Origin of the sequence: Burkholderia sp. Tr-862, assembly GCF_011753085.1 — a bacterium.
GTDB lineage: Bacteria > Pseudomonadota > Gammaproteobacteria > Burkholderiales > Burkholderiaceae > Burkholderia > Burkholderia ambifaria.
In genome coordinates this window covers 1-57671 of the sequence record NZ_VWWG01000016.1, presented here as the reverse complement: position 1 = coordinate 57671, position 57671 = coordinate 1, and the positions used below count along the sequence as shown (strand labels likewise).

Sequence of the window (57671 nt, the reverse complement as noted above, 5' to 3'; positions counted from 1 at the left end):
TTCGTCTCCTTCTGCCCCGTGCCGGGGCCGAAAAATTGCTCGTTCTTCGCGGTGCGCGCACCCATACCCGTCGCCTAAAACGCGGCGCCGAGGCAACCGAACGCGTTGCACGGCTCGGCGAGCTCCGTCGCGGCCGCATCCAGGCGCCGCGCGAAGCGACGTCCGTATTCGCGCGCGAAACCGGTATCGCGGCCGCCGTCGGCCGCGGCTCGCGGCTGCGCCGACGCGACCGGACGCCACCGGCCCATGCCGCCGAACTCGGCCACGGGCGACCACGCGGGACTCACCGGCAGCGGCGGCGGCGCCAGCGGTGCGAATTCATCGTCCGCGTGCACGACCTTGCCGTCGACGATCGTCAGGACCGACGACAGGTGCTTGATGCGTGACTCGTCGATCGTGAAGTAGTCGTCCGTGAGCACCGCGAAATCCGCGTACCGGCCGGGCAACAGCGCGCCCTTGCGATCGTCTTCGTTCGAGAACCACGCGCTGCCGACCGTATAGCGGCGCAGCGCCTCCATCCGGCTGAGCCGATTGCGCTCCGGATAGAGCACGGTGCCGCCGACCGTGCGCCCGGACACCATCCAGTACAGCGACACGAACGGGTTATAGCTCGCGATGCGCGTCGCATCGGAGCCGGCGCCGACCGGCAGTCCGGCCGCCAGCATCGCGCGGATCGGCGGGGTGCGCGTGGCGGCCTGCGCGCCGTAGCGTGCAATGAAGTACTCGCCCTGAAACGCCATCCGGTGCTGCACCGTCACGCCACCGCCGAGCGCCGCGATGCGCGCGATGTTCGCATCCGAAATCGTCTCGCAATGATCGAAGAACCAGCGCAGGCCGTCGAACGGGACGTCACGATTCACGGCTTCGAGCACGTTCAGGAAGCGGCCGATCGATTCGTCGTACGTTGCGTGCAGCCTGAACGGCCAGCGCTGGCTGACCAGCAGCCGCACGACCGCGGTCAGCTCCGTCTCGAGTTCGTCGGGCAGGTCCGGGCGCGGTTCGAGGAAATTGCCGAAATCGGCCGCGGAATACACCAGCAGTTCGCCGACGCCGTTCAGCCGCAGGAACGCGTCGCCGTCGCCCGGCTTCGCCAGCGTCATCCAGCGCGCGCAGTCGTCGATTTCGCGCCCCGCATGCTGCACGAACAGGCTGTAGGCGATGCGCACCGTCATTTCTCCGCGCTTCGCGAGCGCCATGAGCGCGGCGTAATCGTCGGGATAGGCCTGGAAATCGCCGCCGGCGTCGATCGCGCTGGTCACGCCGAGGCGGTTCAGTTCGCGCATGAAGTGCCGCATCGAATTCATCTGGTCGTCGAAGCCGAGCCTGGGGCCCTTCTCCAGCGCCGCATGCAGGACGGCCACGTCCGGGCGCGCGAGCAGCATGCCGGTCGGCCGGCCGGCGCGATCGCGCTGGATCTCACCGCCGGGCGGGTCGCACGTGTCGCGGCCATAGCCGATCGCGCGCAGCGCGGCCGCGTTCAGGAGCGCGCTGTCGCCCAGGTGCATCACGAATACCGGCGTGTCGGGCGCGATCGCGTTGAGTTCGGCCACCGTCGGCCCGCGCTTTTCGGCGAATTGGAATTCGGTCCAGCCGCCGACGACGCGCACCCACTGCGGCGCGGGCGTGCGCAGCACCTGGCGGCGCAGCATGCGCAGCGCCTCGGCCAGCGTCGACACGCCGTCCCAGCGCAGTTCCAGGTTGAAATTCAGGCCGCCGCGGATCACGTGCAGATGCGAGTCGTTCAGCCCCGGGATCACGGTACGGCCGTTCAGGTCGATGTGAAGCGTGTCGCCACGCGCATGGCGCATGACCTCATCCGCGCTGCCGGCCGCGAGAATCCGGCCGTCCTTCACCGCGAGCGCGGTCACGAACGACTGCCTGTCGTCCTGCGTCGCGATCTTGCCGTTGAATACGATGAGGTCCGCCGCTTCCGCGGATTGCGTCGCCTTAAGCACCGTCAGCCTCCCCGCTTGCGCCGCAGGCTGGCAACTGACCGCACGCGGCATGCCGGCGGTTTGACGTTACAAGAACCATCCACCCTCCGTTGAATGTTGATCGATCGGACGGCCGGCCGTGCTGAGCGGGTGCGTCCTGAGCGGGCCACGCGCGCCATCACGCCGCCGATTGCATCGCATCCAGCGTCTCGTGGCGGATGTGCGCATGACTTGTCGGCCGCGCCGTCTCCGAGCGGATGAAGCTCTGCACCCGCGCGAGGCGCCGCACGTCGACCGCGCGCGATTGCGGGTCGAAATGCCCCGACAGGTTCGCCACCAGCGACGACGCCTGCCCGATACGCCCGCGCTCGATCAGATGATCGGCGAGATCGAGCGTGCCGCGCAGCGCCCACATTGCCGCGCCTTGCCCGTTCGCGGCATGGATCGCCATCAGCAGATGCCGGTGCCCGTCCGCTTCGCACGCGATCGCGCGCTCCGCGTCGGCGGTGCGGGCCTGTTCGAGCATCGCCAGACCTCTGGCACGCAGCAGCTCGGGCACGAACAGATGCTCGCCTTGCGCGCGGCAGCACGCGAGCGTCGCGTCGAGCTTCACGCGGGCCTCGGCCGCGCGGCCCGTGCGCGTGAGCCCTTCCGCATACGCGACCACCAGCGGCGCGAGCAGGCGCCGGAAGCCGCTCGCCTCGATGCGTCGCAGCGCGGGTTCGAGCCGCGCCAGCCCGGCGCCGGGATGTCCGGCCTGCATGTCGAACTGTCCCGCGAGACATTCCGCATGGTCGAGCCAGATATCGAACCCGTTCGCCTCGGCGGTCGAGCGCAGCGTCGCGAGATAGTCGGAGATGATGTCGTGATCGCCATGGCGCAACGCGATCGGCACGGCCGCCGCGCCGAGCACGACGCACAACCCCAGCGCCGACCCGCCGCGGCGCGCGAATTCGACCGCCTGCGCGGCGAGCCGCATCGCATAGTCCAGATCGCCCTGCATCCAGACGAGCCGCGCCAGCACCGTGCGGCCAAGCGTCGCGACGTCGATGCCGAGCGCCGCTGCCGCGCAAGGCGGTTCGCCGGCCACGGCCAGCTCGGCCATGGCCGCCTCCAGCCGCTCGCGCGCCTGCGCATGCTCGCCGAAGTAATGCAGCGACGTCGCGACCATCGCGTTCGCCAGCAGCCGTTGCGGCCGGTCGCCGCGCCGCTCGGCGGCCCGCTCGAAGCGCATCGCGTAGCGCAGCGATTCGTGAATGTCGCCACGCGACAGCATCGCGTTCCAGAGCCCGACCATCGCGCTGGCGTCGAATGCCTCGTCGCCGACCCGCCCGGCGAGGCCGAGCGTGCGCTCCCACATCGCGGCGGCCGTGTGCGTATCGCCGTCCGTATACAGCAGCGCCGACGCATAGGCCGCGCGCAGCCGCATCTCGCTCGTCGCGTCGACGGCCCCGAGCGCGCCGGCCTCGATGGCGTCGAGCGCGCGCCTCGCCGGGATCGAACAGTCACGCATGCGCGCCGGCTCCCGCAATGCGAGCGCCAGCGCGTCGGCTTCCGCGACCGGTGGCTCGGCCGCCGCGGGTTCGCGCGCGGCTTGCACGGGAGCCGGCATCCGGGCTTGAGCCTGCGCGTGTTCATGGCGCGCTTGACGCTCGGCGATGCGTTCGAACTCGCCCTCGTTATGCAGCTTCTCGAGCGCGTATGCGCGCGTCGATTCGGTCAATCGGTAGCGCGCCTGCGCGCCGTTGAATTCGACGGTCACCAGCGACTTCGCGATCAGTTCGCCGAGCACCGCGATCATTTCGGCGGGCGACATGCCGGGATCCATCGCGACTTCGCGGGCCGCATCGAACGTGAACGGGCCGACGAAGCACGCCATCCGGCGAAACAGCGCACGCGCGGCCGCATCCAGCAGCACGTAGCTCCAGTCGAACGTCGCGCGCAGCGTCTGATGGCGCGGCAACGCGGAGCGCAGGCCGCCTGTGAGCAGGTTCAGCCGGTCGTCGAGACGCGACGCGACGACCTCCAGCCCGAGCGTCGCGACGCGCGCGGCAGCCAGTTCGATGGCGAGCGGAAGCCCGTCGAGCCGCCGGCAGATATCGCCGATCAGCCTGACACCGGTCGCGTCGATCACGCAATCGGGCGTGGCCGCGCGAACCCGCGCCAGAAACAGCTCGACCGCCGAATGACGCACGATCTCGTCGACCGTTGCAGCGCCGTCGGGCACCGCCAGCGGACTCACGCGAAACACGGTTTCGACCGAGATATGAAGCGGTTCGCGACTCGTCACGAGCACCCGCAGCGGCGCGACGCGCGCCGTCAGCGACTCGACGAGGTCGGCAACCAGATCGACGACGTGCTCCGCGTTGTCGAGCACGAGCAGGCTGCGCGAGACGGCGAATGCGTCGCCGATCCGGTCCAAGGCCGGCACGCCATTCGTGTCGAGCCCCGTGTCGAGCCCCAGTTCCGCGGCAATCGCGAGCAGCACGTCGTCGCGCGTCGTGGCTCGCGCCAGTTCGACGAACAGCACGCGCTCGCCGGCCCGGCCGCGCCACGCGTGCGCGACCCGATCGGCCAGACTCGTCTTGCCGATGCCGCCCGCGCCGACGAGCGTGACGAGCGGCGCACGGTCGATCATGTCGACGATCTGCTCGAGCTCGGCCCGGCGGCCGACGAGCGGGGCCTGATGGGCCGCTTCGGCGTCCGGCGCCGCGGCAGCCGGGTGCGGCGCCACCGCGTGCAAGAGCGGCGGATTCGCGACCAGCAGGTAGCCGCGGCCCGGGACGGTCTTGATCAGGTCGCGGCTCGCGCCGAGCGCCTTGCGCAACGCCGCGACATGAACCTGCAGCCGGTTCTCCTCGACGATCAGGCCGGGCCAGACGGCATCCATGATGTCGTCCTTCGACACGACGGAACCGTTGGCGCGATGCAGTACTTCAAGTATGTCGAGCGCGCGCGCGCCAATACGCAGCGACGCGCCGTGACGGCGAATGTCCCGCTGCTCGAAATCCACCGATAAAGCCCCGATCTGGATCATGGCCGCCTCCAGGTTCCCCACGATGACCGCCATGTGAACGGAGCAGGTCACGGGGGCGGGAGTCCGCACCCGGCCTGCCCTTCAGGGCGGGTTCAAAGTCTCGAAAATGTGGGCCGAGTGTATACGCGGCATTCGTAAAAATCTTGAAGGAAAATGCGCTGACGCGCCGCGCCGGCGCCGGCCGCCCGGCGGAAATGCAGATCCGGCGATATCATTCGCCCCAGCGTGTTCGCGTGCTGGTCAGGCCCCGGCACCGCCCGAAACCGTCCGCGACAAGCATTTCGTCAACCAGCGGACATTTGTTCAAGTTATCCTCGGCCTATCGGGCCCGCTGTATGTACTGGACGCAACGATGCTCGCCCGCCGTCCGACTCCGAAGGAATTTTCGCCATGGCAGATCCCCTCGCCACGCCCCCCGCGGCACCACCGAAAGACACGCTCGGATGCATCGCGAACCTGCTATCCAAGGATATTGAAAGGTCCGCGGGCGGCCTGACGCTCCACCGCAAATGCATGCGCGACGAACAGTTCGAGCGCATCGAGATGGCGGCGAGCGATCGCGGCTTCCTGATCGGCGTATCGCTGAACGCCGGCCACCGGCGGACGATCTACCGCGGGTCCGGCAAATCCGAGCGGCGGTTTCAGCACAACTCCATCTACATTCGCGACTTTTCGCGGAATTTCCGCGCCGACCTCTACGGCAAGTTCGATTTCGTCCTCGTCGAGCTGTCGCATCGCTATCTGGGCGACCTCGGCCGCGAGCACGACGGCCTGGAAATCGGCGGCCTGAGTTGCGCGCCCGACGTGCAGGACGCGGTGCTGGGCCACCTCGCGCAAGCCGTCGCCGACAGCCTCGACGGGGCCGGCGCGCTGAACGCGTTGTTCGTCGAGCAGATGGGGCTCGCGATCGGCACGCATCTGGCCTGCCGTTACGGCAATGCGCGCGCGCGCGACCTGGAGCGCAAGGGCACCCTGTCCCCCGTCAAGGTCGCGCTCGCCAAGGAGCTGCTGATGGAGAAGGCGGACCTCGGCGTGTCGATCGAGGAAGTCGCCAACGAATGCGATCTGTCGCGCGGCTATTTCATCCGCGCGTTCTCGCGGGCGACCGGACGCACACCGCATCAATGGCTGCTCGAACAGCGCGTGGTCCGCGCCCGCCAACTGATCGAGACGACCGACATGACGCTCGCGGAAATCGCGGCCGCCTGCGGCTTCGCGGACCAGAGCCATCTGAACCGCCTGTTCGCCCGTATCGTCGGCCATCCGCCCGGCGCATGGCGGCGCGGCATGTCGCGCTGAGCCGCCGCTGCCGAGGAGTCGTTCACGCCGGTCACGAGCAAGGCCCGGCGCGACGATTTTTTCCACCGGCGGAACCTGCGTGATTAGCGTGACCAGGCGCTATTGCAGCAGCGTCGCGTCGTAGTTGACCGGCACCCAATCGTACCCCTCGCCGTCTTTTCGCAAATGCCCGAGCCCGGGAAACGCGATGTGCGCGGCACCGACCAGATAACGCTTGCCCGCCACGCGCGCGAGCGTGTCGCGCCGCGTGCGGCGAGCCGCATCGGCATCGGTGTCGTACTGGACGGTGGCGGCGGTGTCCTGCAACTGGATCGCCGCGACGTGCACGATGTCGCCCCACGCGAGCAGCCCGGCGTTGCCGCTCTCGATCAGATAGGCCGTATGGCCCGGCGTATGGCCCGGCATCGGCACCGCGCGAATGCCGGGCGCGAGCGTCGCTTCGCCGCGAAACGTGCTGAAGCGCCCGGCCGCGACGTAAGGCGCGACCGACGCGGCCGCCGCATCGAAAAACGATGCAAGGAACGCCGGCGCCTGCGCGTTGCCGTCCGGATCGAGCCAGTATTTCGCCTCGATCTCGTTCACGCGGACGGTCGCATTCGGAAAAGTCATCCTGCCGTTCGAAACCAGGCCGCCGACATGATCCTTGTGCAGATGCGTGAGCAGCACTTCGTCGATCTGCCCGGCCTCGTAGCCGGCCGCGCGCAGGTTGGCGAGCAGCTTGCCGCAGCAGTCGCCATAGAGCACGCCGGCGCCGGTGTCGACGAGGATCCGCTTCGACCCGGTGTCGATCAGGAACGCGTTGATCGACCCTTGAACCGGCGGCTCGAGAAATTCGCGATCGAGATCGCGCCGGATGGCCTCCTTCGACACATCGCGAAACACCGTATCGATCGGAAACGGATGCGTCCCATCCGACAACGCGACAATCTGCAGGCTGCCGAGCTTCTGCCGATAGAATCCGGGCGGCTGGCGCCCGCCGCCCGGCTCGTCCGCGAACGCGGCCGACGCGAGGATGCCGAGGCACCACACGACGAGCAGCATGCCGCCCGCGCGCGCCGCGCGTGTAAACCAGTTCAGGTTCTTCTTCATGTGCGGTCCCAGGTTTGCGTATCGACGTGATGCCGTGACACCGAGCTTAACCGTCAGGACCGGGAATAATCCTGAGCGACGCATGAATCGTTCTGAACGCAGGACACGGTGCGATCCACGGCCGCCGGCCGGCGATAGAATGCGAGCGGCATGCAACGCATCGTCGCGACAGCGACACGCACCCCGACGACGACATGGACAAATTCTCCGCGCTGCGCGCGTTCGTAGAAGTAGCGGAAGCCGGCGGCTTCTCCAGCGCGGGACGCCGCCTCGATCTCGCTGCTTCGTCGGTGGTACGTGCGGTGGACGCGCTCGAGGCATCGCTTGGCACCGTGCTGCTGAACCGCACCACGCGACAGGTCACCTTGTCCGATGCGGGTGCTGTCTACTATGCACGGGCGAAGCAGCTGCTCGAGGCGCTCGCGGAAGCCGATGCACTCGTCGCCGATCGCGGCGACGAACCGTCCGGACCGCTGCGGGTGTCCGTGCCGGTCGCATACGGCATGCACCGCATCGCACCGCACGTCGGCGCATTCCTCGCGCGCTATCCCAGGCTCGATCTCGATCTGCAACTCACCGACGCACGCGTCGATCTCGTCACCAGCCGGATCGACGTCGCGATCCGGCTCGGCGAAGCCGCGCCGTCCGCGGAGGTCGTCGCGCGGCAGCTCGGCACGTTCCAGCGGTATGTCGTGGCGAGCCCCGACTATCTCGATGCGCACGGCACGCCATCGATGCCGGGTGAGCTGGTCGATCATGGATGCCTGCGCTTTCACTTCGGTGGCGACCAGCAGGCGTGGTCGTTTGTCGATGCGCACGGCGCGACGAAGGTGCTCGTCGCCGGGCGACTGAAATCGAACCACAGCGAAGTGTTGCGCGCCGCCGCGCTCGATGGCGGCGGCATCGCGCTGCTGCCCGACTGGCTGGTCGATGCCGACGTCCGGGCGGGCCGCCTGCGCAGGCTTTTCGAACAGTACGACGTCGTGCCCGACGCGGCACGCTCGATCGTCACCGCGCTTTACCTGCCGAATCAGCGGGGCTCGAAGCGCGTCACCGCGTTCATCGATTTTGTCGAGGCGCTGGCTCGCACGCCGTGCTGAATCGCACGGCATGCGGTGTTACCAGCCGAACTTTGCCTCCATGCCGACATAGTCGGCATTGCGCGCGCCGAGCGCGCGAATCGAATTGGCGATCTGGAAGTGCACGGCTTCGACGGCAAGCGCCACGTTTGCATTGACGAGCCAGTCCACGCGGGCCTGCGCATACATGCCGGTCCACGCACTGCCCTTGCCGGCCGTGCCGGGCACCGCCGACATCCCTTGCCCGTAGATCGCGTCGGCCGTTGTCGCGCGCCACTGGAAGCCCACCGCAGTCAGCACCGTCACGTTGCTGGCCGGCTTGAACGTCAGCGACGGCTTCACGTGAATCAGGTTGCTGTAGCCGGTGTAGCCGGCGAGCGTGAAGTAATAGCCGTTCGGGAACAGCGGGTTGAAGGTGCCCATGCGCCCGTCGCCGGGATGCCTGTCGCCCGATGCGCCGTCGACCTGAATGCCGATGCGCGGCGTGCCGGCCGTTTTCGTGAACGTATAGCCGGCCAGCGTGCCGAATGCCCACGCCCCGATCGTGTCCGGTCCGATGTGCCCCGTCTGGAGCATCGCCTCGGCGTCCCAGTCGAATTGCCCCGATTTGCCCGCGTAGCGCATGTCGAACACGTCGCGTCGTTCGGTGCCGGCCCCGGCGAGATAACGCGCATTGTCGCGGGTATAGCGCGACCAGTACGCGGACAGGTCGCCAGGACCGGTGCCGCTGCGCTCGACGCGCACGCCGTCGAATCTCAGGTGCCGGTTCGAGACGTCATCGAACACCGCGTCGTTGCGGTATTGCACCGGGCGCGTCACATAGCCGATCAGCCGCCATTTGCCGATTTCGTAATCGGCCCACAGCGCGTCGAACGCCTGACGCACGTTGGGCCCGTCGCGCACCGACACGAACCGCTGCAAGTCGAACGCCATCTCCTGCCGGCCGATGCGGGTCTTGAAGGTGCCGCCGCCCACCTGATCGACATACGCGACGAACGCCTGTTCGATGTCGAGCTGGTCGCGATCGACCACCCCGACCGTATCCTTGCCGAACGGCCGGGAATCGACGAGCTGGAAGAACGCCTGGAAATGCCCGGCATAGCGCAGATCCGCGTGCACGTTCGCACGCTGGATCACGTAATTGTCGTCATGCGCGGCGCCCAGCCCGAACAGCGGCGCATTGTTCAGCTCGAAGCGCTCGCGCAGGTTCGCGCCAAGCGACAGGTAGGTCGACGGATCGCCGCCCAGCGGGATGTACTTCAACGCGTCGAGCGGCTTGCGCGGCACGCACGGATTCGCGAGTACCGACCAGTCTTCCTGCCAGCGGTTGAACAGCACCGTGGGCCGCTTCGCGGTGCACGACGTGCCGGCGGCCGGGGCCGTGGCGGGGGCCGTGGCCGATGATGCGTCGGCACCGGCCGCCGTACCGGCGTACGTCGCGACGCCCGCCGCCAGCATGGCGGTCGGCAGGACGCCCCGCCACGCGCGTTGCCTCGACCGATGTCCCATTACTTCGACCGCGCGTGGATCTCGGCGACATAGCCGCCGGGGAACTGCACGAGCGCCGCGTCGCGGCCGTCCGACGTAAACGTCGGTACGAGCACGGTCACGCCGGCCGCCTGCGCCTGCTTCAGCGTGGCGGCGAGATCGGACACTTCATAGCCCGTCATCTCGCGGCCGAACGGGTAAGGCAGACGGCCATCCGTCGCGAGCACGGTCATCTTGCCGAAGCCCGATTCGATGCGGATCCGGCGGTAGGTATCGTTCGGCCGGCCGATCTCGACGCCCGGCGCGTGGCGCACGTCCGACACGACCTTGCCGCGCGCGAACGCGACGAAATCGTGCACCAGCTTGTTCGCGCTTTCCGGCGACACGTACACGCGATTTTCCGGCACCGTCTGCAGCGCATCGTAGTGCGGCGCTTCAGTATGCCAGTACAGTTGCATGTTCACGCCGCCCGGCCAGCGGATGATCGCATCGCGGCCGATCGGATCCGGGAACGTGTCGACGATCACGTCCGCGCCGTGCGCGCGCGCCGACTTCACCGCGACGTCCATGTCGGTGACGAGATAGCCGGTGCGCTCCTCACAGAACGGGTACGGGATCGGCGTCTTGAAGCCGAACACCGACACCGTGCCGACCGGGGTAAGCACGAGCTGCGACATCGTCTGGCTCGGCGTCGGCGTGACCTGGAACACACCCTGCTTCGACTTCTTGCCGCCGAACGTCGCGACGAAGCTGTCGGTAAAGCGATCGAAATCTTCCGGCGCGACGCATACGTGCGTCGTATCGTATTGCGGGCCGACCGTGACGGCCGGTACACGCCCGGATGCGGACTCGACCAAACGCGTCGTATCGGCATGGGCCGGCGCGTTCACCAGCAATGCGCCGAACACGGCCGTCGTCAGCAATACCTGTCGCAACTTCAGTGCAATCATCGAGTTCTCCTTGAGCTTGCCGACAGGCGTGCTGCCCGTGCGGCGGTTTGAAACAGACTAGTGAAGGCGGGCCTGAATGTCATGGCGGCATCCTGAATTGTTCTGAATATGCCGCCCGGGCCGCACAACTTCATCGAAAATGTTCGCCGTCACCCCGGCATCGGCAAACCCAGCCGCCAGCTCAGATTCCCCCGCGCACGCGCCTCGCAGCGCGTGTAGAAGAAATCGGTCAGATAAATGCGCGGGCGTTCGAGCAGCCCGCGCAGAATGGCACGTTCAAGACGATCGTAAGCGCGGTCGTCGAGATCCGGACGCTCGGCCCGCAGGCGCCGCCCGTCTTCGCGAAACCGGCTGCGAGACGCACCGAGCACGGCCAGGTCGATGTCGCACACGAAACGGGTATCCGGTTCCGCGGCAAGGCCCGCGTGGGTGGTCGCGAGAATCATCGCGCAGACAAGGTCGCACGCGCGGATGCGTCCATCCGCCTGGCGCCGGAACCAGTCGGCGCTACGCTGCTCGTTATCTTGCGCGCCAGGCACGAAAATCACGTCATGGAACCAGAGCGCGAGCTCGACGGCCTCCGGTTCGGGAATCGCGCCGCGCGCCAGGTCGAGATGACGCAAGCATCGCCGTACATGCACGAGCGTATGGTAATGGCGCGCCGGCTCCGCATAGCGTCGCGCCAGCATGCGATAGACATCCTCGGCACGTGTCCCGCCGCAGCATGACCACAACGCAACGAACCGCGCTTGCGTCCGGTTCACGTTCGCTCCTTGGTGCGGGGCGCCCACGCACGGTCGCCCCAGGCCGACATTAGCGCGATGCGCTCAGAAAAATTCCCTGCGAATGTCGATGCTGGACCGCTGTCCGATGTTTCCGTAATGATGCGCGAGCCACGCATCCGCTTCGCGCCGCCCGTGGTCTCGCAGCTCGCTCAGAAATCCCCAATCCGCGTTGTACTTGCTCGATACGCTCAATGCGCTCAGCGCGTCGTCCGCGCGAATGGAATGGATCAGCATTTCCTTCATGTCGCCGCGCTTGATCGTGCCTTCCCGGATCAGGTCGGTGACGAACGCGATGGCGCGCATTTCGCGCATCAGCGACGAGTTGAAACTGATTTCGCTGATACGGTTGAGAATTTCCGCCGCCGTGATGGGGACACCGCGGCGCACGAGCGGATTGATGTGCACGATCACGACGTCGCGCGTCGCGCAGTTGTAGATCAGCGGATAGATGGCCGGATTGCCCATGTAGCCGCCGTCCCAGTAGTATTCGCCATCGATCGACACCGCCTGGAACAGGGTCGGCACGCATGCCGATGCAAGCACCGCGTCGGCACTGACATCCTCGCCCGTGAAGATACGTATCTTCCCTGTCTCGACGTTGGTGGCGCACAAGTACAACCGGATCGGACAGTGCTTGCGCAGCGCGTCGAAGTCGACCCGGCGCTCGAGCACCTCGCGCAGCGGATTCAGGTTGTTCGGATTGAACTGATAGGGCGAGAAAATGCGCAGCATCATGTCGGCGAACGCATAAATCGGCGAATGATCGAGCCCGAAGCTGTGCGTGCCCTTCAGCCAGGGCGCCCAGCGCAGCGGGTTGTAGTGCTCCGCCGATTGCGCCACCGCCTCCCAGAAGTCGTGCAGTGCCTGACGCGCACCGTCCTCGCCGCCCTGCAGCAACCCATAGGCGAGTACCGTGGCGTTCATCGCGCCGGCGCTGGTGGCGCTGACGCCCTCGATTTCGAGCCTGCCGTCTTCGATCAGCCGGTCGAGCACGCCCCAGGTGAAGGCGCCGTGCATCCCGCCGCCCTGCAACGCCAGTGCGACCGGTTTGCGCGGGACATCGCGGTGACGTCTCGTGTGCGTGATTGTCATGCCCGTCTCCTCAAGCAGCGGCAGGGCGCGGCCGGCACGCGGTCACATGATGCGTCGTCGTGCGCCGCGGGCCCGTTCATTCCGCGCGCGCGCCCAATGCATCCAGCAGCGTTTTGGCCTCTCGCAGATCGCTCGTGTCGAAGCCTTCCGTGAAGCCGGCGTACACCTCGGACAGCGCTTGCGTCGCCTCCGCGGTCTTTCCCTGTCGCTGCAACAGCCTGGCGAGGTCCGACGCCGCCCGCAGTTCCAGCGATCTGGCACCCTGCTGGCGCGCTCGTGCGATCGCTTTGTTCAGGCAGTCGATAGCTTCGTCGTCGCGCTCGCGTGCCGTGCCTTCCTTGCCCGCGCCGCCAGCCAGATAGATTCCGGTAAGCCGGTACACCTCGGCCTCGTAGCAATGCTCGCCGGATTGCTCGACGATCGCCCTGGCCTCGTCCAGCATGCTGAGTGCCGAGCGCTTGTCGCCCGCGCGCCAGTAACTGTCGGCGAGCAACGCGAGAGCATAAGGACGCTGGTCTTCGCCGCCGACTGCCCGCTGCGCGTCGAGGCCCCGCCGCATCTGCGCGATGCCGTCCTCGATGTTTCCCTGCGCGCTCATCGCCCAGCCGCGCAGCACCGTTCCCCACGCGAGCCAGTACGGCAACCCGTGCTCGGTCGATACGGCAATGACCGCTTCAGCACGCTCGGCGGTAAGCAGCGGCTCGCGCCGCAGTTGGTGCAAGTGCGCGGTGTAGGTCAGGCTGAATGCCAGGGAAGGCCCGTAAGAAAGGCTCCGTGCGAGCGCCAGTGCTTCGGCGCTGCATTTGAGCGCCTGGTCGGGATACCCCTGAATCCACAGGGTCAGCACGAGGAAACTGAGCGCCCGGATGCCGGGATCCACCCCGTGTGCGAACACGTGCGCCTGATGCTGCTCCGGATCGTAGATCGCACGGGCATGTTCGAGGTGCGTGCGAGCCGTGCCGAAATCGCCCTGCAGAAAAAAGCACGAACCCAGTGCACTATGTGCCTCGATGAGGAAGTCCGGATCATTCGCATCCCGAGCCGTATCGAGCATCTGCTTGCCCAGATCGGTCGCGAGCGCATACTCGCCGCGCACCACGTGGTGCATCCGCAATCCAAGTTGCGTCGCGAAGCGCTGCGATGCCTCTCCAGTCCGCTCGCATAGCTCGAGCGCGCGCGTATAGATGGCGCCGACCTCGGTCGCGCCATACCCTCGCACGTCCATCAAGACCGGCCCGAGCGAAAGCAGCAGTGTCAGCTCCCAATGCGCACGCACGGGTGTGTCGGGCAAGCCCTTCAGTAACGCCAGCGCCGCGCCGAGGTGATTCATGGCATCGTGATGGGCGGCATGGCGCAACGCCTGCTGGGCCGCACGATGCAGGTATTCGACCGCCTTGGGAATGTTTCCGCTCTGGCTGTAGTGGTGCGCAAGCTCGCTGCAGTAATCGGCGATGCGCGTCGGGAACAGCACCTCGATCGCCTGCGCGGTGCGCTCGTGCAGCGTGGTACGCCGTTCCGTGAGCAACGAGCGTCCGGCGACTTCCTGGGTCAGCGCGTGCTTGAACGAATAATTGACTTCGGGAAAGGCGGGACGCTCGTAGATGAACTCCGCCGCTTCCAGATGCGCGAGGAGACGCCGCAGTTCGTCGTCCCGTGCCGGCGCCTCCCCGCAAATTCGCCGGATCAGGCTGAACGGAAACTCGTGGCCGATCACGGCGAGCGCCTGCAGCAGTTCTTTTTCGTCGAGCGGCAGCCGGTCGATCCGGGCAGCCAGCACGCCCTGCACGGTGGTGGGAATGTGCAGCGTCGCCGGTGTCTCCTCGATCCGGTAACGCCCGGCGTCGCCGAGCAGCGACTTCTCTTCGACGAGCGTCTGGACCACTTCCTCCATGAAGAACGGATTGCCCTCCGTCTTCTCCAGAATGAGCTGCTTCAGCGGCACGAGCGAGCGATCCTCGCCGAGCAGCGCCGTGAGCAGCCCCTGCGCATCCGACGGGCCCAGCGGTTCGAGCCGGAGCGTGCTCCAGTGCGCCGCGCCGGCCCACGCGGGCCGATACTCGGGCCGGTAGTTCACCAGGAGCAGGATGCGTGCGTCCGGCACGTGGTCGATCAGGTACGTTAGGAAAGCTTCCGTTTCACGGTCGAGCCATTGCAGATCCTCGAACAGCAGATGGACCGGCTGATTCCGGCTCTCTCGCACGAGAAGCTGCCTGATCGCGTCGAAGGTGCGCTCGCGCCGGATCTGCGGATCCATCTCGGCGAGCACCGGGCTGCCTTCACCGATTCCCAGCAGATAGAGAACGTACGGCACGAGGTCCTCGAAACTGCGCTCGAGCGTGAGCGCCTTGCCGATGACCTTTTCCCGGCAGCGCCGCTCGTCGTCCTGGGTCGTGATCTGGAAATAATTCTTCAGGAGTTCGATGAGCGGCAGATTGGGAAACGCCTTGCCGTGCGATACCGAGAACGTCTCCAGCACCAGCGCGCCACGCCGCGAACGCTCCTTGAACTCGTGGAACAGGCGCGACTTGCCGACGCCGGCTTCCCCCACCACGCCGACCACGCGCCCGTGCCCGGCCCTCATGGTGTCCAGCGCGCGGTTCAGGTGTTCCATTTCCGTTTCACGGCCGACAAACCGCGCGAGGCCGCGGTGCGCCGCCAGTTGCAGGCGCGTGCGCAACGCGCCCAGGCCCAGCACCTCGTAGACGCACAGCGGCGCGGGAATTCCCTTGAGCTGCGTCGCGCCCAGCGCCTTGAATTCGAAATAGCCCTCGGCCAGCTTGTGGGTCGACTCGCTGACGAGAATCGACGTCGGCGCCGCGATGCCCTCGATCCGCGACGCGATGTGGATCGTATGCCCGAGCGGATCGTACTCGGTGTGCAAGTCGTCGGTGCGGATCGAGCGGACGACGACCTCGCCCGTGTGAACGCCGACGCGAATCTGCAGAGGAATGCCTTCCTGCAGACGAATGCGATCGCCATGCTGCCGCATTGCCTGCTGCATGCGCAATGCGGCGAAGAGCGCGCGCTGCGCATGATCTTCGTGGGCGATCGGTGCGCCGAACAGCGCGAGGATGCCGTCGCCGAGCGATTTCGCGACGTACCCTTCGTAGTAGTGGACCGCCTCCATCATCAGCTCGACCACGGGCACGATCAGGCGATGCGCCACTTCGGGATCGAGGTCGTGGATCAACGCGGTCGATCCGGCCATGTCGGCAAACAGCGCGGTCACGGTCTTGCGCTCGCCGGCGGGCTCGCCGCGCGCTTCCATCGCCGCGTGCTCGGCGCGGATCCGCTCGGCAAGATGATCCGGCGTGTAATGAACGGGGGTTGGCGGGGGCTCCCGGGCCGATTGCCGGGAAGGCGGCGGCGCAGCCGCGGGTGTAGCCAACGACGCTCCGCAATTGCTGCAGAAGCGGGCCGCGGGCTCGGTGTCATGTCCGCAATGCGGACACGTGCGGGACAGCGCGGCCTGACATTCCTGGCAGAACCTCGCACCGGGAGGATTCTCGGACCCGCAGATTGTGCAGCGCATAAAACCCTCTTCCTGCCAAGGGTCGACCTCAAAACATTATGCGCCACTCGCCGCGGGTATTCAGGCCAAACCGGCGCCAATTAACCCTACATCTTCCCCGCCAGATGAAACCGCGACGCCGGATGCCACAGCCTGACCGACGTGGCGACCTGCTCGCCGACCCACGTGCGGCGCCGCAATAGCAGACACGGTTCGCCGATCTCCATGACGAGATGCCGACGCACCTGCGCATTCGGCTTCTCCGCGTAGATCCGGAACTCCGCGCGCTGGATCGGCGCGAGCCGCACCATGTAGTGATTCGGCGTCTCGATCGTGAAATCCTGCTCCAGGTAGTCAGGAAACAAGGCCGGGTTGACGTATCGATCCTCGAACTGGATCGGCTCGTCCTCCTCGTAATGCACGATGCGCGAATGAAACACGGGCCCCGCACGAAGCCCCAGCGCATCGATCGCTTCCGGCTCGACGCTGCGCTCGATCAGCAATACGCGCGCGCTGTGCCGATGACCGCGCTCCGCAATCTCGTCCGCGATGTTGCGGATTTCCAGCACCGTCGATTCGTAATGCCGGCGCTCGACGAACGTGCCGGCACCCTGGATGCGCGTCAGCACGCGCTCGGTGGTCAGCTCACGCAGCGCACGCGACACCGTCATCCGTGCGACGCCGAACTCCTTGACCAGCTCAGCCTCGGTCGGAATCGCGCCGCCTGGCTTCCAGTCGCCCTTCGCGATCCGCTCGACGACGTAGCGCTTGATCTGCTGGTACGCCGGCAGCGCGCGTGCCGGCACGTCGTCGCCCGACGTGCCCGCCTGACGCGCCGGTGTGTATCGTTCCGTTTCGTTCATGCGCCCTCGACCGATTGAACGTTGGATGCCCCGCCGCCCGTCATTCGTCGCACCGCTACAGCACGGACGGCGGCACGCCCGCGACGATCCCGGCCGCGATCGCGATGTCGTCGGCAAGCGGCCGGTCGTCGTGATACGCCGGCACACGTTCGCGCACCTGCCGCCACAGCGCATCGGTCGACGCGGCACGCCCTGCTCCGTTCGCCTGCAAATCGTAGGCCTGCGCGGCGGCCAGCAGCTCGATCGCGAGCACGCGCGTCGTATTCTCGATGATGTCGAGCGCCTTCAGCGCGGCAGGCGTCGCGTGGCACAGATGATCTTCCTGCAGCCCCGACGTAATGCCGCCGTCGAGGCTCGCCGGTGCCGCGAGTCGCTGATTCTGCGCGACGAGCGCGACCGCCGTGTACTGCGCGATCATGAAGCCCGAACACGTGCCGCCGGGCGCCGCGAGAAACGGCGGCAACCCGCTCACGAGCGGATTGACGAGACGGTCCAGACGCCGCTCGGCGATGGCCGCCACCTGCGCCATCGCGGCCGCGAGGCTGTCCATGGCAAGCGCGATGCCCGCGCCGACCGCATGCGCCTGCGAATGGACGACCGGTGCGTCGCGCGTACCGGCGACGATCGGATTGTCGGTGACGGACGCGAGTTCCCGGTCGACGACTTCCGCCGTCACCGCGAACACGTCGCGCGCCGCGCCGTGCACGTGCGGAATCGTGCGCAGGCTGAGCGGATCCTGCGTATGCCGCCCGTTCGCCGCGCCAAGCATCGGGCTGTCGGCGAGCATCGCCCGCAGGCGCGCGCCGACGTGCCCGATGCCGGGCGAGATCCGCAGCGCGAGCGACGTCGGGTCGAACGCGGCGAGCTGGCCGCCGAGATTCTCGAAGCTCGCCGCCGCGATCCAGTCGGCCCAGTCGAGCAGCCGCTCCGCGCGAGCCAGTGCGAACGCGGCGAGCCCCGTCACGCACGGCGTGCCGTTGACCAGGCTCAGGCCTTCTTTCGCCCCCAGCGCGAGCGGTTCGCGACCGATGCGGCGCAGTGCCTCGTCGCCGCGTATGCGCTCGCCGCGATGGCGTGCATGACCCTGCCCGATGCACACGAGCGCGACGTGCGCCATGTGGGTCAGGTAGCCGACCGAACCGTGCGCCGGCACCTCGGGCAGGCAATCGTGTTCGAGCAGCGCGACGAGCTGTTCGACGACGTCGGCATGCACGCCCGAATGCCCATGCGCGAAGTTGTTGATCGCCGCCGCGATGATCGCGCGCGTTTCGGGCGCGCCGAGCGGCATGCCGACGCCGACCGCGTGGCTCATCAGGATGTTGCGCGACAGCGTGCTCTGCTGGGCCGGCGACACGATCACGTCGCACAGCGCACCGACGCCGGTATTGACGCCGTAGGCGCGAATCCCGCGCGCGACGATCTCGTCGACGAGCTCGCGCGCCGCGGCGATCCGCCCGCGCGCATCGTCGGTCAACGCCAACTGTTCGCCGGCCGCGACGGCCGCAATCTGCCGCCAGTCGAGCGGCGGTGCAGAACGGAATACGGTCATGACGTCCTCAGTTCGCGGCGCGGTCGTGATGGCTCGACACGAACTGGCGGAAGCGCTCCGAACACTGGCCGCCGAACAGCGCGTCGGGCGGCCCGTCCGAATCGACCTCGCCCTGATGCAGGAACATCACGCGATTCGACACGTGCCGCGCGAAGCCCATTTCGTGCGTGACGACCAGCATGGTGCGCCCTTCCTCCGCGAGCGAGCGCATCACGCGCAGCACTTCGCCGACCAGCTCCGGGTCGAGCGCCGACGTCGGTTCGTCGAACAGCATCACCTTCGGATGCATCGCGAGCGCCCGGGCGATCGCGACGCGCTGCTGCTGGCCGCCCGACAGGTGCGCGGGATAGTAGCCGCGCTTGTCCGCGAGGCCGACGCGCGCGAGCAGCGCCTCGGCTTCCTCGACCGCTTCCGCGCGGCTGCGCTTCAGCACGCGCAGCGGCCCTTCGACGAGATTGTCGAGCACGGTCATGTGCGACCACAGGTTGAAGTTCTGGAACACCATCCCGAGCTGCGAGCGGATGCGATCGACCTGCCGCCGGTCGCCCGGCTGCAGCTTGCCGTCGCGTGCGCGCTTCATCTTCAGTTCCTCGCCGGCCAGCGCGACGGAGCCGTCGTCGGGCGTTTCGAGCAGGTTCAGGCAGCGCAGGAAGGTGCTCTTGCCCGAGCCGCTCGCGCCGAGGATCGAGATGACGTCGCCCTCGTGCGCGTCGAGCGAGATACCCTTCAGCACGTGATGATCGCCAAACGACTTGTGGATGTTCTTGACCGACAGCGCAACGGGAGCAGTGGTGTTCATCGGATTCTCCGGGAAAGGACGGGGACGCTCAGGACGCAACGCGCCGGGGATTGCGTGCCGCCGCGGCGGCCGCACCGGATGGCTTCGGCGCACGCAGGTGGCCGGAGAGTCGCCATTCGAGCGCGCCGAGCAGGCGCACGACGATGAAGTTCAGGCCCAGATAGATCAGGGCCGCGCACACGAACACCTCGGTCGTCCGGTAGGTCTGCTGGATGATCTGCTGCGCGACGCCCGTCACCTCCCATACGGTCACGAGGCTGGCGAGCGCGGTCGACTTGACCAGCAGCACGGCTTCGGTCGAATACGCGGGCAGGCACTGGCGCAATGCGATCGGGCCGATCACGCGGCGCAGCAGCGCGAAGCCCGACAGGCCGATCGAATAACCGGCCTCGATCTGCCCGACCGGCACGGCCATCAGCCCGCCACGCAAGATCTCGGCCGTGTAGCCTGCCGTGCACAGCGCGAGCGACAGCACCGCGCACACATACGGCTCGCGCAGCAGCGGCCAGATGAAGCTTTCGCGGATCACGCCGAACTGGCCGAGCCCGTAATACACGAGGAACATCTGGATCAGCAGCGGCGAGCCGCGAAACACGAGGATGTAGGCGCGCGCGAAGCGGTTCGGCAGCCAGTGCGGCGACACGCGCATCGTGACGATCACGAGCGACAGCAGGCCGCCGAGCACGAGCGACGCGAAGAACAGGCCCAGCGTGGTCGGCACGGCCGCGAGCAGCTGGCCCAGCGTGCCGAAGAGGAAATCGAAATCGAATGACATGCGTGCTCTCCGTCAGTTGCGCGCGAAATTGCGGCGGAACGAGCGGCCGACGATCGCTTCGGCCCGGTTGAACACGCGGTTCGACAGGCCCGTCATGACCAGGTAGAGCGCGCCGCCCGCGACGAAGAACACGAAGTACTGATGCGTCGAGCTCGCCGCGATCTGGCTCGTGCGCAGCAGCTCGGCGAGGCCGGTGACCGAGATCAGCGCCGAATCCTTCAGGCTCAGTTGCCACACGTTGCCGATGCCGGGCAGCGCGAAACGCAGCACCTGCGGCACCAGGATGCGGCGCAGCACCATGGCGCGCGGCATGCCGATCGAGCGCGCCGCTTCGAGCTCGCCTTTCGACACCGCGAGCACCGCCGCGCGATACACCTCGGCCTGATACGCGCCCGAGATCATCCCGACGGCGAGTGCGCCGATCACGAACGGCGGCACACCGATGAAGCCCTCCGCGCCGAACCACTGGCCGACGGTCGTGACGAGCGTCGAGCCGCCGAAGTAGAACAGATAGATGACGAGCAGTTCGGGCACGCCGCGAAACACCGTCGTGTACAGGTCGCCGAGCAGGCGGGCGCTGCGGTGGCGCGACAGCTTGGCCGCCGCGATCGCCGCGCCGATCACGGCGCCGACCGCGAGCGCGGCGAGCGTCAGCGCGACCGTCATCAGTGCGGCGAGCAACAGCACGCCGCCCCAGCCCTCGGTACCGAAGCCGAGCATTTCAAGAATCGCCATGCGTGCCTCCCGGCAAGTGTTGAATGAATCCGCAGGATGCGTGCCGCCGCGCGTCGTTCGAGCCGCTCACGCGGCGGCGGCCGGACACGCGCTTACGGCGTGACGTCGGTCTTGAACCACTTGTCGGCGAGTTTCTTCACGGTGCCGTCCGCGAGCGCCGCGCCGATCGCCGTATCGAACTTCGTCTTCAGGTCGGCGTCCTGCTTGCGGAACGCGAGCCCTTCACCCGGGCCCCAGATCGGTCCGCCGAGCTTCGGCCCCGCGAGCACGATCGACGCGTTGTCCTTCTTCGTGTTGTTCGCCGCGTAGTACGTGACGTCGTCGAACGACGCGTCGATGCGGCCCGCGACGAGGTCGAGATCGCGCTCAGGCGACGTTTTGTACACGCGGATCGACGCGATGTCCTTGAAGCTGTCGTTGATGAACTTCGTGTAGACGGTGCCCGACTGGATGCCGATCGTCTTGCCCTTGAGCTGCTTGCGCAGCGCGTCGACGGTCGGCTTGTCGGCATTCGCGTCGCCGGTCAGCTTGACCATCGGCGCGCCGGGCGCGGCCTTCGGCAGGATCTTCGTATCGGTGACGGCGAAGGTCGCCGGCGTGGCCGCATACGGGCGCGAGAACAGCAGGATCTTCTCGCGCTCCGGCGTGATCGAGATCGCATCCATCAGGACGTCGAACTTGCCGGCCTGCAGACCGGGAATCATCCCGTCCCAGTCCTGCGCGACCATGTTGCACTGCACCTTGATCCGCTCGCACACGTTGGCGAGCAGTTCCGGTTCGAAACCGCCCAGCTTGCCGCCCGGCAGCGTGAGGTTCCACGGTGCGTAGCCGCCTTCGAGCGCGACCGTCACCGTCTTCCATTCCTTTGCCTGCACCGGTGCGGCGAGCGTTGCCGCCGCGGCCGCGATGACGCCGATCGTCCTGATTGCCCACTTGATGCGCTTGCCGTTCACGAGAGTTCTCCTTGCGTTGAAGTTCGCCATCCCTTCGGTGCAGCAAGCCGCCTCAGGAATTTGTCTATACAAGCATGCAAGAAGAAAAACAGCGAGACAAGCAGCGATCAAAAAAAACCGCGTAAACGCGGGAAATCCCCTAATTTCACGGCTCTGACGTGCCTCATCGAGGGGAATTCGGGCACGGATTTGGTGCAGTTAGGCCGATCCAATCGCAAGGATGACTAGACAAATTTTGAATTCGATCGGGAGGGGCCGAGACTCGGCACGGACGACCATCACAATTCATCTCTCGATGAATCACGTCCTTGCCGATCCCGCCCCTGGCGGCGGGCGACGATCCGGCCCGCGCATGCACTACTTCTGCTTGGTTTGCTCGTGGTCCAGCACCGCAAAGAGCTGATCGAAACGCGCTTTTGCATCACGCGGTTGTGCAACGCTTCGGGCCGCGGCTTCGTCCGTCGGCTGTCCCACCACGATCAAGCCGACCATGCCCAACATGTGGTGGGGGAGACAGCGATAGCCATAGACTCCCGGCGTGTCGAACTTCACGGTCAGGTCTTCACTGATCTTTCCCCCAAACGACCTGGCCCCGTCCGGTGCCATCCCGGGAATGCTTTCGACGCTATGACCGCTGTCGGCGGCCACAAAATGGACGCTATCGCCCGGCTTGATATGGACGAGGGCCGGCTCGAACCCGCGCTGGCCGTCCGACGCCTGATTCAGCATCCTGACTTCGATGTCGGCCGCGTGAGCACCGAGCGACCACAGCAATCCCACCCCGACGATCAACCACGCCAATCCAGATTTCTTCATTTCGTCCTCCGACGGATTGGCCGCGGGATCGCTCCCCCGGCCAACCCGATCACGGTGTCAGCTGCGCTTCAGATCGAAGCGATCGAGGTTCATCACTTTCGTCCACGCCAGGACAAAGTCGCGCACGAACTTCTCGTGCGCATCGTCCGACGCATAGACTTCGGCAACGGCCCGCAGCTCCGAACTGGAACCGAACACCAGATCGACCGGGCTTGCCGTCCACTTGAGCGCGCCCGTCTTGCGGTCACGCCCTTCGTAAGTCCCGTCTGCACTTGAGGACTTCGTCCATTGGGTCGACATGTCGAGCAGATTCACGAAGAAGTCGTTGCTCAGCGTGCCGGGACGATCGGTCAGGACACCCAGCCTTGAATGGCCCGCATTGGCGTCCAGCGCACGCAGCCCGCCCACGAGAACGGTCATCTCCGGAACGGTGAGATCCAGCTTGCTCGCGCGGTCGACCATCAAGTCGGCCGGCGACCGCTCATTGCTTTTCTGATAGTAGTTTCGGAACCCGTCGGAGGTTGGCTCGAGAACGGCGAAGGAAGCGACATCGGTCTGCGCCTGCGTCGCATCGACGCGTCCCGGCGAGAATGGAACCTTGACGTCGTAGCCGGCCTTGCGGGCCGCATCCTCGACGGCCGCGCTGCCGCCCAGCACGATCAGGTCGGCCAGCGACACCTGCTTGCCATCCGTTCTGTTCCTGTTGAAGCCGGACTGAATGTCTTCCAGCGAGTTCAGCACTTTCGACAGGCTCGCCGGGTCATTCACCGACCAGGCATTTTCCGGCGCGAGGCGAATGCGCGCGCCATTCGCGCCGCCTCGGTAGTCGGTGGCCCGGAACGAGGCCGCGGACGCCCACGCGGTCTTGATCAGTTCCGACTTCGGCACCCCCGATGCGAGGATCCTGCGCTTCAGCTCAGCAATATCGGCGTCGCCGATCATTTGGTAGCCGGCAACGGGCAGCGGATCCTGCCAGATCAGATCGACCTTGGGCACATCCTTGCCCAGATAGCGCGCCTTCGGGCCCAGATCCCGGTGCGTCAGCTTGAACCACGCCTTTGCGAACGCCAGCTTGAATTCCTCGGGATGCGCCTGAAAGCGCTTGGCGATCGCGCTGTACGCGGGATCGACCTTCAACGCGATATCGGTCGTAAACATCATCAGCGGATGTCGCTTCGACGGATCGTGTGCGTCCGGCACGATGTCCTGCGCGTCCTTCGGCATCCACTGATGAGCGCCTGCCGGGCTCTTCGTCAGCACCCAATCGTGTTCGAGCAGATTGTCGAGATACTGCATCGTGAAGTGAACGGGGTCGACCGACCATGCGCCTTCAAGGCCGCTCGTGATCGTGTCGGAGCCCTTCCCGGTACCGCACTTGTTCGCCCAGCCCAGGCCTTGCGCTTCGACGCCCGCGCCCGCCGGTGCCGCGCCCACGCATTTGTCGGGCGACGCCGCGCCATGGGCCTTGCCGAAGGTATGACCGCCCGCGATCAGCGCGAGGGTCTCCTCGTCATTCATCGCCATGCGGCCGAACGCCTCGCGAATGTCCTTTGCCGCGGCGACGGGATCGGGGTTGCCGTTCGGACCTTCCGGGTTCACGTAGATCAGCCCCATCTGGGTGGCCGCCAACGGCTTCTCGAGCTTGCCGTTCTTGTCGCGGTTATCCGACATGAATTTCGTGCCGGCTCCCCAATAAACCAGATCCGATTGCCAGTCGTCTTCCCGGCCGCCGCCAAAGCCGAAGGTTTGAAAACCCATGGATTCAAGCGCGACATTGCCGGTGAGGACCATCAAATCGCCCCACGAAATATTCTGGCAGTATTTCTTCTTGATCGGCCACAACAGACGGCGCGCCTTGTCGAGATTGGCGTTATCCGGCCAGCTGTTCAGCGGCTCGAATCGCTGCTGTGCGCCGCCGGCGCCGCCACGGCCATCGTACGTGCGATAGGTGCCCGCTCCGTGCCACGCCATCCGGATGAAGAACGGTCCATAGTTGCCGTAGTCTGCCGGCCACCAGTCCTGCGACGTCGTCAGCGTCGCGCGGATATCCTTCTTTACGGCCTCGATATCGAGCTTGTTGAATGCCTGCGCATAGTCGAAATCCTTCCCGTACGGATTCGACTCGACGTCGTGCTGACGCAGCGGCGAAAGATCGAGCCGCTCCGGCCACCAGAAGTCATTCGTGCGCGGCGCACCGTCGGCCCACGCGGCAACGGTGCCGGCACTCATCGCGATGATGGCGAGCGCGGCCACGACCAATTTTCCGATACGTTTTTTCTGCATATGACCTCTCCGTAATTGGGCGTAATGTTGGGATGCGGGAGGATTGTGGTCTTTGATGGAATTCGTCGGCCAATCGGTAGTTTTTATTCGTCCGATTAATGCGGACTATGGGCCGGATCTGGATGCCACGGGTTCAGATGGCACCGGGCGCGAACGAAGGCGCTCACACAGAAGGCGAACCGTCCGCGGTGAGGATGTAGCCAGGGCTACCGTGTCAGACCGCGCGAGCCTCGCGTAGACAGAAATAAAGTTGTCGCCGTTTGCGACGTAAAGATGTCACTTCGCCGAGTGCCATTAACCGGCCCGAAGGGAAACTCACGAAGAATCATGGCGTTGTCGGCCGCGCATTAGAGAACGAATCGTGGACTGAAAGAACTTGACCCACTAGCGCCACCCATACCGAGATCACCGCCGGCGGCGCTCGCTAATCTCGAAAAATTCAGCACCGCCTCCCTACCGCCCCAGAAACCGCTCCACCAACCGCACGAAATAACTCGCCCCAACCGGCAGCAACGCATCGTTGAAGTCGTAACTGGCGTTATGCAGCAGGCAAGGGCCGCCGCCATGCCCATGCACGCGATGATTGCCCACCCCGTTCCCGAGGAACGCATAACAACCCGGCTTCTCGCGCAGCATGAACGAGAAATCCTCCGCCGCCATGGTCGGATCGACGGCGGCGTTCACATGCGCGTCGCCCACCAGCTCGCGCATCACCGCCACCGCCACCGCGGTCTGCTCGGCGTCGTTCACGGTAGCCGGATACTGGCGCTGGAAATCCACCTCGCTCTCGCAATCGAAGGCCGCGGCCGTCCCGGCCACTACGGCGCGCATGCGCGTCTCGATCAGGTCGAGCGTCGCATCGGAGAAAGTCCGCACCGTGCCGCCGAGCCAGGCATCGGTCGGCACCACATTCATCGCCTCGCCCGCATGCACCTGCGTGACCGACAGCACCGCGCCGTCGATCGGATTTCGGTTGCGCGTGACGATCCCCTGCAGAGCACTCAGCACCTGCCCCGCCGCGAACACCGGATCGCGGCCCAGGTGCGGCATGGCCGCGTGGCAGCCGGCACCGCGCAAGTTGATCCGGAACAGGCTGGTCGAGGCCATCAGCGGCCCCGGCCGCACCGCGAAATCGCCGGCCGCGATGCCGGGCCAGTTGTGCAGCCCGAACACGGCATCCACCGGGAAACGCTCGAACAGGCCATCCTCGATCATCGCGCGCGCGCCGCCGCCCGACTCCTCGGCCGGCTGGAAGAACAGTTGCACGGTGCCGTCGAACTCGCCATGCCGCGCCAGATGGCGCGCGGCCCCCAATAGCATGGTGGTGTGCCCGTCGTGGCCGCACGCATGCATCGCGCCGGGCACCGTCGAACGATGCGCGAAGGTGTTGGCCTCCTGCACGGGCAGCGCATCCATGTCGGCGCGCAGGCCGATCGCGCGCGCGCTGCCGCCGCGCTTCAAGGTGCCGACCACGCCGGAGCGGCCGACGCCGCGCGTGACGGTATAACTCCATTGCTCGAGCCGTTCGGCGACGAGTTCGGCGGTGCGGAACACGTCGTAGCCCACCTCGGGATGGGCATGGATATCGCGGCGTATCGCCGTCAGTTCGTCGGCCTGCGCGACGATGGAATCGATCAGTTTCATGCAGATGGGAGCGCTCTTGTTGGTCGGCGCGGCACGGCGGCGGGCCAGCCCATGCCGCCCGCCGCCGTGCCGCGAGGCATCAGATATGGAACAGCTGCGCCACCAGGGTCGCGCCGATGAAGGTACCGGCATTGGCCACGAAGGACACCAGCACGATGCGCCAGCCAAGCCGCCGGAAGGCCGGAATGTCCTTGGCGATCGACAGCCCCGCGAACACCAGCATCGGCGTGGTCACCCCCAGGAAATCGTTGTGCGAGCTGAGCGCGGCGATCTGCGAAGCCCACGGGCACCACGGCGAGGTCAGGAACATCGCCACCACCGATACCCAGCAGACCGCCGGAATCCGCCGCCCCGTCACGCGCGCCAGCGCATCGCCGACGATCGTCGCGCACACCATGATCGCGATTCCCGGCAGTCCCGCCAGCGGTGTGGTGCCGTGGGCGATCCAATCGCACACCAGCGCCATCGCGGCTGTCACGATCCAGGCCAGCAGCTTGCCGCTGTAGCCGAGCGCGGGCGCCTCGGTCCGCACGTCACCCAGCGACGGGCTGGCCACTTCGGGCTGCGCCGATGCCTTGGTGGTGCGGCCGATCAGCGGCTCCAGCACGCGATAGCCCCAGACCGCGAGCGGCAGCGAGATGAACAGCGTGAAGTAGGTACCGATGGTGGTGGTGATCAGGTTGCTGGCCGCGGCGAAGGCGAGCACGAATTTCGCCGTCTCCGGGTCCTGCTGCGCGGCGATCGCGCCCGAGGCGGCCGCCATCATGCTGCCCGAGCCGACGCCCGAGCCCATCGCCAGCGCGAGCGGATCGAAGATGCCGAGGCTGCTCACGAAACCCGCGAACACGGCGATGAACACCGCACCGAACACGGTGCCGGTCAGGTACTCGGCCAGCACGCCGCGGCCCTCGGCCGAATCCATGCCGTACTTCTCGCCGATGATCGCCAGGCTCGGCTCGCGGCCCACCGAGAAGGTCGCGCCGATCGCCTCGCGCTTGATGCCGAGCAGCAACGCGAGCGGCAGGCCGAGCAGGATGGTGCCGACGAAGTGGCCGAATTCCTGGAAGGCCAGCGCCCAGCCCGCCGACGCCAGCTTGGGCAGCGCGCTGCCCACCATCAGCCCGAGCTTGGAGACGAACAGCAGCAGCGCCGGCTGCAGGATCGCGGCCGCGAAGAACTGGTCGGGCACGCTCAGGCGCGCGCTGCTGTTCCAGCGCGCGCTGGCCAGCCCCACCGCGGCGCCGAGCAGCAGTGCCCAGATCATCGGCAGCAGCACGACCTTGCCCGGTCCGAGCTTGAACGTGAACGAGCCGATCCATTCGGCGACCAGCAGGATGCCGGCCGCGTAAAGCAGGACCTTGGCGGTAGCCGCGCCGCCAAGCTCGCGGCGCTCGATACCCAGTGCGTGTTCCATGACGAGTTTCCCCTTGAAGCCCGGCTGCCGTCGAATGCGGGCCGGTGGTTACAGATAACCGAACGCGGTGGGCGGCGCTTCGGCCGTCTCGACCCACACGCTCTTGGTCTGCGTGTATTCGTACAGCGCCTCGACTCCGCTCGAGCGGCCGTAGCCACTCATGCCGTAGCCGCCGAACGGGGAGGCCACGTTGATGGTCTTGTAGCCGTTGACCCAGAAGGTGCCGGCATTCACCTGCGCGGCCACGCGATGCGCGCGCGCCACGTCGGTAGTCCAGGCCGCGCCGGCCAGGCCGAAATCGGTGTCGTTGGCGATCGCGATCGCCTCGTCCTCGGTGTCGAACGGGATGGCAGCCACCACCGGCCCGAAGATCTCGGTGCGCGCGACCTCCATCGCGTTCGACACGCCGGTCAGCACGGTCGGCGCCACGAAGTAGCCGCCGCGGCCCTCCCCGACGCGCTCGGCCGAGCCGCAGGCGAGCGTGGCGCCAGCCGCCACGCCGCGCGCGATCATCGACATCACGTGGTCGTACTGCTTGCGATTGTTGATCGGGCCCACCTCGGTCGCATCGTCGAGCGGTGCACCGACGCGAATCTTCTTCGCCCCGGCAGCCACCATCGCGACGAATTCGTCGTAGACGGCGCGCTGCACCAGCAGACGCGAGCCGGCCACGCAGCTCTGGCCCGCGCCGGCGAAGATCGCCGCCTGGGCGGTCAGCGCGGCGCGCTTGAGGTCGGCATCGGCGAACACGATATTGGCCGACTTGCCACCCAGCTCCAACACGCACGGCAGCACGCGGCGCGCGGCGGCCTCGGCAATGCGCGCGCCGGTGGCCGGCGAGCCGACGAACACCACCTTGCTCACCACGCGATGCGCGATCGCTGCCTGCCCGGCGGTGTGACCGAAGCCGGCCAGCACGTTGACCAGGCCGCGCGGCAGCCCGGCCCGCTCGCCGAGCCTGGCGACCGCCAGCGAGGTGAAGGGCGTCAGCTCCGAGGGCTTGAGCAGCACGCCGTTGCCCATCGCCACCGCAGGCGCCACCTGCCAGCCGCAGGTGAACACCGGCGCGTTCCAGGGTGTGATCTGCAGCACCACGCCGGCCGGCTCGCGGCGCGTGTAGTTGAGGTGCGAGGTCGGCACCGGGATCACGCTGCCGTAGAACTTGTCGGTCCAGCCCGCGTAGTACTCGAACATTTCGGCGACCTTGCCCACCTCGCCCCGGCAGTCGCGGATCGGCTTGCCCGAGCCCAGTGCTTCCAGCCGCGCGATCGCCTCGGCCTCGGCGCGGATCGCGCGCGCCACCTCCTGCATCACGCGGCCGCGCGCGGCATGCGTGAGCGCCCACCATTCGCGCTGTGCGCGGCGCGCGCTTTCGGCGGCATGGTCGATCACTGCTACGCCGGCGTCGCGATAGGCGAGCGTGGCCTCGCCCGTCGCCGCATCGTAAAGCTGGATCGTGTCGCCCTGGCCGGCGACGAGCTCGCCGTCGATATACGAGCCGATCGTGGCGGCGCCGGGGAAGAAATGCGCGAAGGCGGTGAGCAACTGGTCTGCGTGCTGGGTCATGTCAGGTTTCCGTATCTGTGGGTCGAGCGGGATCGTGGCGCGGGCTGCCCGGCCTCAGGCAGGGTCGAGGAAATCGACGATGCGGTTGAAGTCCTCGCCGTCGGCGACGGATACCTCGCTGGCGGCCCACACGCGCGCCGCCTCGCGCGCCACGGGAGCGACGCTGTCGAACTGGTCGAGCAACCCTAGCGCGAGCCGCACGTCCTTGCGCATCAGCTTCATGGTGAAACCGGAATCGAACTTGCCGTTGAAGATCCAGGTCGGGTAGTTGGTCAGCGTCGCGCTGTTGCGGCCGGAGCCGCCGTTGAGCGCCTCGACCAGCTTTTCCGGATCGACGCCGGCCGCGCGCGCGGTGCGCACCGCCTCGCTGGCGGCCAGCAGGTGCACGCCGGTCAGCAGATTGTTGAGCAGCTTGGTGACGTGGCCGGCGCCCACCGGGCCCACATGCACGCGCTTGGCGCTGATCGCCGCGAGGATCGGCTCGATGGCCGCGATATCGCTGTCCGAGCCGCCCAGCACCATGGTCATGGTGGCGGTAGCCGCGCCCTTCGGGCCGCCACTCACCGGGCCGTCGACGAAGCCGATGCCGCGCTCGGCCAGGGCCGCCGCCACGCGCCGCGTGCTGTCCGGATCGGCCGTGGTGGTGTCGATCACGATGCTGCCCGGCCTCGCGTTCTCGAGCACGCCGCCCGCGCCCAGCACCACCGCCTCGACCACCGCCGACGTCGGCAGCGACAGCAGCAGCACGTCTGCGTCGCGCGCGATCTCGGCCACCGAATCGCGCGCCGACAGCACGTCCTGCTCAGCCAGCGCGAGCGCCACGCCCGGCGCCGCGTCGTAGCCAAGCACCGCGTAGTCGCCGCGCCGCAGCGAACCTGCCATGCCGCGCCCCATGTTGCCCAGACCGATCACGCCCACCGTTTTCATCCGACGACTCCTGATAGCTGTTGGTTCGAGGCCGGCGCGCCAGCTTGCGCCCGCCTTGCATGGCTACGATGTTCGGTCCGGCGATCCGTATAATCAATCAACGCCAATATTGAGATTGTTCTCTTTTTTAGAACACCTAGATCATGAGCGACACCCTTACCGACAGCCGGATCGTCTATTTCTACGAGGCCGTGCGCTGCGGCACGATCCGCGCCGCGGCCGACTGGCTCGATGTGGCGCCCTCGGCCGTGAGCCGCCAGATCGGGTTGCTGGAGAAGGAGCTCGACGCCACCCTGGTGGAGCGCCACGCGCGCGGCGTGACGCCCACCGACGCTGGACGCTGCGTGATCGAGTATTTCCGCGAGCAACTCGCGCACCGCGACGACCTGATCTCGCGCCTGCAGGAGCTGCGCGGGCTCAAGACCGGCCAGGTCAGCCTGGTGCTCGGCGAGGGCTTCGTCTCGGATCTACTGGCCGGGCCGATGCAGCAGTTCTGCCGGCAGTTCCCCGGGATCCGTGTCAACCTCGACGTGGGCAGCACCAACGACGTGATCCGCAAAATCTCGAACGACGAGGGCGAGATCGGCCTGGTCTACAACCCGCCCGCCGAGCCCAAGCTGGTGTCGCGCGCCTCGAAGCGGCAGCCGATGATGGCGATCGTCGGCCCCGACTTCCCGCGCCGCAGCCACAAGGTGCTGACGGTGCAGCAGCTCGCCACCTACCCGCTGGCTGCCACCCACCCGTCCTACGGCACGCGGCAGATGATGGCGGCCGTGGAATACGCCGAGCGCGTACGGCTCGCGCCGATCATCACCACCAATTCCTTCGCGATCCTGAAGGAATTCGTGAAATCGGGGCTCGGCATCTCGGTGATGCCGGCTTTCGCGGTGGCGGCCGAACTGCAGGCCAAGGAACTGTTCGCGATCGAGATCGCTCATCCGATTCTCGAGAACGCCGAGGCGCACATGGTCACGCGCGTGGGCCGCAAGCTCTCGGTGGCCGCCAACAAGATGCTGCAGATGATGACGGGGCAGATGCGGGCGTTCCGCTAACGGCTCTGCTCCTGCCAGCGACGCGAGGCCGGGCTGTCTCGCCAGCCTTCCCGGCGAAGCGTCACGTGCACGCGGGGTGCGCCGTCATGCACCCGCACGTCCATGATCTCCTTGCGTTTTACGGGCGCTCCACGCCGGGAGCCGCAAGCAAGGCGTGAGCGGTGCGCGTCGCCATGACATCGTCGGATCGGTAAGCCGCCGCATAGGCATAGGTGCGCCACGCCGCATCGCCAAGCGCATACAGGCAAACGGCCGCGAGCGCCATGCCGCGCGACGAAAGCACGCCGCCGCGCTCGACGCGGCGCAATTCGCTCAGCGCCTCGCCCCACGCACGCGCGCGCACATGCCACCACGCCAGCACCTCGCGCATCCCCCCGTTCTCGGGGCGCAGCACCACCATGGCGTCGAGCAGGTCCAGTACGTCGGACAACGTATCGAGCGCCGCACCGGCCCACAGCACGTCCATCATTCCCGTAGCGATCTGGTTGTCTTTCAACGTCTCGATCATATTCTTCTCCAAGCTGCTGCACGCAATGACCATCCGAGGCGTGCACGCCCTTTCGGTGGCGCGCGCTTTATCTGCCGCCCGCGATCGCCCGTGCCTCGGCGGCCACTCCCACGAGCGAAAGCTGATCGCGCACCTGATCGATGAAGATGGCCGCCATCAGCGCAAGCATCAGAATCGTGAGCGCGCCTTTCACGGGCTGCGCGAGCGACGGCAGATCGAGCTTTTGCGATACCTTTCCCGTAAAGCCGAAGCCGATGTCGATCAACAGCAGCATCAGCATCATCGGCGTTGCCAGCTTCGTCACCGTTTCCATCAGCGAATCGGTCTTCAACAGCACGAACGATTCGAGTACCGAGCCGCCCGCGGGCGCGAGGCTGCCGAGCGGCCACCAGGTGTACGACTCGTAAATCGCGCCGAGCAGAAACGTCATGCCGCCGAGACACCAGAACGCCGCAATCGCGAACTGGCTCAGGAGCGTCGACGTCAGCGACGTCTGCTGCCCCTGGCTCGGGTTCTGCATCTGAAGTTGATTGAAGCCGGTCAGATCGTCGACGTACGTGCCGACGCTTTCCGCGGCCCAGAACACCGTCGAGCTGCGAAGCCGTCCACAGCACCTTGGTTAGGCCGCCGGCAATCTCATCCCTGCATCCTGTGTAAGTCACGATGTCCTCGTCTGCTGGAGTGCTGCAATCAAAAAGCGCACGGCGGCGCCGCGCACAGCCGTGCCGCGCTTGCTGCCGGCTCGTGCGTCGTGGGCGCCCCCTGGCGGTTAGTCTCTTGTATCGGGTCGGCTTTCGCCGACGCGACGCGAACGGAACGATCGGGATGCGAAGAGAGAACGGAGAAGAAAATCGACCGCGGCGATGGGATCGATTGGTGCGATAGGCCGGATCGCTCGCCGTGTATCGAAAGGCGGGGATGTGCTCTATGCTCGGCGTCGAAGAAGGCCCGCCATCGGTCGATGCGCCCCCGAGCCTTATACATCTGATCCCTGCGCGAACGCGGAAGCGGGTTTGCCGGGCATCCAGCGGCGCACGCGCTGGGCAGATAGCGAGACCAGCGTGTCGAATCGGCGGCCGGCGTCGGGAGCGGTCGTCGCAAAACGAGTGCACATCCGATTGAACTCCGGAAGACAATCGGCATTGAGCCGTATCGCCTGCGGAACGAGCCAAGGACAGTAGCTCCCACTGCTCGCCGTTGTGGAATGTCGGTGCACGACTCGGACTCGGCAATCACGGGCTTATGTGCCGTGACTGTAGTGTCCTTACTTCGTTCTATCTCGAATTGATGCCATCGTTTCGAGCCCGCCTAGGTACGCCAAATACATTTCCAGACAGCGCTGAAACAGATCGCACCCCGCTGCGGTTACCGTGACGCAACGTGTCGTTCGTTCGAGAAGAGTGATTTCGGCGCATTCTTCGAGCATCGACACGGCACGACTGAGCGTCGATTTGCTCGCCCCCGTTTCCTTGGCGGCATCCGTGAAGCTTCTATGTCTCACGATGCTGGCGAAATACACGAAGTGGTTTGGCTCGATCCGAGTATCGTTGCAAAGATCTGATTTCATCTCAGTGGAATTGATATGTAGACCATCGTTCGCAGAGGGGCATGCGTTGGAGCTAGCGAATTGCTGTCGCTTCCTCGGCGAGCAACCACCGCGGTCAAAAGCAAGGATGGAATGGTCGGCCGAGCACTTCAGGACTGGGGTTCCAACTACAGTGGCAAGGTTCGCCTGGCAGTCAGTGAGGCGGGTTCTTCAGGACTGCCTGCAGCATTTGGTCGACGTGGATTCTCCTCGCACGACGCGTCTGCAGATCCGCGGTTGTCTGGTCCCGTTGCGTATGGCAGTTTGCCGGCGGCCCATGGAGACCGCCGGCAACAGCGATAGGTGATCGACGTCGGTATAGTTACTGCGCACTTGCCGGACGATCAGGCCGTACGCTTGCTACTAAACGCAGCAGCGTAGTCTCGAGCAAAGTCTTCGATCGATCTGGCTGGCGCACCCAACACACGCTGTATGTCGTCGGTGACAATGTCGCCCCAGTTGCGGCCGTATGCGACAAAATAATCGCGCAACAAGTTCAACGTGAACTCGTCGAAACCGAAGCTCGCCATGTCCTCGAGCGCTTGTTCGAGTGTAATTGGCACATATTTGACGGGGTGGCCGATGGCCCCACCGATTGCGGAAGCCACCGCATGCATCGAGATAGATGCAGGTCCCGTCAACGTATAAACCTTGTTTTCGTGTCCGCTCGACGTCAACACGTGTGCAGCGAAGCGCGCAATATCCTGCGTGTCGATAAGCGCCATTTTTCCGTCCGCGAGCGGCAATGGCAGCACACCATCTTGCGCAACGCTCGTTGCAGCAGTCAGCAGATTCTGCATGAAGAAATGCGGCTTCAGAATCGTGTATGCGATTCCCGACGCGATGAGCTCGCTATCCGACAAAGCATGCAGACGGCTATTGATCGTCGGCGCGTCGTGTGCAGCACCGAACGCCGACAGGCGAACGATTCGCCGGACACCTGCCTGGCGTGCCGCCCACAGTGCGTTCGAGCTTTGCTCAGGTGCCCGAGGCCCCGGCGGCGTCAGCATGAAGACCGTATCAATGCCCTCGAATGCCCGATCCAGTGTGCTGGGTTTTTCGAGATCACCGACCGACAGTTCTGCGCCCAAGGCTTGCAGTGCACCTGCCTTCGCCTGGTTTCTGACTAGAGCACGGATATCGCAATCCGCAGATGCAAGCAGTTCAATGACAGCGGATGAAATGGCACTCGTCGCGCCCGTCACAAGAATTCTCTGTCGCATAATTTCGTTCCTCTTTCCTGCCCTCACAAATCGCTCGAGAACGGCGGATGGGCAGCGCAACCCAGTCCATCCGCATGCCGTTATTTCGCCGATGCCAGTTCCGATTCGGTCAGCGTCGAGTAATCGGTGTAGCCGCGCTCCTCGCCTTGATAAAACGTGTCGCGGTCCGCTTCATTCAGCGGCGCGCCGAGCGCAAAGCGGCGCACAAGGTCCGGATTCGCAAGGAACAACGTGCCGAACGACACGATATCCGCAGCGCCACTCTCGATCGCTGCCTCAGCCCGTGCCGCGTTATACCCGCCATTTGCGATATAGGTACCACCAAAGCGGGACTTCAGTTCGCGGAAATCGAACTCGCCCTCGCCAAGCTGGAGCACGTGCAGATAGGCAAGGCCGTACTGGCTCAACATTTCGGCCGCGTACCCGAACGTCGCCGCCGGATTGCTATCGCTCATCGAGAAAACGTTGAAGATCGGCGAAAGGCGCACGCCAACGCGATCGGCGCCGAACACGGGTACGACGGCTTCAACCACTTCCTTCAGGAAGCGCGCGCGATTCTCGACCGAGCCTCCGTAGGCATCCGTCCGCACGTTGGCGCCGTCGCGCAGAAACTGGTCGATCAGGTAACCGTTCGCCGCATGAATTTCGACACCGTCAAAGCCGGCAAGCTGCGCGTTTTCCGCTGCTTTTCGGAAGTCAGCCACGACACCGGGAATTTCGTCGAGCTCGAGCGCGCGCGGCGTGACGAGAGCCTTGGGTCCCGCCGGCGTGAAGATCTCGCCATCAGCCTTGATTGCGGAGGGCGCGACCGGCAGCGCTTCGTTAGGCTGTACCGACGGGTGCGAAAGTCGACCGACGTGCCAGATTTGCAGGAAGATGCGGCCGCCTTCTGCATGCACTGCATCGGTCACTTGCCGCCAGCCGGCGATTTGCTCGGACGAGTGAATCCCCGGCGTCCGCGGATAGCCCTTTCCCTGCGCCGAGATTTGCGACGCCTCAGTGATGATCAGACCGGCGCTAGCGCGTTGACGGTAGTACTCCGCGCTCAACGGTGTCGCCACATCGCCGTCGCCTGCACGGCTTCGCGTCAGCGGCGCCATCGCCATCCGATTACGCAGCGTGTACGCACCGAGTTGGACCGGGGAAAGCAGTTGATCGAGCGAATTCGTAGCCATGTTGACCTTCCTTCTCAATAACGGACCAATCGGTCCAAAATAAACCAAATAAAGCCCACCCGAAGGTGGGAGTTTTTTACTGCAGCGCCTCGAGCATGACTTCCAGCGCGTCGTCGAGCCGACCAACTTCAGCTTTGGAGCGGGCCATAATTTGCAGGCCCTGGTGCGTAACCGTCAGAAAGCGCGCGAGCTTCCGCGAATTCTTCGCGCGAGGAATTGACCCATCAGCCTTACCGCGCTCAATGGCATCCGCTAGCGCATCCTCGATTCCGCGGAAATCCCGTTCGACGAGCTGCTGCACCTCCTCGTCATGCGGGCCAAATTCGACGGCCTCGTTACAACTCATGCAACCGAATGGCCGCTCGTCCCGACGCGCATGCTCAACCACCATCTCGAAGAACGCCCGAATCGACGCGAACGCGGTCGGCGCGCTCGTCAGGTAGCCGTCGAGCATTCGCATTCTTTCCAACCGGTAGACTTCGAAGGCGGCCAGAAACAACTCGCGCTTGCTTCCAAACGTGTCATAGAGGCTGCTTTTACTCAGGCCAGTGGCCTTCAGCAGGTCGGTCAGCGATGTTGCCTCGTAACCCTGACTCCAGAACACCTGCATTGCCTGCAGCAACACCTCTCGTTCATCGAATTCCCGCGTCCTTGCCATCTTGTTGCCCTCAACTTGTTCAATAGGATAATCATTCCGGACCATACGGTCCAGAATGATTTTTGCAACAGTGCGTCCCGGACAGGAAAAGACTTGATCAGTGCATGATCGCGTTGCCGACGTATTTGGCGCGCGGTCTGAGCAGGAAGCCCATCGTCCGCTGCTCCAGCACGTGAGCCACCCAACCACTCGTCCGACTCAAGACCCAGATCGCGGTCGCTGACCCGTCAGGCATACCCAATGCACGCGCCAGTACGACAAGCGCGATTGCCACGCCTGGATGTGCCTGCTGCTGCATGCGAAGCTCATCGAGGAAAGTGAGTGTGTTACGCGTCCCTGCATCGAGTTTCGGCAGCGATCGAACCAGGTCCAGTATGACGTCGGCGCGCGGATCGCCCCCCGGATACATCGGATGATTGAATCCAAAGAGACTCGCACCATATTCCTTGACGAGATTCTTGCGCTGCCCCAGATCCTTTGCCGACGTCGACTGCAGCAGCGCAGACTCGACCTTGTGCGTGGCCGTACCTGTCGAGAAGCCCAGATGCGAACCGATTGCTGCAGCAACACAATTGAAGAGATCAGCATTCGTCGACGCCGCAATGCGAGCAGCAAAGGTCGCAGGAGCCAGTTCGTTGTCAGCCAGGACGATCATGGCGCCATTTAGCGTATGCAACGTCTCGGGAGTCGGCTCGACGCGGTTGATGCGCAGAATGAATGCCGCAAGCGACTCAAACGGCTCGCGCGTCGCGAAACAGCGCGGCGTCTGAAGGAATCCAAGGCAGCCAGCCATGGTCTGCATCAGCAATCTCGCGGCCGGGACCGATGCACCATCCGCAATTTCTGCTGCCCCCCTTCCCCGCATCCCCAATGCCAGGGTCACCATGCCTAGCAGATTGCCGATGTCACCGGCAACCGGCGACGCGTGATAGTGGTCCATCAACTGCTTCACATCATCTGGTGTGTCGATTGCTGGCCATGCCGCGAAGTTGTCTTGCCACATGCCCGTCATCAGTAATTGGACCACGGATTCGAACGATACACCGGCGCGTGCCATCTCGACCGCGGAACGCGTTCTGTACACCGGCCCACCGTCGGATATCTGCGTAATTGCGGACGCAACCACCGGGGCTCCCCAGTGCATCGTCGATTCAGCCGCAGCGACCTGCGGTGGACGTCCACGTTTGCGGCTGCGTACCCGTTCGACGTCGGTCCGGGAATACAGGCTCTTGCGACCGTCCGGATGCGGCGCCGTCTTGATCATGCCCCGACTCACATACGCGTACAGCGTGCTCGCCTTGATGTTGAGCATTTCGAGCACCTCGCTTCGAGTCAACAAATCCTTGCGCATGGGTCGACACATTCCTTCGACAAATTGAATAAATCAATTGTACCCCTGACAGGTGGTACCCCTTTGAATCAACGCGTGCAGGGCATCCCTCGTATTTATATTGATTTGAATTATCAATCTTGATTGAAAGATCGCGCAAGTCTATCGTTTTCGCATGTGGACGGCGCGTAGCGAACGCCCGTGGCACGAATTCCATCAATGAGCACGGAGGCAGTCATGCATGAGTTGAAGCACGCGTTCGAACGGCGCGATGCATCGTTTATCGACCAGACCGGAGAGCATCCCCGCGACAACCATTACTGGGACCCTGTCGTCATCACCCGTGAGGAAATCGAAGCTGAAGTGGCTCGCCTCTCGACCCTGCCTGCGCCGGCCGACGGGCGGCGCCAGTCGTTGATCGTGCATCCCGCCGCGCGGAAAGATGCACCGGGTCTTGCGCCCGGCATTCAGGTGATGCTGCAGGTGCTGTTGCCGGGCGAATCGACGCGACCGATGCGTCACAACGCTACCGAGGTCAACTTCTGTATTCGTGGGGGCGGCCGTACGATCGTCGCCGGCCGCACGATCGCGTTTCGTCAGTACGACGTTTGGAACCATCCGTCGTATGTCGCCTATCAGCACATCAATGACACGGACGACATCCAGGTCCGGCTCGTCTACTCGAACATTCCGCTGCTCCAGCACATGGAGATCTATGTACCGGACTTCGACGTCTCGCTGGATGTCGAATCCGGCCCTGCCATCACCCATGCCGACGACGATCCGAAGCGGAAGAACCCGTTCGGCACGTTCCCGATCGGGACTGATGGCGGATTGCTGATGCCGTACGAGACGTTGATCAATCCCAAGGTCGTCGAATCCAAGCCGCTCCATTTCCCGTGGGAAAACGTGAAGTCGGAACTCGACAAGCTCGCCGCGCTTGGCAGCGACTACATCGGACGTCGGCTGTACATGATGTACAACCCGACGACGGGTCGCACGAACGGCATCACGCCGAACTTCTTCGCAACGATGACGATCCGTCCGCCGAAGATCGTCGACCGTCCGCACCGTCATGTGTCGGCTGCCATCAACTACTACTTCTCTGGCTCCGGTCACAGCATGGTCGCGGGCAATCGATACGACTGGAAAGCCGGCGATCTGATGCTGTCGGCTCCCGGTTGGGCAGTGCACAACCACGCATCGCACGACGAACCCGTGTACGAACTGACGATCCAGGATCAGCCGCTCAACATCTACATGGAATCGCTCCTCTGGCAAGAAAGCCTGAAGGAAGCGCCGGCTCTGCTGGGCACCCAGACGGGCTTCGAGACCAACCGCCAACAAGCAGCCTGAGGATTTGATCAATGAACAAGCTTTCTTCACTGCGCGGTTCGGTGACCCCGATCGTCACGCCTTTCCGCAACGGCGAGGTCGACTACGACACGTACGCTCGACTCGTCGACTGGCAGATCGCCAACGGCGGCCACGGTGTGCTCGTCAATGGCACAACAGCCGAACCCAGCACGCTGACGACCGCTGAACGCAATCGCCTCGTGGATGCGGCGATCGAAGCTGCGGCCGGCCGCGTACCGGTGATCGCGGCAACCGGCTCCCAATCGCTCAAAGAAACGCTCGAGCTGACTTCCCATGCGGACAAAGCCGGCGTCGACGGGCTGCTGGTCGTCACGCCCTACTACATCAAGCCGCCGCAACGGGGGCTGGTCGAGTACTACGCTCAAATCGGCGACTGCACCGAACGGCCGCTGATGATTTACCACATCCCGGGCCGCGCGGCGGTAAGTATGGATCTGGCGACCGTCAAGGCAATCCGGGACCGCGTGCCGAATCTCGTCGGCATGAAGCATGCCGTCAACGACATGGGTTTCGTTACTCATATGCTCGACGCGTTCGGCCCTGATTGGCGTGTGTTCGTCGGTCTCGAGGAACTGAGCTTCCCGATGCTCGCGGTCGGTGCATGCGGGTTGATGAATGCAGTCGGCAACCTCGCACCGCGCAAAGTCGCCGATCTTTGCGAGGCAGTCGACCGAGGCGATCTTGCGGCGGGGCGAAAGCTGCACTTTGACCTGTTCGAGCTGAATCTGTCCGTGTTCTCTGACACCAATCCGATTCCGATCAAGTACATGATGAAGCGCCTCGGCCTGCTGCCGACCAACGAACACCGGCTGCCGATGGTGCCCGCGACACCGGACCTCGAAAAGCGCCTCGACCACGTGCTTGAACGTGCTGGTCTGCTCTGAAGACGCGGAGTCACGAACATGCCAACACACAAGCCGGCGGCTCCAGCCCTCGCGCGTCCCGATCTGCTGAGGCAAGCCGCTTATGTCGGCGGCACGTGGATCGACGCCGACGCTGCTGCAGCAATCGACGTTCGCAACCCAGCCACGGGGACAGTTGTCGGACGTGTTCCTGACCTGGGCATCGAGATTGTGCGAAATGCGGTCGATCAGGCTGCAACCGCGCTGGAGTCGTGGCGAAGGACCACGGCGAAATACCGGTCGCAACTGCTGCGCGCATGGCACGACAAGGTCATTACGCACCTCGAGGATATCGCGCTGATCCTGACATCGGAGCAGGGCAAGACACTCGCGGAATCGCGCGGAGAGATCCGCTATGCCGCATCGTTCATCGAGTGGTTCGCAGAGGAGGCAAAGCGTATCAACGGTGACGTAATTCCGGCCCCGGTGGACGGCCATCGCATTCTCGTCGTCAAGCAGCCGGTCGGCGTCTGTGCAGCTATTACGCCCTGGAACTTCCCTGCGGCCATGATCACGCGCAAGGTCGGTCCGGCGCTCGCAGCAGGCTGCACGATCGTTCTGAAGCCGGCAAGCGCCACCCCGTTCACGGCGCTGGCACTCGCCGTCCTCGCCGAGGAAGCCGGCATTCCCGCCGGCGTGATCAACGTGGTCACCGGTAGTGCGCGCCGCATCGGCGACGAACTCTGCCGCAATCCCGTCGTGCGCAAGCTGACGTTCACCGGCTCAACCGAGGTCGGCCGAGAACTGATGTCCAAGTCGGCGGAGACGATCAAGAAGGTATCGATGGAACTGGGCGGCAACGCACCCTTTCTCGTATTCGACGATGCCGATATCCCGAAGGCCGTTGCAGCCGCGATCTTCTCGAAGTTTCGCAACGCCGGCCAGACATGTGTGTGCACCAATCGCATGTTGGTTCAAGACGGGGTGTACGACGCATTCTGCGAGGAATTCGAGCGTGCGGTCGTGCAGTTGCGCGTCGGCCCGGGAACGGCAGATGGCATCGATCAGGGTCCGCTGATCAATTCCGATGCCATCGTCCATCTCGGCGCATTGATCGACGATGCAAATACACGGGGTGCAACCGTAACCGTCGGCGGAAAAACCCACTCCCTTGGCGGCAACTTCTTCGAGCCGACCGTTGTTCGCAACGTCACGCCTGACATGCGGTTGTTTCGCGAAGAAGCGTTCGGCCCCATTGCCCCGATCGTTCGATTCACTACTGAGGAAGAAGGCATCGCGCTCGCCAACGATACTGAGTATGGCCTCGCGAGCTATTTCTTTGCATCGCGCATGGACCGGATCATCCGCGTATTCGAAGCTTTGGAAACCGGCATGGTCGGCATCAACACCGGTGCGATTTCGTCGGAAGTCGTTCCGTTCGGTGGAGTCAAGGCGTCCGGCGTCGGACGTGAGGGTTCCGTGTACGGAATCGACGACTACCTCGAAATCAAGGCCGGTGTGCTCGCCGGTGCGTTCTGACGATCGTCTGTCACAAGGAGACAACGATGAGTAACCACATTCCCCGGCTCGAAATGGAGTCGCTGCGCCCCGATCTGGCGGCCTATCTGGAACCACGCGTGAACCGCCTCGGCTACCTGGGCGAACTGTTCAAATGTGCCGGCAATGCGCCTGAAGTGATCCTTCAGTTCATGCATTTCACAGACGCTCTGAAGGAAGCGCTTCCGGATCGACTGACTGAACTGGGCGCGTTGACGGTCGCAAGCTTCATGGAAAACCGCTACGAACGTCATCAGCACGAGCGGCTGTGCGTAAAGCTCGGCTTCTCTCGCGAATGGATCGCGGAAATCGAACGACTCGATCCCAAGTCGGCGGCGTCGTTGTCGGATGTCGAGCAAGCAGCACAGATCTATGCGATCGCTGCACTCAATGCCAGTGGCATCGGCGTCCAGGAGGAATTCGGAGCCTTTGCCAGCCTCGTTACGCCGTCGGAGGCGGTGGCCTTTGCAATGTTGATCGGGCGCTACGTTACCCATGCGCTCGTGGTCAATACGCTGCAACTGGCGCCACCTGTTCCTTCAATCTTCGAGGAGTAAGCACGCGATGACTTCGCCAATCTGGATTCCCGAGCAGGACGTCGTCGCTCTGATGAGCCTCCCGGATGCGATTGGAGCACTCGAACGCGGCCTTGCGATGCAGGCAAGTGGTGGTGCCAAGAACATGGTTAAAACGCATGTCGCCTGGGGAGAAAACAATCTGCATGCGATTGGCGCGGCGTTTCCCGACAGCGGTATCGTGGGAACGAAGACCTGGGCGCACACCACCGGCGGCGCCTGTCCGCTCTTGACTCTGTTCGACGCCGCTACCGGTCAGTTGAAAGCGATCATCGAAGCATTCGCGTTGGGGCAGATGCGTACCGGAGGTATTTCTGGCGTTGCGACACGCTGGCTGTCGCGACCCGACGCGGACATCCTGGCACTGATCGGAACTGGCAAGCAAGCACTGGCGCAACTCGCGGCGGTAGCAGCGGTTCGTCCGCTACGTCTCGTGCGGGTGTTCAGCCCGACACCGGAGAAACGTCGCGCCTTCGTCGCGCGTGCGCGCGAATCGTTCGACATCGAAATCGTTGAAGCAGGATCGGTCGACGAAGCCGTGCGCGACGCGCCGATCATCACGACTGTCACACGGGCAAAGCAACCGTTCCTGTCAGCGCCGCAGATCGCACGCGGGGCTCACGTGAATGCCGTCGGTGCGATCACCGAAGAGCGGATCGAACTCGCGAGCGACGTATTCTCACGGTGCACCCGCGCAGTCGTCGACGACCTGCCTGGTGCGCAAAAGCTTTCGACGGAATTCACCCGTGCATATGGAGATACGGGACGCTGGGCGGATGATGTCACTTCGCTAAGTGACGTGGTCGCAAACAATCGCGGGCGAGACGCCGGCGACGATATCACCGTGTTCAAGGCAATGGGCATGGGGGTGTCCGACGTTGCACTGGGTAAGGAGATTTTCGAACTCGCGACGCGTGCAGGTCTCGGGATACCAATGCCGACCCCCGTTCGAAAGGCACCGCGTCTCGCGTAGCGCACCGGCGATGACCGCGGCATCTCATGCCTGATATGTCGCGATCATCCAAACATCCAAGACAAGAAGAGATATCAGAGGAAGGAGACCACGCGTGAACACGCATACAGATACCGGCCACGCAAACGATTGCACCTGGACCGCCGACAGCCCCGCTTCGACGGCACCTGAAGCAAGTTCGTCAGGCGGTGTTGATCTGTTGGCTGAACTGGGCATGGCGCCCACTTGGTCGCTTCCACATCCGGCTCGGACTACTGATCTCTCTGATTCTACTGTTCGACGGCTACGATCTCTATAACGCCGCCTATATCGTTCACGACGTCGCTGCGTCCTGGCAGCTCACGCGTACCGATATGGGTTTTCTGCTGTCGAGCGGCCTGGCCGGCTTTGCCATCGGCTCGACCGCTTCCGGCTTTCTTTCGGATCGGTTCGGCCGACGGACAGTTTTGCTTCTTGGTTGTTGGGCATCGGGTGTGATGAGTCTCGCGATTGCACTGACCGCACACAATCTGGCTTCGTACATTCCGTTGCGAATCACCATGGGAATCGCACTCGGTCTTCTGATGCCAGTCGCGGTCACTTACGTAAACGAGGTCACTCCGACACGCGTCGCGAATCTGTTTACGACATGGTTCTTTTCTCTCGGCTGGCTTGCAGGCGCATCATCGGCAGGATTCATCGCTGCCTGGCTGCTGCCGCATTACGGGTGGCAATGTCTGTACTACGTCGGCGCGCTGATGCTGCCTGTCTCCGTGATTTTTCATCTGCTGCCCGAATCTCCGCACTTCCTAGCCAGTCGTTCCCGATGGGATGAATTGAAGACGTTGTTGTCGAAGATCCGGCCGGAGCACGCATCTCGCTATGCTTCATTAAACCCGATACCCCCCGCCGCTTCGCCACGTCGGTCGCTTTCATTGTCGCTACTGCTCTCAAGTGAGTACCTTCCGCGATCCATCTGTTACTGGTTCGCGGGCGCGTTCAGCCTGTTCTCCGCTTACGGGTTGTCCGCCTGGCTACCCACGATCATGTTGCAACGGGGGGAAAATCTGTCAGCGAGTTTTGCATACGGCTCGTTGCTAGCCGCAGCTGCCGCGGTGGGAGGTCTGATCACCGCAGTCATTGCCGACGCACTCCGCGATCGTCGCAGCGTCATCTCGGTCAGCTATGTGCTCGGCGCTATTGCGATTGTCGCGTTAGCCAATGTCAAAGGTCATCTATGGCTTGGCGCCGCGGTCGCTTCGGCGGGGATGTTTGTTGTCGGCTCGCAGATCATGCTCAACAATATCGTCGCTACTTCCTATCCGACCGAGATGCGCGGCACCGCGGTCGGTGTCTTTCTTGGCGTATCGAGACTCGGTGCAATGCTGGGACCGTCTGTCGCGGGAATGATTCAACAGTGGTCGGGCGGGTACGACGTAATGTTCGTCACTGTCGGTGGGACGATTCTAGCGACCGCCGCTTTGGTGTTCGGGGCTGCCCCTGGAACCTCGAAATCGCGGTGAGCGCTGCAGCAGTATCAGTTCGTTTCACGTCGCAGGATTCAAAGAACTGGATCCATACATGATCGAAATGCCGGCCCGGAACCCAGTTCGGGGCGGCATTCTCCATTTCAATCGCCTCCTACAGCCGCGGACGCCACTCGACAACGCTTCATGCAAACTCGATCGCAGCGGAGGCAAACATGGCACAACGCCTTTCCACCCTCGTTGTGATGTCTGAACGGAGCAAGAGCAATTGGTTTGCCGCGCACCGTCCTGTACTCAATCATGCAACGCCGACAATCACTTGCTCATTACGGGCGCAGTCGCTGGGTGCCTGGTACGGTTCAACGCGAGCAACGCAATGGAAGCGATCAGCGCCGGAAGCGCCATCAGCGAGAAGATTTGTGCTGTGGACAGGTGCAAGCTAAGCATGATGCCACCCACGATGGATCCGATGAAAGCGCCCACCCGACCGATCGCCGATGCCCAACTGACTCCGGTCGCTCTCGCCGGCGTCGGGTAACACGACGCCACCAACGACGGAATAATGCTCTGCGCCCCACCCACCGATAACCCGAAGCAGACGATGAGTGTAGTCAGTGTAGTCGCGTCATTCGACATCCCGACCAGCCAGACGAAGACCGCGCCTGCTGCATAGGCAGTGCCCAGTACAGTCTCTCCGCGAATCTTGTCCATCGCGAAGCCAAGCATCAGCATGCCGGCCGCACCTGCCAGGAGGAAGATCGACGATACTGTGGCCGCGCGCTGGGTAGCCATCCCTGCACTGCTGAGAATCAGCGGCAACCAACTGCTCATCAGATAGAACAGGAAGAGGCTACAGCAATACGTAACCCAAATCAGCACCGTCGTCGCGATCAGATCTTTCCGGAAAAGCGATGCGACCGTCATGCGCTTGGAAGCGGCGGTATCGACATCACGGTGAATCAACCTCCCCGTGAAGCCCGGAACAATTCGCTCGACGACTGCCCGAATCCGCGATTCGTCGACACCCTTGACGACGAGATAGCGCAGCGATTCCGGCAGAAACGCAATCAGCAGTACGCACAGCAATATGGGCAACGTGGCACCGAGAATCATGACGCCGCGCCAGCCAAAGTGCGAAATCAGATGAGCAACAACCTGACCGGACGCCGCCCCGCCAAGCGTGAAGCCGATGCCCGCCCAAGCCGTCATCCGTGCGCGCATGTTGGTCGGAGCAAATTCGGCCAGGTGCGTCAGCGCGATCGGCATCGCGCCACCTAAACCGACACCTGTCAAAAAACGAAGGGCGATCATTGTCCTGACGTTATCGACGAATGCTGCGCCAAGCGTCGTCACACCGAAAAATGCGACGGTGGCAACAATTACCGGCTTGCGTCCATATCGATCCGCCAATGGTCCGCAAATCAATCCGCCCACCAGCAGGCCCACCATGCCAAATCCGAATATCGGCGCAAGATCAGCCGCCGATAACCCCCACTCCGACTTGATCGCCGGAGCCAGAAACCCGATCACGGTCGCATCGAAACCGTCCACCAGGCAGAACACAAAGATGAGCGCCACCACCGTCCATTGCAAGCGACAGCCTTTCTGGGCGTCCAGGAACTCCCGAACATCAATTGTTTCGCTATTCATGTCTTCCTCATTTCACAGCTGAGTCTGCTCCGCGCGGCCGTCAATGCCATAGCGACCGCAGATCAATACCTCGTGCATACCGTGCGTCATAGCGCGCTTCAGAACCGATGTCGAATCCCGATTTGCGCTGCAGCCTGACGGTTCGACGACGAGGGGGACACAAATGCCATCGCTGCCACCGCAGATTTACCCGTCGAGTCCATACCGTTTGCGGATTGCGCAGCGAAGACCGCGTATAGCGAAGTCCGCTTCGACAGCGAGTAGTTGAGCCCCAGATTTAATTGCCGGTATCGGGCACCACTGATCCCGCCGACCGAGCCGACAGTGGTGTAGTGGAATGCGATTCCCGCCAGCAGGAAAGGAGTCACGTTGATCGCATATCGCACCTCGGCATTTTGCAATCTCGCGTTACCACTCAGGCTCGGACTACCCATGACATGGAAGGCTCCGAGATCATCGAAGCGCGTGTACGAATACGACGCGCCTACCGTACTCGAGCCGATCGTGTAGTTCGCACCCGCGGCGAGGGTCTCTTGTCTATTCGCTGTAGCGAATCCACTGATCGCCGGCGAGGCACTCATTCCATTCGTGAAGCTCGTAGTCGCCCCCGGGACGGTCGAGCCGCCGTAGGAGACTGTATTCGGACTATTCACATTGAAGTAGCCCACTCCGATACTCAGCGGCCCCTTCGTGTAGTCCGCGCCGACAGTCCAGATGCTGCCGTGCGAGAAAGCGCCGGGAGTGCCACCGAGGCTGTAGGCGGCACCGAAAGACAAACCGTTGAACATCGGGCTCGAATATTTGACCGAGTTATCCATTCGACGACTGTTACACAAATTGTCGACGTCACCTGGGTGGCAGGCAAACGCGCCACCCCATATTTCAGAAGTCATGCCCAGATAAGCGAGGTGATCCACAACCATGTCGTACTGCCGACCGAAGGTCAGTTTTCCATAAGGATTCGCCAAGCCGACATAGGCCATCCGACCGAACTCGCGCCCTCCCTGCAATGCTGCGCCACTGGATCCGTCGAAGCCGTTCTCGAGGACGAAGATCGCCTGGGCGCCACCGCCGAGATCCTCCGCTCCACGCATGCCCCATCTCGACCCGGACAACCACCCGCTCGACGATTGGTAGAGATGTCCACCATGGACATTCGTCGCCGCCAGCACGCCTTGGTCAAAGACGCCATACAAGGTTACCGAGCTCTGCGCATGCACAGTACCGATGGTCCCCGCGAGGCTAATTGCGAGACTCCATTTACGACCATTCTTCATCTCCGCTCCTGTTCGCGTCGACATCGGACGCCGCAGTGACGTCGCCCGTGTCCGCTGCAAATTTTTTTATCGATTCACAAACGCAGATTCGACCGAGTCACGTTGTCACCTCAAAGAAAAAGGCACGACCTCGCTTACGGTGTGTCATTCGTGCATTGGTCGTTTCGAGATTCGTCTGCCGTCAGAATTTCCTTGTATAAGTGAACGCGACGAAGTTGTTCTGACCAAATGAGTTGGTTCTGGCACTGAGACCCGTCCCGTTCACTTGTACACGCGGCGAAATTGCGTACGCAAACGACAGTTCCGACTGTTTGCTCATGCGGTAACTCGCACCAACCGTGTAGGTACGCTTGAGTGTCACGGGAACAAGGAACGTGAACGCCGTATTGGCCGGTGTCACGGGCTGATTCGTGATCTCGAAGCCTCCCCGCAGCGTCAACTTGTCGGTCACGTCGTACTGCACGCCAAAGCGGTAAGCGTTGATATTGGTCAAGCCGAATCCCGCGCCGTTCGCAGCACCGAGCGGAGCAGAGAAAGTGACTGGATTGCCGAGCACGTGCGTGCCACCATAGTTGAAACGGATCCAGTCGAATCCGAGCAGCCACTTCGGCGTCGGACGAAAGACGATGCCGATACCGTACTGTTCCGGTTCTTCGAACCGTCCTCCGTCGGCGAAGATGTGTTTGTATTTGTGCCAGGGTGTGTACCGGATCTTTGACGCGTAGAACGCCCCCATCGACAGCTGGGATGTGATCTGGCTCATCCAGCCGATCTTGAAGCCGTATCCAGGCGTCCAGTTACGACCCTGGTTCGACTGCCCGGTTTGAGCCTCGATCCCCTCGACGTCGATGGTCGACAGTGCCCCGACCACGGACAGCGCAATTGCATGGTTCCTTTCCGCACCGAAGCGATACGCAACGGTCGGTGCCACGTGCATGAAGATGCCCTGTGCAAACGTGTTCGAATTTCCCGGAATGCCGCGGTACGGTGCTCGATAACTCATCGCCGCGCCCGATGCCCAGGACGTCACCCCGAATACGAGCGACGGAGACAATGACTTCACATAACCGAACTCGGGCATCGGCGTGATGCCTGTCCGCGCTTTGTACGTCGTGCCATTGTCTTGTGCGCCTCCGTGGATGACGAACAGACCGCCACCGATTTCCAGCCGATCACCGGTAAACGCAATGCCTGCCGGGTTCTCTGCCGGCGCCAGGGCCGACTCTCCGGTTGCGATGCCCACGCCCCCCATCCCTTGCTCACGCGTGCCGTAGCCGGTCGAATAGATGCCGGTGCTTGCGACACACACATTCGCCATGCTGGCTGAAAGTGCCAAGGCTAGCGAAATGACTCTACGCTGTTCCATCATGTCTCCATTACCTTATTCGCGGCTTGATCCACCTCGCGAAACACCGCGCTTCTGGATTACTTTGTTGTTTTACTTTGTCTGCTTCGAATCAATCCAACCATGATAATAACTATGCAATCCTTACTATATCTTCGGATAAATTCCCCTTGCTATTAATATGGCACGACGATCAACTATGGTCCTCCGGCCATCCTACGGCGATGCGGGTTGAATGCTATTGATCACCATGCCGTCATGCCACCGTCTACCCGGATGTCAGTTCCAGTAATGCATCCGCGTCTGATTGGTTTCGCTCGTCCAGTGATAACGCACCAGCATGCTTTACATAGCGAGGAAGCCACCGTCCACGGCCAATTCCGCTCCAGTAACGAACGAAGCTCGATCCGAAAGCAGCCACACTGCGGCCTCCGCAATTTCTTCCGGCGAGCCGAGGCGATTCATTGCGTGGCGTGCTTCCAGCCGCGGCAACAAATCGGCGAACTCCGGGTGCGTGGAGAGCGATTCGACCATCGGTGTCCGAGTGACGCCGGGAAGGACCGCATTCACGCGTATCCCGTGCGTTCCGTAGTCAATAGCTGCACCCTTTGTCATCGCGAGCACGCCTCCTTTCGAGCCGCAATACTCGGCCGCCCGAGATACGGCAACGCGCCCCAACGAAGACGACACGTTGACGATCGAACCTCCTGCGGATTGCAACATGGCGCGAATCTCATGCTTCATGCAGAAGAACACGCCGTCGTAATTGACACGTTGAACTCGACGCCAACGGTCTTCAGTGAGCTCGTGCAGGAGAAGGTTTGTCTGCGCGAGACCAGCGTTGTTGAAAGCGCCATCGAGCCGGCCGAACGCTTCGATTGCCGATAGCACCATCACTTCGACCTGAGTCTCGTCAGCGACATCCGTCTGAACAAACATTGCACTGCCACTGAGCTCAGTAATCGCCGAGACCGTATCGCGCCCCTCTCCAACACTAATATCGGCCACCGTTACCGATGCCCCCGCAGTCGCACACTTGAGTGCTGCAGCGCGTCCTATTCCGGTTCCGCCACCGGTAACGATGATCGACTTGCCTTCCAGATCTCGCTGCATCTCGGACCTCCCGTGTATCAATTCGCGAACAGCGGCGAGACGTCGACGTAAATAAGGTATTCAGCAACCAGTTGATCGTGCATACGCCAGGCCGTCATTGCAGGAACGGTCAGCTTCGTCTGATCCTTGCGCGTATAGGTCACGTTCATTCGCGAGATGATCATGTCATCGCACTGCCACACTTCGACCAGGTTGTGCTTGATACTCGCGATGAGCGTCATGAAACCTGCCACGTAAGACGCCGCCTCCTTGCGCCCGACAACCGGCTCGCTATTGGCGTACACAAACCTGCAGTCTTCAGTCAGAAAGCTCGCAAACCGCTGCTCATCCATCGAGTCGCACGCCTCATACAGGGATGTTGCGAATTCGAATGCGGTCGTTGCCGTATCGGTAACCATGAATGTCTCCTGAAATTATTGAATTGCTGTTGTCTCGACGTCGCGGATTGACCGCACAATGTCACCCCGCGACGTCCGTGAAGTTAGGCCTTCGCAGGCTTGCCGATCAGCGCCCGATACTCGTTCGCGCTCGCCGGCGTGCGTCCGAGCATTCCTGCGATATCTTTCGCCATCTGGAACATCTCCAGGTTGTCTTTCAGGCGCTCGTCGCTGTTCGGGTACTTCCACGGGGTATCTTCCGTACCGACCCGGATGTGCAAGCCCAGCATCGTTGCCAGCGTCGTCATGTACAGGCTGGCGCGCCCGGCCGCGCATACACTGATGACGGAAGTCGGATCGATCTGACGGATCTGGTCAACCATCAGGAACATGTGACGCGTCATGTCCTGCGTATTGCTGACCCAGGTACCGGACACCAGCGTGCGGCCGACATTGAACGGGAGGCCATAAAGAATCAGCCAGTTGTACGGCTTGGTCAGGATCCCGGTATCGATGAATCGGCGCTTCGCGAGCTCGATTTCACCCGAGCTGTGTACCGCGAGCTCCGGCTTCACGCCTGCATCTTCGAGCGCCTGCACCGCCGGCACCGCAAACGCTTCCGGGTGACCGGGAGCGCACGGTGCCACTTCTGCAAGACCTTCCCTCGCGGGGCTCACGCAGACGTCGAAACTCGTACCGTTCAGCACGTTGAGATTCGACACGAAAGCGTTGCCGAAGCGCGCGCGCAGCGGCTCCAGAACCGCCGAGTAGGCCTCGACCGGCGGAAGATCGCGATCGAGACGGCGCCCCTTGTCATCGGTCACCCACGTGAAATCGATGTGAATACCACATGCGCCCGCTTCGATCACCCGCGACGCTTCGTCGACGTAGTTCTGGATCGACGTCGGCTTACCGTCATCGAATCGACCGGCGACGGCGACGTTGATCGCGATCTTCGGTGACACGTCCCACTTGGGCTGCGTTTCTGCTTCCGCCACAAAGTGATAGTTTTCCATTTCACGCTTGGCGGCTTCCCACAGCGGCAGTTTCTCGATCATGGTGATGCTCCTTTTCAAGTTTCAATCCAGCATTGAGGACTACGAAGTTATACATAGCCCTCATCGTTAAGCCGATCTACGGCGAATTCAACCCAATCAGATACTGTCTGGCGCGACGATTTGCGTCGCGCCACTACTTATTTGCGTACGCTCGGATGCGGACCGTATTCACCCGTTTCCATCAGTTCCGAAGCCGCGATGGCCTCCGGCGTCCACCTCAATGTTGCGCGGGTTTCCATCAACCAGGCGAGATAGCCTTCCGGAACGTTTTCGGACGGACCGTGATGGACGACCCCCTTCGGCACCCACGTAAGTGTTCCTGGCTCGGTACACCCTCCCCAAGTGCCGGGCCCGCGCACGTAGCAAATCATTTCGTCAAAATCAGCGTTGATGTGAACAGGCGGCCGATTCGTGACTCGTGCACTGAGAGTGAACATCAAGAGCTCGCTGTTTTTGGACGAGAGAAATGCGCTCGGCGGTCCGCCATCCGGCAAATAGGTGAGAACCTGAATTTTCGCAAGGTTGAGCTTCCAGACCGGGACGTTCGCCGATATCCGGCCGCTGACAGCGAGCGGATCATGGGGCAGCGTATACACCGTCTGCTCACCATCCTCGGTCTTCAAGATCAAACGCGTCTTTCCACCCAACGGAATGTCGGTGTTGATCTCGGCGTGCTTCACGTCGCGAGCAAAATTAACCATGCCAAACGGTGCCGGCGGCGTCAGGTTCAGTGCCGAAGGACTTTCAATGATCACGCTGCGCATCGAGCCACCAATCGGAGTGAACCGATAAGCAACTGCGCGCGGAATACAGACAAAGTCGCCCTCTTCCGCAGTCAGAGTGCCAACGTCCGTGTCGAATCTGACCGTTCCCGTCTGAATAAAGTGAATTTCATCGGCCTCGGCATTGCGCACCACGAACGGCATCGCTTCGCGACGCCCAGATACCAGGACGCGCACACCGAGTTTCGATGTCGCCACGACAGAAGGTAGTGCATCGACATCATCTCGATCGCGCGGAATCATGCGCTCCAGAACCGAGCGGCGCGGAGCGTGTGCCCCCTCGACAGAAAGATACTCAGGGCCGTACGCTGGGCGCGCTACAACCGATAGCGGACCAGCAAACCCTTCACGCGTCCAGAGTTGCGGGGCGGGCTTACCGACTTTCGTCTCTTCTGTCATCTCGTATCTCCTTGATCTGTTAATTCGCGCACTTCGTATCTGTTGAGCCGTCTCGCGCTATCGGTGTGCCGATCCAAATCTTCGCCATCTGAATGGCCGTTGGACTGCTTAGTCGATCCCTATCGCGCAGACGCGGCTTTGGATACCGAAGTTGCAATAGCGATGCGCGGCCAATGGCGCGCCCCAACAAAGGGACGGTTCAACAAGGCGGTCGATCCATTCAGATGTCGATAACGTGCGTTGCCAGACAGCCGCGATGGAAAAGCTGGCCGCACCCAAACGGGCGCGAGCGGTTGATTTGCGGAAATGGGGAGCGTGGGAGCGCTATCGAAGCTTGAGGTAGTCGCGCGTCGGTGCAGCAACTTGACGTCCGACGGAATTGGATCAGTGGTATCCCAGCCGCAACGGCGCACGTGCGGCACAGCATCCGCCGTTCCGAGTGCGATGAACGGAAGTTCTCGCATGAACCCATGGGCTGTCGGGGCATCGTTGACTCGCGTGCTCAATGAGTCCGCCACCGACGAATGAGGGTGGCGGTGCGCCAAGCATCGCCAGCCTTGTCTCCTGTACATCTTCGCCTCCTGATCGGGCGCCTTTACTTGTACGTCAGTGTGACCCTGCTATCTGCGCTGAAGCCACACCGTTCGCTCCAGGACTCGAGAGTCGAGAGTGATGTTACACACTCGCTCGAATGTCCACCTGTCAGAAATCATTTTCTGCAAGAAGACATGAAAGGTCAAGAACTTTGGGAAAATGTTTCTGCTATACAGAAATCTAGAGGTGCGCAGAAAATAGGGCTCTATCTCCCGGCGATGCTTTACACGAATGACAGAACGTCGGCCTCTGTATTACGCAAGCGAGTATGCCGTTGATTTTCCATAATTTTTTATCGAATCAGCGCATGAATGCATCGTCTCGTTGACGAACCAGCTGCTCGGCGTATATGTTTCCTGCAACGGGGCGCCGCGCCCTTCGAAACGGATCCTTCCCTTATGTCTGATACCGCCAGCGCAACGCGCAAGCCTCGCAAGGGCGACAAAATTTCTGGTTTGCAGAAAGATTTGCTCGAACAACCTGCTACAGATGGTGAACTAGCCGATGAAGCGGCGACAGCCACGTCGTCTGCTCCTCGCTACATGCTCGAGTCCGTCAATAACGTGCTGCGGCTCCTGCTCATGTTTCGGCACAGCAACCAGATTCGTCTTTCGGATGCCAAGGAAGAACTCGGAGTCGGCCACTCGACAGTGCACCGACTGCTGGCAATGCTTGTCTATCACGGGTTTGTGACCCAAGATCCCGTGTCGCGAATCTATAAACCCGGCAACGCACTTGTCGAGGTCGGCCTCGCAGCAGTGCAGCGGATGGATATCCGGACGATTGCCCGTCCGATACTCGAAGAGCTAGCATCCGAAACCGGAGAAACAGTTCAGTTGGCCCTCCTCGAAGACGGCAACGTCCGCTACATCGACGCTATTGAGAGCAATCAAGCGCTTCGTGTGTCGGTGCCAGTTGGAAACGTCTTCGCTGCTTATGCATCCAGTGTCGGCAAGGCAATGTTGGCGGAGTTGCCGATCGAAGCCGTGCGCGCGCTGTATCCTCGCGACCCCCTTCAATCTTTCACGGGCAACACAATCACCCAACGGCTGGCTCTGGAAGAGGAACTCGACGAAGTGCGTAAGCGGGGATATGCAACCAACTTCGAGGAAAGCCAGTCGGGTGTGTGTTCAGTAGCTACAGCAATTCGCCATCCGACGCGCGGTCCCATTGCGGCATTGGGTATTTCGACGCCAGTTACGCGAATGAATCCGAAGCAAGTCCGGCGCTTGTCAGAGCTTGTGATGGCTGGGGCGGAGCGTGTGGCCCGCAGCGTTGTGAACTAAACTTTTATTGTGGCTTCCGCGAGCGCTACGCGCTCGCGATGCCAGGACTCTTCAGGTGACGGCTTGCTTGCGCGCAATCCCCTTCGAGAAATATCCAAAATCCCGACCCCGCGACGGCGGTGACCCACTGCGGCGCCGCGAGCGCGGCCCGGCCTACCTGCTGCCGGCAGATCAGCGGCACAATCACGTACGCAGCAGTGATCACGCCCATCAGCACACGCGTGCCCGGATACATCACCGACCCCTCGACTTCCATTTCCGTCAGTGGCTTCTGGTGCCGACCGACATCTTTCAGCTTACCGGCCTTCGCCGCGCGTACCCAGTTTGCCAGCGTCTTGATCGGAATCGACAAGCGCCGGGAAGCTTCCGATACCCCAACACCTTCAGTCAACGCCAGTTTGACTGCTTCGTCGCGAAGCTCCTTCGTATAGACCGCTCGTGGAATTCGATTCATCCATGCCTCCGTTTCTCGATTTTACGAAACGTTGGCTTCCATTTTTTCCGACCGGCCTCACTCAGCCCCCCGTGACGGCTCAGAGATCCAGCACCAGCCGTTCGCCGCGGCATCGCGACACGCACGGCATCATGCAATCGTTGCGGGCCTTTTCCGCCGCACTCAGGAACGCGTCCCGATGATCGGGCGTGCCCTTGAGCACGGTCGTCCGGCATGCGCCGCACACGCCCGCCTCGCACGACGTGGCGACCGCGATGCCGTGCTCGTACAGCACATCGGTGATCGACTGCCCCGGCGGCACGAGCAGCGCGCGCTGCGAGCGCGCGAGCTCGATCCGGAACGCGTCGGCCTCGCCGTCGGCAGGCTCCGCGGCTGGCGCGGAAAAATACTCGTGATGAAGCCGCGCATCGCCGAGCGCCGGGCGCGCGATCGCGTCGACGGCCGCCATGAACGGCGCCGGTCCGCAGAAATACAGATGCGAGCGCGAATCCATCGCGCCGACGATCGTCGTGATCGCGTCGCGGGTCGCGTCGGGCGTCAGCCCCGTGTGCACCGTCGCGACGTCCGCGAGGCGCGACGCGAGCGTCGCCCCGTACGCGGCCGCGTCGGCCGAACGCACGAAGTAGTGGAACGCGAGCGGCCGCCCCGCGCGGACCAGGCTATGCGCCATCGCGAGCAACGGCGTCACGCCGATCCCGGCGGCGAGCAGCACGGCCGCGCTGTCGTCTGGCGCGAGCGGGAAGTAATTCAGCGGCGCGCCGATCCGCAGCACGTCGCCTACCCGGATCGCATCGTGCACGTGCGCGGAGCCGCCGCTCGACGCCGGCTCGCGCTTGATCGCGATCTCGTACACGCCGCGCTCGACCGGATCGTTGCACAGCGAATACTTGCGCGTGAGCCCGTCGCGCAGATGCAGGTCGATATGCGCGCCGGCTTCGAACGCCGGCAGGGCGAGACCCGGCGCATCGCTGACGAGCCGCAGCGAAATCACGTCGCACGCGACGCGCTCGCGCGCAATCACGCGCGCGGCAAGCAGATCGTTTTCGATCATTGGATTCACCGTTCAGGAAAACTCACAGCAGCCCGATCAGCCGCCACCACAACGCATTGACCGGGATCACGAACACCACGCCCAGCAGCGCCGTCACGACGCAGTACCGGAGCACCGCACCCCGGTCCAGCTGCGCAAGCGCGTTGCCGAACACGACCGGCGGCGACTGGTACGGCAGGACCGTGGTCGCATAGCCCATCACCTGCGCGAGCAGGCCGGCCTTCAGGTGCAGCCCCTGCGCGAGCAGGCGCGACACGATCGGCACGTATAGCGCCGGTTCCGCATTCGACGTGACCGCGAAGCAGACGACGATCGACAGCGCGGTCAGCGCGAAGTACAAGAGCATCGGGCTGTCGCGCAGCGCGTCGAGCGCGAGCGTGTCCGGCACGCGCATGTCGAGATGGTTGACGAGCGCGGTCAGCCCGATGATCGCCGCGATGAACCACAGCAGGTCCATCTTCAGCGTCGCGGTGAAGCGCTCGAGGTGCGCGGGCGGCGACGTGCCGAAGTAGACGAGCACGAAGCCGAGCCCGACCCAGCCGGGCGCGATGCGATGCACGGCGTCGGTGAACCAGAACGCGAGCGTGATCGCCAGCAGCACGATCGCGTGCCATTCGCGGCGGCCGAGCGCGACGCGCGCCGCCGGTATCTCGACTTCGCCGACCGTATCCGCGAACAGCCACCAGGACGCGAGCACCAGCACCGCGCCGCGCACGATCACGCCGGCCGGAAAGAACAGCAGCAGATACTCGGAGAAGCGCAGATGCATCCCGTGCGACTGCTCGAGAATCCCCGCCATGATCACGTTCGGCAGGTTCGCGGGCAGCACCGCGGCAGCCAGCTCGTACGAGCCGACGATCACGAGCAGCAGGATGCCGCGCCGCCCGTTCGCGTGCGCGCCGAGCTTCACGACGTCGCAGTAGCCGATGGCGATCGGAATCAGGATCGCGATCCGCCCGAACGTCGACGGCATCACGAGCGACAGCAGGAAGCTCAGGATCGCGAATGCGAGCAGCGCCTTCAGATACGAGCCGCCGATCCGGCGCGCGAGCGCGATGCCGATCCGTTCGCTCAGGCCGCTCTCCTTCAGCGCGAAGCCGATCGCCGCGCCGCTGAACACGAGCCAGAACGCGCTCGACCCGAAGCCGGAGAAGATCTCGGCGGTGGGCACCGGCGTGCAGGTCGCCGCGAGGAAGAAAAACAGCAGCGACACCCACAGGCTCGCGACCGCGCCCGTCGCCCACAGCACGATGCAGGTGAACACAATCGCGACGATGCGTGCGTCGCCGGCCGACAGCGTGCCGCGCGCGCCGAGCGCGGCGACGCTCGCGAGCCCCGCCGCGAGCAGCTCGGCAGAGCGGAAGAGCACACGTCTG

At 63.7% G+C, this 57671-nt stretch carries 44 protein-coding genes and 2 pseudogenes; 10 read left to right on the top strand and 36 right to left on the bottom strand.

Annotated features, from left to right (window positions below; all coding sequences use genetic code 11):
• Positions 1-74: 74 nt before the first annotated feature.
• Positions 75-1955 carry an amidohydrolase gene (locus F3J14_RS07975; protein ID WP_166722510.1) on the bottom strand — a complete coding sequence of 627 codons (1881 nt, stop codon included), beginning with the start codon at positions 1953-1955 and terminating at the stop codon, positions 75-77.
• 157 nt (positions 1956-2112) lie between these two features.
• Entirely contained in the window at positions 2113-4971 is a 2859-nt protein-coding gene (locus tag F3J14_RS07970; protein ID WP_166722509.1) for a winged helix-turn-helix domain-containing protein, read from the bottom strand.
• Between the two features lie 390 nt (positions 4972-5361).
• Between F3J14_RS07970 and F3J14_RS07965 the strand changes: the two genes are divergently transcribed.
• Complete coding sequence (locus F3J14_RS07965; RefSeq protein ID WP_166722526.1) at positions 5362-6270, top strand: AraC family transcriptional regulator; 909 nt, start codon at positions 5362-5364, stop codon at positions 6268-6270.
• A gap of 99 nt (positions 6271-6369) precedes the next feature.
• Here the strand turns inward: F3J14_RS07965 and F3J14_RS07960 are convergent, their stop codons facing one another.
• Positions 6370-7311 (bottom strand): MBL fold metallo-hydrolase, encoded by a 942-nt coding sequence (locus F3J14_RS07960; RefSeq protein WP_166722525.1) that lies wholly within the window; start codon positions 7309-7311, stop codon positions 6370-6372.
• Between the two features lie 242 nt (positions 7312-7553).
• Between F3J14_RS07960 and F3J14_RS07955 the strand changes: the two genes are divergently transcribed.
• Complete coding sequence (locus tag F3J14_RS07955) at positions 7554-8459, top strand: LysR family transcriptional regulator (RefSeq protein ID WP_166722508.1); 906 nt, start codon at positions 7554-7556, stop codon at positions 8457-8459.
• An 18-nt stretch (positions 8460-8477) separates the two neighbouring features.
• Here F3J14_RS07955 and F3J14_RS07950 read toward each other — a convergent pair whose 3' ends face one another.
• The 17 genes from F3J14_RS07950 to F3J14_RS07870 form a co-directional block, all read right to left on the bottom strand.
• Positions 8478-9947: an alginate export family protein gene (locus tag F3J14_RS07950; RefSeq protein WP_166722507.1), complete on the bottom strand. Its 1470-nt coding sequence runs from the start codon at positions 9945-9947 to the stop codon at positions 8478-8480.
• Complete coding sequence (locus F3J14_RS07945; RefSeq protein WP_166722506.1) at positions 9947-10876, bottom strand: VOC family protein; 930 nt, start codon at positions 10874-10876, stop codon at positions 9947-9949. Before F3J14_RS07945 ends, F3J14_RS07950 begins: the two co-directional genes overlap by 1 nt.
• 149 nt (positions 10877-11025) lie before the next feature.
• Complete coding sequence (locus tag F3J14_RS07940; RefSeq protein WP_211080336.1) at positions 11026-11565, bottom strand: hypothetical protein; 540 nt, start codon at positions 11563-11565, stop codon at positions 11026-11028.
• Positions 11566-11703: 138 nt separating this feature from the next.
• The gene (locus tag F3J14_RS07935) at positions 11704-12753 is read right to left on the bottom strand and encodes a patatin-like phospholipase family protein (RefSeq protein WP_166722504.1); all 1050 of its coding nucleotides are present in this window, start codon (positions 12751-12753) and stop codon (positions 11704-11706) included.
• A gap of 76 nt (positions 12754-12829) precedes the next feature.
• Positions 12830-16285, bottom strand: a complete 3456-nt coding sequence (locus F3J14_RS07930; protein ID WP_166722503.1) for an adenylate/guanylate cyclase domain-containing protein — start codon at positions 16283-16285, stop codon at positions 12830-12832.
• 86 nt (positions 16286-16371) lie between these two features.
• The gene (hutC, locus tag F3J14_RS07925; RefSeq protein WP_166722502.1) at positions 16372-17127 is read right to left on the bottom strand and encodes a histidine utilization repressor; all 756 of its coding nucleotides are present in this window, start codon (positions 17125-17127) and stop codon (positions 16372-16374) included.
• Between the two features lie 55 nt (positions 17128-17182).
• Positions 17183-18676, bottom strand: a complete 1494-nt coding sequence (gene hutH, locus F3J14_RS07920) for a histidine ammonia-lyase (RefSeq protein WP_166722501.1) — start codon at positions 18674-18676, stop codon at positions 17183-17185.
• Positions 18677-18683: 7 nt separating this feature from the next.
• Complete coding sequence (locus F3J14_RS07915) at positions 18684-19475, bottom strand: ATP-binding cassette domain-containing protein (protein ID WP_166722500.1); 792 nt, start codon at positions 19473-19475, stop codon at positions 18684-18686.
• Positions 19476-19503: 28 nt separating this feature from the next.
• Positions 19504-20250, bottom strand: a complete 747-nt coding sequence (locus F3J14_RS07910) for an ABC transporter permease subunit (protein ID WP_166722499.1) — start codon at positions 20248-20250, stop codon at positions 19504-19506.
• A gap of 12 nt (positions 20251-20262) precedes the next feature.
• Positions 20263-20985, bottom strand: coding sequence for an ABC transporter permease subunit (locus F3J14_RS07905; RefSeq protein ID WP_006753458.1), 723 nt, complete (start codon positions 20983-20985; stop codon positions 20263-20265).
• A gap of 92 nt (positions 20986-21077) precedes the next feature.
• A complete protein-coding gene (locus F3J14_RS07900) occupies positions 21078-21938 on the bottom strand; it encodes a transporter substrate-binding domain-containing protein (protein ID WP_166722498.1) in 861 nt (286 codons plus the stop codon).
• A gap of 357 nt (positions 21939-22295) precedes the next feature.
• On the bottom strand, positions 22296-22754 hold the full coding sequence (locus tag F3J14_RS07895; protein WP_166722497.1) for a pseudoazurin: 459 nt from the start codon (positions 22752-22754) through the stop codon (positions 22296-22298).
• 57 nt (positions 22755-22811) lie between these two features.
• Positions 22812-24983 carry a catalase/peroxidase HPI gene (gene katG / locus F3J14_RS07890; protein WP_211080337.1) on the bottom strand — a complete coding sequence of 724 codons (2172 nt, stop codon included), beginning with the start codon at positions 24981-24983 and terminating at the stop codon, positions 22812-22814.
• Positions 24984-25490: 507 nt separating this feature from the next.
• A complete protein-coding gene (locus F3J14_RS07885) occupies positions 25491-26681 on the bottom strand; it encodes a M20 aminoacylase family protein (RefSeq protein ID WP_166722495.1) in 1191 nt (396 codons plus the stop codon).
• A 79-nt stretch (positions 26682-26760) separates the two neighbouring features.
• A complete protein-coding gene (locus F3J14_RS07880; protein WP_166722494.1) occupies positions 26761-28095 on the bottom strand; it encodes a DUF3100 domain-containing protein in 1335 nt (444 codons plus the stop codon).
• Positions 28096-28143: 48 nt separating this feature from the next.
• Positions 28144-29661 (bottom strand): aldehyde dehydrogenase family protein, encoded by a 1518-nt coding sequence (locus F3J14_RS07875; RefSeq protein WP_166722493.1) that lies wholly within the window; start codon positions 29659-29661, stop codon positions 28144-28146.
• Positions 29662-29715: 54 nt separating this feature from the next.
• A complete protein-coding gene (locus tag F3J14_RS07870; protein ID WP_348771966.1) occupies positions 29716-30603 on the bottom strand; it encodes an NAD(P)-dependent oxidoreductase in 888 nt (295 codons plus the stop codon).
• A gap of 128 nt (positions 30604-30731) precedes the next feature.
• Here F3J14_RS07870 and F3J14_RS07865 point away from each other — a divergent pair, with 128 nt between their 5' ends.
• Complete coding sequence (locus F3J14_RS07865; RefSeq protein ID WP_166722491.1) at positions 30732-31640, top strand: LysR family transcriptional regulator; 909 nt, start codon at positions 30732-30734, stop codon at positions 31638-31640.
• A gap of 118 nt (positions 31641-31758) precedes the next feature.
• Here the strand turns inward: F3J14_RS07865 and F3J14_RS07860 are convergent, their stop codons facing one another.
• The 6 genes and pseudogenes from F3J14_RS07860 to F3J14_RS07830 all read right to left on the bottom strand — a co-directional run bounded on the left by F3J14_RS07860 (position 31759) and on the right by F3J14_RS07830 (position 38140).
• Positions 31759-32148 carry an HrpB1 family type III secretion system apparatus protein gene (locus tag F3J14_RS07860; protein WP_006753469.1) on the bottom strand — a complete coding sequence of 130 codons (390 nt, stop codon included), beginning with the start codon at positions 32146-32148 and terminating at the stop codon, positions 31759-31761.
• Between the two features lie 67 nt (positions 32149-32215).
• Positions 32216-32743 (bottom strand): annotated as a pseudogene (locus tag F3J14_RS07855) (flagellar biosynthetic protein FliR); the annotation flags it as partial.
• Positions 32744-34077: 1334 nt separating this feature from the next.
• On the bottom strand, positions 34078-34956 hold the full coding sequence (locus tag F3J14_RS07845) for an SDR family oxidoreductase (protein ID WP_166722489.1): 879 nt from the start codon (positions 34954-34956) through the stop codon (positions 34078-34080).
• A gap of 80 nt (positions 34957-35036) precedes the next feature.
• The gene (locus tag F3J14_RS07840; protein WP_166722488.1) at positions 35037-36131 is read right to left on the bottom strand and encodes an alkene reductase; all 1095 of its coding nucleotides are present in this window, start codon (positions 36129-36131) and stop codon (positions 35037-35039) included.
• Between the two features lie 76 nt (positions 36132-36207).
• On the bottom strand, positions 36208-36756 hold the full coding sequence (locus F3J14_RS07835) for a TetR/AcrR family transcriptional regulator (RefSeq protein WP_348771965.1): 549 nt from the start codon (positions 36754-36756) through the stop codon (positions 36208-36210).
• Between the two features lie 130 nt (positions 36757-36886).
• Entirely contained in the window at positions 36887-38140 is a 1254-nt protein-coding gene (locus tag F3J14_RS07830; RefSeq protein ID WP_211080335.1) for a citrate/2-methylcitrate synthase, read from the bottom strand.
• A 180-nt stretch (positions 38141-38320) separates the two neighbouring features.
• Between F3J14_RS07830 and F3J14_RS07825 the strand changes: the two genes are divergently transcribed.
• The 6 genes from F3J14_RS07825 (at position 38321) to F3J14_RS07800 (ending at position 44945) form a co-directional block, all read left to right on the top strand.
• Positions 38321-39475, top strand: a complete 1155-nt coding sequence (locus F3J14_RS07825; RefSeq protein WP_348771963.1) for an AraC family ligand binding domain-containing protein — start codon at positions 38321-38323, stop codon at positions 39473-39475.
• Positions 39476-39486: 11 nt separating this feature from the next.
• On the top strand, positions 39487-40380 hold the full coding sequence (gene dapA / locus F3J14_RS07820; RefSeq protein WP_166722486.1) for a 4-hydroxy-tetrahydrodipicolinate synthase: 894 nt from the start codon (positions 39487-39489) through the stop codon (positions 40378-40380).
• Positions 40381-40398: 18 nt separating this feature from the next.
• Positions 40399-41877 carry an NAD-dependent succinate-semialdehyde dehydrogenase gene (locus tag F3J14_RS07815; RefSeq protein ID WP_166722485.1) on the top strand — a complete coding sequence of 493 codons (1479 nt, stop codon included), beginning with the start codon at positions 40399-40401 and terminating at the stop codon, positions 41875-41877.
• 26 nt (positions 41878-41903) lie between these two features.
• On the top strand, positions 41904-42452 hold the full coding sequence (locus tag F3J14_RS07810) for a carboxymuconolactone decarboxylase family protein (protein ID WP_166722484.1): 549 nt from the start codon (positions 41904-41906) through the stop codon (positions 42450-42452).
• A 7-nt stretch (positions 42453-42459) separates the two neighbouring features.
• Positions 42460-43443 carry an ornithine cyclodeaminase family protein gene (locus F3J14_RS07805; RefSeq protein WP_166722483.1) on the top strand — a complete coding sequence of 328 codons (984 nt, stop codon included), beginning with the start codon at positions 42460-42462 and terminating at the stop codon, positions 43441-43443.
• 188 nt (positions 43444-43631) lie between these two features.
• Entirely contained in the window at positions 43632-44945 is a 1314-nt protein-coding gene (locus F3J14_RS07800; RefSeq protein ID WP_348771962.1) for an MFS transporter, read from the top strand.
• A gap of 279 nt (positions 44946-45224) precedes the next feature.
• Here F3J14_RS07800 and F3J14_RS07795 read toward each other — a convergent pair whose 3' ends face one another.
• The 7 genes from F3J14_RS07795 to F3J14_RS07765 form a co-directional block, all read right to left on the bottom strand.
• Entirely contained in the window at positions 45225-46559 is a 1335-nt protein-coding gene (locus F3J14_RS07795; protein WP_166722482.1) for an MFS transporter, read from the bottom strand.
• 98 nt (positions 46560-46657) lie between these two features.
• Positions 46658-47836: a porin gene (locus tag F3J14_RS07790; RefSeq protein ID WP_166722481.1), complete on the bottom strand. Its 1179-nt coding sequence runs from the start codon at positions 47834-47836 to the stop codon at positions 46658-46660.
• Positions 47837-48017: 181 nt separating this feature from the next.
• Entirely contained in the window at positions 48018-49205 is a 1188-nt protein-coding gene (locus F3J14_RS07785; RefSeq protein ID WP_166722480.1) for an outer membrane protein transport protein, read from the bottom strand.
• Between the two features lie 321 nt (positions 49206-49526).
• Complete coding sequence (locus F3J14_RS07780; RefSeq protein WP_166722479.1) at positions 49527-50294, bottom strand: glucose 1-dehydrogenase; 768 nt, start codon at positions 50292-50294, stop codon at positions 49527-49529.
• 17 nt (positions 50295-50311) lie between these two features.
• Positions 50312-50692: a nuclear transport factor 2 family protein gene (locus F3J14_RS07775; protein ID WP_166722478.1), complete on the bottom strand. Its 381-nt coding sequence runs from the start codon at positions 50690-50692 to the stop codon at positions 50312-50314.
• An 83-nt stretch (positions 50693-50775) separates the two neighbouring features.
• Positions 50776-51729, bottom strand: coding sequence for a 3-keto-5-aminohexanoate cleavage protein (locus F3J14_RS07770; protein WP_166722477.1), 954 nt, complete (start codon positions 51727-51729; stop codon positions 50776-50778).
• Between the two features lie 137 nt (positions 51730-51866).
• On the bottom strand, positions 51867-52910 hold the full coding sequence (locus tag F3J14_RS07765) for a homogentisate 1,2-dioxygenase (RefSeq protein WP_166722476.1): 1044 nt from the start codon (positions 52908-52910) through the stop codon (positions 51867-51869).
• Positions 52911-53902: 992 nt separating this feature from the next.
• Between F3J14_RS07765 and F3J14_RS07760 the strand changes: the two genes are divergently transcribed.
• The gene (locus F3J14_RS07760) at positions 53903-54790 is read left to right on the top strand and encodes an IclR family transcriptional regulator (RefSeq protein WP_166722475.1); all 888 of its coding nucleotides are present in this window, start codon (positions 53903-53905) and stop codon (positions 54788-54790) included.
• A gap of 250 nt (positions 54791-55040) precedes the next feature.
• Here the strand turns inward: F3J14_RS07760 and F3J14_RS07755 are convergent.
• From F3J14_RS07755 to F3J14_RS07745, 3 genes and pseudogenes are all read right to left on the bottom strand, one after another.
• Positions 55041-55244, bottom strand: a pseudogene (locus F3J14_RS07755) (transposase); the annotation flags it as partial.
• 79 nt (positions 55245-55323) lie between these two features.
• The gene (locus F3J14_RS07750) at positions 55324-56295 is read right to left on the bottom strand and encodes a PDR/VanB family oxidoreductase (RefSeq protein ID WP_166722474.1); all 972 of its coding nucleotides are present in this window, start codon (positions 56293-56295) and stop codon (positions 55324-55326) included.
• A gap of 22 nt (positions 56296-56317) precedes the next feature.
• Positions 56318-57664, bottom strand: coding sequence for an SLC13 family permease (locus tag F3J14_RS07745; protein WP_166722473.1), 1347 nt, complete (start codon positions 57662-57664; stop codon positions 56318-56320).
• Positions 57665-57671: the final 7 nt, after the last annotated feature.

Excerpts from the sequence above, each read along its gene's own strand:
- F3J14_RS07970 (WP_166722509.1), bottom strand. The coding sequence starts at position 4,971 with ATGATCCAGATCGGGGCTTTATCGGTGGATTTCGAGCAGCGGGACATT.
- F3J14_RS07965 (WP_166722526.1), top strand. The coding sequence starts at position 5,362 with ATGGCAGATCCCCTCGCCACGCCCCCCGCGGCACCACCGAAAGACACG.
- F3J14_RS07960 (WP_166722525.1), bottom strand. The coding sequence starts at position 7,311 with ATGCTGCTCGTCGTGTGGTGCCTCGGCATCCTCGCGTCGGCCGCGTTC.
- F3J14_RS07955 (WP_166722508.1), top strand. The coding sequence starts at position 7,554 with ATGGACAAATTCTCCGCGCTGCGCGCGTTCGTAGAAGTAGCGGAAGCC.
- F3J14_RS07950 (WP_166722507.1), bottom strand. The coding sequence starts at position 9,947 with ATGGGACATCGGTCGAGGCAACGCGCGTGGCGGGGCGTCCTGCCGACC.
- F3J14_RS07945 (WP_166722506.1), bottom strand. The coding sequence starts at position 10,876 with ATGATTGCACTGAAGTTGCGACAGGTATTGCTGACGACGGCCGTGTTC.
- F3J14_RS07940 (WP_211080336.1), bottom strand. The coding sequence starts at position 11,565 with ATGCTGGCGCGACGCTATGCGGAGCCGGCGCGCCATTACCATACGCTC.
- F3J14_RS07935 (WP_166722504.1), bottom strand. The coding sequence starts at position 12,753 with ATGACAATCACGCACACGAGACGTCACCGCGATGTCCCGCGCAAACCG.
- F3J14_RS07930 (WP_166722503.1), bottom strand. The coding sequence starts at position 16,285 with ATGCGCTGCACAATCTGCGGGTCCGAGAATCCTCCCGGTGCGAGGTTC.
- hutC (WP_166722502.1), bottom strand. The coding sequence starts at position 17,127 with ATGAACGAAACGGAACGATACACACCGGCGCGTCAGGCGGGCACGTCG.
- hutH (WP_166722501.1), bottom strand. The coding sequence starts at position 18,676 with ATGACCGTATTCCGTTCTGCACCGCCGCTCGACTGGCGGCAGATTGCG.
- F3J14_RS07915 (WP_166722500.1), bottom strand. The coding sequence starts at position 19,475 with ATGAACACCACTGCTCCCGTTGCGCTGTCGGTCAAGAACATCCACAAG.
- F3J14_RS07910 (WP_166722499.1), bottom strand. The coding sequence starts at position 20,250 with ATGTCATTCGATTTCGATTTCCTCTTCGGCACGCTGGGCCAGCTGCTC.
- F3J14_RS07905 (WP_006753458.1), bottom strand. The coding sequence starts at position 20,985 with ATGGCGATTCTTGAAATGCTCGGCTTCGGTACCGAGGGCTGGGGCGGC.
- F3J14_RS07895 (WP_166722497.1), bottom strand. The coding sequence starts at position 22,754 with ATGAAGAAATCTGGATTGGCGTGGTTGATCGTCGGGGTGGGATTGCTG.
- katG (WP_211080337.1), bottom strand. The coding sequence starts at position 24,983 with ATGAGTGCCGGCACCGTTGCCGCGTGGGCCGACGGTGCGCCGCGCACG.
- F3J14_RS07885 (WP_166722495.1), bottom strand. The coding sequence starts at position 26,681 with ATGAAACTGATCGATTCCATCGTCGCGCAGGCCGACGAACTGACGGCG.
- F3J14_RS07880 (WP_166722494.1), bottom strand. The coding sequence starts at position 28,095 with ATGGAACACGCACTGGGTATCGAGCGCCGCGAGCTTGGCGGCGCGGCT.
- F3J14_RS07875 (WP_166722493.1), bottom strand. The coding sequence starts at position 29,661 with ATGACCCAGCACGCAGACCAGTTGCTCACCGCCTTCGCGCATTTCTTC.
- F3J14_RS07865 (WP_166722491.1), top strand. The coding sequence starts at position 30,732 with ATGAGCGACACCCTTACCGACAGCCGGATCGTCTATTTCTACGAGGCC.
- F3J14_RS07860 (WP_006753469.1), bottom strand. The coding sequence starts at position 32,148 with ATGATCGAGACGTTGAAAGACAACCAGATCGCTACGGGAATGATGGAC.
- F3J14_RS07845 (WP_166722489.1), bottom strand. The coding sequence starts at position 34,956 with ATGCGACAGAGAATTCTTGTGACGGGCGCGACGAGTGCCATTTCATCC.
- F3J14_RS07840 (WP_166722488.1), bottom strand. The coding sequence starts at position 36,131 with ATGGCTACGAATTCGCTCGATCAACTGCTTTCCCCGGTCCAACTCGGT.
- F3J14_RS07830 (WP_211080335.1), bottom strand. The coding sequence starts at position 38,140 with ATGCGCAAGGATTTGTTGACTCGAAGCGAGGTGCTCGAAATGCTCAAC.
- dapA (WP_166722486.1), top strand. The coding sequence starts at position 39,487 with ATGAACAAGCTTTCTTCACTGCGCGGTTCGGTGACCCCGATCGTCACG.
- F3J14_RS07815 (WP_166722485.1), top strand. The coding sequence starts at position 40,399 with ATGCCAACACACAAGCCGGCGGCTCCAGCCCTCGCGCGTCCCGATCTG.
- F3J14_RS07810 (WP_166722484.1), top strand. The coding sequence starts at position 41,904 with ATGAGTAACCACATTCCCCGGCTCGAAATGGAGTCGCTGCGCCCCGAT.
- F3J14_RS07805 (WP_166722483.1), top strand. The coding sequence starts at position 42,460 with ATGACTTCGCCAATCTGGATTCCCGAGCAGGACGTCGTCGCTCTGATG.
- F3J14_RS07795 (WP_166722482.1), bottom strand. The coding sequence starts at position 46,559 with ATGAATAGCGAAACAATTGATGTTCGGGAGTTCCTGGACGCCCAGAAA.
- F3J14_RS07790 (WP_166722481.1), bottom strand. The coding sequence starts at position 47,836 with ATGAAGAATGGTCGTAAATGGAGTCTCGCAATTAGCCTCGCGGGGACC.
- F3J14_RS07785 (WP_166722480.1), bottom strand. The coding sequence starts at position 49,205 with ATGATGGAACAGCGTAGAGTCATTTCGCTAGCCTTGGCACTTTCAGCC.
- F3J14_RS07780 (WP_166722479.1), bottom strand. The coding sequence starts at position 50,294 with ATGCAGCGAGATCTGGAAGGCAAGTCGATCATCGTTACCGGTGGCGGA.
- F3J14_RS07775 (WP_166722478.1), bottom strand. The coding sequence starts at position 50,692 with ATGGTTACCGATACGGCAACGACCGCATTCGAATTCGCAACATCCCTG.
- F3J14_RS07770 (WP_166722477.1), bottom strand. The coding sequence starts at position 51,729 with ATGATCGAGAAACTGCCGCTGTGGGAAGCCGCCAAGCGTGAAATGGAA.
- F3J14_RS07765 (WP_166722476.1), bottom strand. The coding sequence starts at position 52,910 with ATGACAGAAGAGACGAAAGTCGGTAAGCCCGCCCCGCAACTCTGGACG.
- F3J14_RS07760 (WP_166722475.1), top strand. The coding sequence starts at position 53,903 with ATGTCTGATACCGCCAGCGCAACGCGCAAGCCTCGCAAGGGCGACAAA.
- F3J14_RS07750 (WP_166722474.1), bottom strand. The coding sequence starts at position 56,295 with ATGATCGAAAACGATCTGCTTGCCGCGCGCGTGATTGCGCGCGAGCGC.